At 45.3% G+C, this 57,671-nt stretch carries 54 protein-coding genes, 1 pseudogene and 1 riboswitch (2 of these 56 cut by a window edge); of the genes and pseudogenes, 16 read left to right on the forward strand and 39 right to left on the reverse strand.

From position 1 onward, the window contains the following. From C170_RS22110 to C170_RS22120, 4 genes are all read left to right on the forward strand, one after another. On the forward strand, window positions 1-558 hold the 3' portion of the coding sequence (locus C170_RS22110) for a helix-turn-helix transcriptional regulator (protein WP_036614123.1). Its footprint begins 393 nt before the window's first position; 558 of the gene's 951 nt are visible here — the last part of the coding sequence; its start codon lies beyond the left edge, outside the window; the stop codon is at window positions 556-558. A gap of 73 nt (window positions 559-631) precedes the next feature. Further along, window positions 632-1,450, forward strand: a complete 819-nt coding sequence (locus tag C170_RS22115; RefSeq protein ID WP_036614125.1) for a zinc ribbon domain-containing protein — start codon at window positions 632-634, stop codon at window positions 1,448-1,450. Window positions 1,451-1,915: 465 nt separating this feature from the next. Beyond that, window positions 1,916-2,083, forward strand: a complete 168-nt coding sequence (locus tag C170_RS30885; protein WP_155985120.1) for a hypothetical protein — start codon at window positions 1,916-1,918, stop codon at window positions 2,081-2,083. Between the two features lie 182 nt (window positions 2,084-2,265). Next, window positions 2,266-2,955 (forward strand): hypothetical protein, encoded by a 690-nt coding sequence (locus C170_RS22120; RefSeq protein WP_036614127.1) that lies wholly within the window; start codon window positions 2,266-2,268, stop codon window positions 2,953-2,955. Window positions 2,956-3,336: 381 nt separating this feature from the next. On the opposite strand, the gene thiC is transcribed toward C170_RS22120, so the two are convergent. Continuing rightward, on the reverse strand, window positions 3,337-5,121 hold the full coding sequence (thiC, locus tag C170_RS22125; RefSeq protein ID WP_036614251.1) for a phosphomethylpyrimidine synthase ThiC: 1,785 nt from the start codon (window positions 5,119-5,121) through the stop codon (window positions 3,337-3,339). A 417-nt stretch (window positions 5,122-5,538) separates the two neighbouring features. Continuing rightward, window positions 5,539-5,652: riboswitch (TPP riboswitch) on the reverse strand. A gap of 149 nt (window positions 5,653-5,801) precedes the next feature. Beyond that, entirely contained in the window at window positions 5,802-6,545 is a 744-nt protein-coding gene (locus C170_RS22130; protein ID WP_017690772.1) for an IclR family transcriptional regulator, read from the reverse strand. Between the two features lie 359 nt (window positions 6,546-6,904). Between C170_RS22130 and C170_RS22135 the strand changes: the two genes are divergently transcribed. Together C170_RS22135 and C170_RS22140 are read left to right on the forward strand one after the other, a co-directional pair. Continuing rightward, on the forward strand, window positions 6,905-7,930 hold the full coding sequence (locus tag C170_RS22135) for an alpha/beta hydrolase (protein ID WP_036614129.1): 1,026 nt from the start codon (window positions 6,905-6,907) through the stop codon (window positions 7,928-7,930). 155 nt (window positions 7,931-8,085) lie between these two features. Further along, entirely contained in the window at window positions 8,086-9,366 is a 1,281-nt protein-coding gene (locus C170_RS22140) for a Fe-Mn family superoxide dismutase (RefSeq protein ID WP_036614131.1), read from the forward strand. 146 nt (window positions 9,367-9,512) lie between these two features. Here C170_RS22140 and C170_RS22145 read toward each other — a convergent pair whose 3' ends face one another. The 8 genes from C170_RS22145 to C170_RS22180 form a co-directional block, all read right to left on the reverse strand. Then, entirely contained in the window at window positions 9,513-9,737 is a 225-nt protein-coding gene (locus C170_RS22145) for a hypothetical protein (protein ID WP_036614132.1), read from the reverse strand. Window positions 9,738-9,807: 70 nt separating this feature from the next. Next, a complete protein-coding gene (locus tag C170_RS22150; RefSeq protein WP_036614133.1) occupies window positions 9,808-10,662 on the reverse strand; it encodes a lipoate--protein ligase family protein in 855 nt (284 codons plus the stop codon). A 189-nt stretch (window positions 10,663-10,851) separates the two neighbouring features. Next, complete coding sequence (gene folE, locus C170_RS22155) at window positions 10,852-11,445, reverse strand: GTP cyclohydrolase I FolE (RefSeq protein WP_036614134.1); 594 nt, start codon at window positions 11,443-11,445, stop codon at window positions 10,852-10,854. A gap of 57 nt (window positions 11,446-11,502) precedes the next feature. Further along, entirely contained in the window at window positions 11,503-11,766 is a 264-nt protein-coding gene (locus C170_RS22160) for a YneF family protein (protein WP_017690778.1), read from the reverse strand. Window positions 11,767-11,931: 165 nt separating this feature from the next. After that, a complete protein-coding gene (locus C170_RS22165; RefSeq protein ID WP_036614135.1) occupies window positions 11,932-12,963 on the reverse strand; it encodes an HD-GYP domain-containing protein in 1,032 nt (343 codons plus the stop codon). A 15-nt stretch (window positions 12,964-12,978) separates the two neighbouring features. Further along, on the reverse strand, window positions 12,979-14,859 hold the full coding sequence (gene queG / locus C170_RS22170; RefSeq protein ID WP_036614137.1) for a tRNA epoxyqueuosine(34) reductase QueG: 1,881 nt from the start codon (window positions 14,857-14,859) through the stop codon (window positions 12,979-12,981). 172 nt (window positions 14,860-15,031) lie between these two features. Continuing rightward, window positions 15,032-15,616 carry a signal peptidase I gene (gene lepB, locus C170_RS22175; protein WP_036614252.1) on the reverse strand — a complete coding sequence of 195 codons (585 nt, stop codon included), beginning with the start codon at window positions 15,614-15,616 and terminating at the stop codon, window positions 15,032-15,034. A 347-nt stretch (window positions 15,617-15,963) separates the two neighbouring features. Then, on the reverse strand, window positions 15,964-16,389 hold the full coding sequence (locus tag C170_RS22180; protein ID WP_017690782.1) for a GNAT family N-acetyltransferase: 426 nt from the start codon (window positions 16,387-16,389) through the stop codon (window positions 15,964-15,966). A 420-nt stretch (window positions 16,390-16,809) separates the two neighbouring features. On the opposite strand from C170_RS22180, the gene C170_RS22185 reads away from it, so the two are divergent. After that, window positions 16,810-17,421: a superoxide dismutase gene (locus C170_RS22185; protein WP_036614138.1), complete on the forward strand. Its 612-nt coding sequence runs from the start codon at window positions 16,810-16,812 to the stop codon at window positions 17,419-17,421. 310 nt (window positions 17,422-17,731) lie between these two features. Here C170_RS22185 and mutY read toward each other — a convergent pair whose 3' ends face one another. Then, window positions 17,732-19,099, reverse strand: coding sequence for an A/G-specific adenine glycosylase (gene mutY, locus C170_RS22190; RefSeq protein WP_036614139.1), 1,368 nt, complete (start codon window positions 19,097-19,099; stop codon window positions 17,732-17,734). 29 nt (window positions 19,100-19,128) lie between these two features. Beyond that, window positions 19,129-19,527: a holo-ACP synthase gene (acpS, locus tag C170_RS22195; RefSeq protein ID WP_036614140.1), complete on the reverse strand. Its 399-nt coding sequence runs from the start codon at window positions 19,525-19,527 to the stop codon at window positions 19,129-19,131. Window positions 19,528-19,777: 250 nt separating this feature from the next. Between acpS and C170_RS22200 the strand changes: the two genes are divergently transcribed. After that, window positions 19,778-20,593 carry an alpha/beta fold hydrolase gene (locus tag C170_RS22200; protein ID WP_036614143.1) on the forward strand — a complete coding sequence of 272 codons (816 nt, stop codon included), beginning with the start codon at window positions 19,778-19,780 and terminating at the stop codon, window positions 20,591-20,593. 127 nt (window positions 20,594-20,720) lie between these two features. On the opposite strand, the gene nadE is transcribed toward C170_RS22200, so the two are convergent. The 3 genes from nadE to C170_RS22215 form a co-directional block, all read right to left on the reverse strand. After that, window positions 20,721-21,530 carry an ammonia-dependent NAD(+) synthetase gene (nadE, locus tag C170_RS22205; RefSeq protein WP_036614145.1) on the reverse strand — a complete coding sequence of 270 codons (810 nt, stop codon included), beginning with the start codon at window positions 21,528-21,530 and terminating at the stop codon, window positions 20,721-20,723. A gap of 139 nt (window positions 21,531-21,669) precedes the next feature. Next, the gene (locus C170_RS22210; protein ID WP_017690788.1) at window positions 21,670-22,104 is read right to left on the reverse strand and encodes a BrxA/BrxB family bacilliredoxin; all 435 of its coding nucleotides are present in this window, start codon (window positions 22,102-22,104) and stop codon (window positions 21,670-21,672) included. A 222-nt stretch (window positions 22,105-22,326) separates the two neighbouring features. Further along, window positions 22,327-24,021, reverse strand: coding sequence for a two-component system sensor histidine kinase NtrB (locus tag C170_RS22215; RefSeq protein WP_162158988.1), 1,695 nt, complete (start codon window positions 24,019-24,021; stop codon window positions 22,327-22,329). Between the two features lie 195 nt (window positions 24,022-24,216). Here C170_RS22215 and C170_RS22220 point away from each other — a divergent pair, with 195 nt between their 5' ends. Next, a complete protein-coding gene (locus tag C170_RS22220) occupies window positions 24,217-25,485 on the forward strand; it encodes an NAD(P)/FAD-dependent oxidoreductase (protein WP_036614148.1) in 1,269 nt (422 codons plus the stop codon). Window positions 25,486-25,627: 142 nt separating this feature from the next. On the opposite strand, the gene C170_RS22225 is transcribed toward C170_RS22220, so the two are convergent. From C170_RS22225 to C170_RS22260, 8 genes and pseudogenes are all read right to left on the reverse strand, one after another. Next, entirely contained in the window at window positions 25,628-26,011 is a 384-nt protein-coding gene (locus tag C170_RS22225; RefSeq protein WP_051447349.1) for a hypothetical protein, read from the reverse strand. A 112-nt stretch (window positions 26,012-26,123) separates the two neighbouring features. Beyond that, a complete protein-coding gene (locus tag C170_RS22230; protein WP_036614150.1) occupies window positions 26,124-27,371 on the reverse strand; it encodes an ABC transporter permease in 1,248 nt (415 codons plus the stop codon). A 21-nt stretch (window positions 27,372-27,392) separates the two neighbouring features. Continuing rightward, on the reverse strand, window positions 27,393-28,124 hold the full coding sequence (locus C170_RS22235; protein ID WP_036614152.1) for an ABC transporter ATP-binding protein: 732 nt from the start codon (window positions 28,122-28,124) through the stop codon (window positions 27,393-27,395). Between the two features lie 290 nt (window positions 28,125-28,414). Next, window positions 28,415-28,756: pseudogene (locus tag C170_RS22240) on the reverse strand (type II toxin-antitoxin system death-on-curing family toxin). Continuing rightward, entirely contained in the window at window positions 28,753-29,016 is a 264-nt protein-coding gene (locus C170_RS22245; RefSeq protein ID WP_036614154.1) for an AbrB/MazE/SpoVT family DNA-binding domain-containing protein, read from the reverse strand. The pseudogene C170_RS22240 and the gene C170_RS22245 overlap by 4 nt, the downstream one beginning before the upstream one ends. A 149-nt stretch (window positions 29,017-29,165) precedes the next feature. Continuing rightward, on the reverse strand, window positions 29,166-30,848 hold the full coding sequence (locus C170_RS22250; RefSeq protein ID WP_036614156.1) for a hypothetical protein: 1,683 nt from the start codon (window positions 30,846-30,848) through the stop codon (window positions 29,166-29,168). Between the two features lie 49 nt (window positions 30,849-30,897). Beyond that, window positions 30,898-32,247, reverse strand: a complete 1,350-nt coding sequence (locus tag C170_RS22255) for a hypothetical protein (RefSeq protein ID WP_036614160.1) — start codon at window positions 32,245-32,247, stop codon at window positions 30,898-30,900. 207 nt (window positions 32,248-32,454) lie between these two features. Continuing rightward, window positions 32,455-33,786 carry an MFS transporter gene (locus C170_RS22260; protein ID WP_036614164.1) on the reverse strand — a complete coding sequence of 444 codons (1,332 nt, stop codon included), beginning with the start codon at window positions 33,784-33,786 and terminating at the stop codon, window positions 32,455-32,457. A gap of 347 nt (window positions 33,787-34,133) precedes the next feature. On the opposite strand from C170_RS22260, the gene C170_RS22265 reads away from it, so the two are divergent. Then, window positions 34,134-34,595 (forward strand): MarR family winged helix-turn-helix transcriptional regulator, encoded by a 462-nt coding sequence (locus C170_RS22265; protein ID WP_017690799.1) that lies wholly within the window; start codon window positions 34,134-34,136, stop codon window positions 34,593-34,595. A gap of 421 nt (window positions 34,596-35,016) precedes the next feature. On the opposite strand, the gene C170_RS22270 is transcribed toward C170_RS22265, so the two are convergent. The 3 genes from C170_RS22270 to C170_RS22280 form a co-directional block, all read right to left on the reverse strand. After that, complete coding sequence (locus C170_RS22270; RefSeq protein WP_026081308.1) at window positions 35,017-36,522, reverse strand: MDR family MFS transporter; 1,506 nt, start codon at window positions 36,520-36,522, stop codon at window positions 35,017-35,019. Between the two features lie 272 nt (window positions 36,523-36,794). Beyond that, the gene (locus C170_RS22275; RefSeq protein WP_036614167.1) at window positions 36,795-37,367 is read right to left on the reverse strand and encodes a GNAT family N-acetyltransferase; all 573 of its coding nucleotides are present in this window, start codon (window positions 37,365-37,367) and stop codon (window positions 36,795-36,797) included. Window positions 37,368-37,565: 198 nt separating this feature from the next. After that, window positions 37,566-37,862, reverse strand: a complete 297-nt coding sequence (locus C170_RS22280; RefSeq protein WP_036614170.1) for a hypothetical protein — start codon at window positions 37,860-37,862, stop codon at window positions 37,566-37,568. A gap of 185 nt (window positions 37,863-38,047) precedes the next feature. On the opposite strand from C170_RS22280, the gene C170_RS22285 reads away from it, so the two are divergent. Beyond that, a complete protein-coding gene (locus tag C170_RS22285) occupies window positions 38,048-38,545 on the forward strand; it encodes a GAF domain-containing protein (RefSeq protein WP_036614172.1) in 498 nt (165 codons plus the stop codon). Window positions 38,546-38,696: 151 nt separating this feature from the next. On the opposite strand, the gene C170_RS22290 is transcribed toward C170_RS22285, so the two are convergent. The 10 genes from C170_RS22290 to C170_RS30230 all read right to left on the reverse strand — a co-directional run bounded on the left by C170_RS22290 (window position 38,697) and on the right by C170_RS30230 (window position 48,583). Further along, window positions 38,697-39,509 carry a MerR family transcriptional regulator gene (locus C170_RS22290; protein WP_036614175.1) on the reverse strand — a complete coding sequence of 271 codons (813 nt, stop codon included), beginning with the start codon at window positions 39,507-39,509 and terminating at the stop codon, window positions 38,697-38,699. A gap of 369 nt (window positions 39,510-39,878) precedes the next feature. Continuing rightward, complete coding sequence (locus tag C170_RS22295; RefSeq protein ID WP_036614177.1) at window positions 39,879-41,303, reverse strand: aldehyde dehydrogenase family protein; 1,425 nt, start codon at window positions 41,301-41,303, stop codon at window positions 39,879-39,881. A 233-nt stretch (window positions 41,304-41,536) separates the two neighbouring features. Next, window positions 41,537-41,959 (reverse strand): universal stress protein, encoded by a 423-nt coding sequence (locus tag C170_RS22300; RefSeq protein ID WP_036614178.1) that lies wholly within the window; start codon window positions 41,957-41,959, stop codon window positions 41,537-41,539. A gap of 18 nt (window positions 41,960-41,977) precedes the next feature. Further along, complete coding sequence (locus tag C170_RS22305) at window positions 41,978-43,198, reverse strand: MFS transporter (protein WP_036614180.1); 1,221 nt, start codon at window positions 43,196-43,198, stop codon at window positions 41,978-41,980. A 230-nt stretch (window positions 43,199-43,428) separates the two neighbouring features. Next, the gene (locus C170_RS22310) at window positions 43,429-43,881 is read right to left on the reverse strand and encodes a helix-turn-helix domain-containing protein (protein ID WP_036614182.1); all 453 of its coding nucleotides are present in this window, start codon (window positions 43,879-43,881) and stop codon (window positions 43,429-43,431) included. Window positions 43,882-45,325: 1,444 nt separating this feature from the next. Further along, on the reverse strand, window positions 45,326-45,727 hold the full coding sequence (locus C170_RS22320; protein WP_036614185.1) for a hypothetical protein: 402 nt from the start codon (window positions 45,725-45,727) through the stop codon (window positions 45,326-45,328). Further along, a complete protein-coding gene (locus C170_RS22325) occupies window positions 45,724-46,233 on the reverse strand; it encodes a MauE/DoxX family redox-associated membrane protein (RefSeq protein WP_036614188.1) in 510 nt (169 codons plus the stop codon). The genes C170_RS22320 and C170_RS22325 overlap by 4 nt, the downstream gene beginning before the upstream one ends. 256 nt (window positions 46,234-46,489) lie before the next feature. Next, the gene (locus tag C170_RS22330; protein WP_036614191.1) at window positions 46,490-46,933 is read right to left on the reverse strand and encodes a hypothetical protein; all 444 of its coding nucleotides are present in this window, start codon (window positions 46,931-46,933) and stop codon (window positions 46,490-46,492) included. Window positions 46,934-46,959: 26 nt separating this feature from the next. Then, the gene (locus C170_RS30225; RefSeq protein WP_162158989.1) at window positions 46,960-47,568 is read right to left on the reverse strand and encodes a winged helix-turn-helix domain-containing protein; all 609 of its coding nucleotides are present in this window, start codon (window positions 47,566-47,568) and stop codon (window positions 46,960-46,962) included. Window positions 47,569-47,953: 385 nt separating this feature from the next. Then, on the reverse strand, window positions 47,954-48,583 hold the full coding sequence (locus C170_RS30230; protein ID WP_051447352.1) for a winged helix-turn-helix domain-containing protein: 630 nt from the start codon (window positions 48,581-48,583) through the stop codon (window positions 47,954-47,956). Window positions 48,584-48,942: 359 nt separating this feature from the next. Between C170_RS30230 and C170_RS22345 the strand changes: the two genes are divergently transcribed. From C170_RS22345 to C170_RS22360, 4 genes are all read left to right on the forward strand, one after another. Then, a complete protein-coding gene (locus C170_RS22345) occupies window positions 48,943-49,392 on the forward strand; it encodes a hypothetical protein (protein WP_036614193.1) in 450 nt (149 codons plus the stop codon). Window positions 49,393-49,395: 3 nt separating this feature from the next. Then, window positions 49,396-51,150 carry an ATP-binding cassette domain-containing protein gene (locus C170_RS22350; RefSeq protein ID WP_036614196.1) on the forward strand — a complete coding sequence of 585 codons (1,755 nt, stop codon included), beginning with the start codon at window positions 49,396-49,398 and terminating at the stop codon, window positions 51,148-51,150. Then, window positions 51,125-51,562, forward strand: coding sequence for a hypothetical protein (locus C170_RS22355; RefSeq protein WP_036614199.1), 438 nt, complete (start codon window positions 51,125-51,127; stop codon window positions 51,560-51,562). Before C170_RS22350 ends, C170_RS22355 begins: the two co-directional genes overlap by 26 nt. A 103-nt stretch (window positions 51,563-51,665) precedes the next feature. Then, window positions 51,666-52,670 carry an LCP family protein gene (locus C170_RS22360; protein ID WP_036614202.1) on the forward strand — a complete coding sequence of 335 codons (1,005 nt, stop codon included), beginning with the start codon at window positions 51,666-51,668 and terminating at the stop codon, window positions 52,668-52,670. 925 nt (window positions 52,671-53,595) lie between these two features. Here C170_RS22360 and C170_RS22365 read toward each other — a convergent pair. Beyond that, on the reverse strand, window positions 53,596-53,994 hold the full coding sequence (locus C170_RS22365) for an SdpI family protein (RefSeq protein ID WP_155985121.1): 399 nt from the start codon (window positions 53,992-53,994) through the stop codon (window positions 53,596-53,598). A gap of 163 nt (window positions 53,995-54,157) precedes the next feature. Beyond that, complete coding sequence (locus tag C170_RS22370) at window positions 54,158-56,500, reverse strand: heavy metal translocating P-type ATPase (protein ID WP_036614209.1); 2,343 nt, start codon at window positions 56,498-56,500, stop codon at window positions 54,158-54,160. Window positions 56,501-56,727: 227 nt separating this feature from the next. On the opposite strand from C170_RS22370, the gene C170_RS22375 reads away from it, so the two are divergent. Next, entirely contained in the window at window positions 56,728-57,099 is a 372-nt protein-coding gene (locus C170_RS22375; RefSeq protein ID WP_036614212.1) for an ArsR/SmtB family transcription factor, read from the forward strand. 151 nt (window positions 57,100-57,250) lie between these two features. Here the strand turns inward: C170_RS22375 and C170_RS22380 are convergent, their stop codons facing one another. Next, a protein-coding gene (locus tag C170_RS22380; protein ID WP_036614215.1) for an AI-2E family transporter crosses the window boundary here: on the reverse strand, window positions 57,251-57,671 show its end. The gene runs 740 nt beyond the window's last position; only the last 421 of its 1,161 coding nucleotides appear in the window; the start codon falls outside the window, past its right edge; its stop codon occupies window positions 57,251-57,253.

Consider the following 57,671-nt stretch of genomic DNA (forward strand, 5'->3'; position numbering starts at 1 on the left):
CCCGAAGCGCTGAAAATCAAGCTTGAACTTATCGAACAGGGTATGGATCAATTACGTCCCGTAACCTTTACCTACTGCAGTGCGGAAGGTATCCATACTCACCGAACTGCCGACCCTCATACCATCGTACTCAAGAAGCATTCCTGGTATCTGTATGCTTTTTGTCACGAGCGGAATCAATTTCGCATGTTCAAGCTTGTGCGCATGCAAGATGTCACACTTGCTAATGAGCACTTCGAGCGTAAAGTCATCAACCCACAGGACAGACCCTGGCAACAGGAATGGAGCCGTCCGGACAATCAAGCTAGGTTAACCTTGAAATTCCATGCTCGCGTCCGTCATATTGCGGAAGAATGGTTTGGGATCGAGAACGTCATGCCTGATGGGACTGGGTATTATATCAGCCAGGTTGCTTTTCCCGAGGATGGCTGGTTATATGGATTCATTCTGGGCTTCGGCGCGGACGTTGAAGTATTGGAACCTCAGCATATTCGGGATGAAATCTGCCGTATCGCGGAGCAAATTGTACAAAATTATATACCTCCGACTCAAACCTGACAGACAGCTGTCCAGTTCCTACCCGTATACTTCAGATATATTCAATCTGTACATATATGAGGAGGAATTAATCATGAACGTCACTGTATGTCAAAGCTGCGGCATGCCGCTCACAACCCCTGCCCAATTCGGAACGGAAGCAGATGGAAGCACAACCCGTGAGTACTGTATTTATTGTTACAAAGAGGGCAAGTTTGAGCAGCCCGGTATGTCACTAGAAGGCATGACGGAGATGTGCACTGCCATTCTGAAGGACGAAGGCATGGATGAGGAATCCGCTCGTTCGATGCTGCGTAACCAGCTTCCTTTTTTGAAACGTTGGCGCACAAATACAACGGATCAACATGCAGAATCTCTGGCCGAAAACCCTACTGTTTCCGCTAATCCTGATCAGGTAACAACAGATCATTCGTTCTCTGCCCAGCCCGTTCGTTATGTCACTCTCCCTGGAAAACGTATTGCCGGCGTATCCGCCCGCACAACCAACGCCATTGAAATCAGTGGCAAAGGTTGTATTCAGGGACTCTGGAACAATTATTTTGCCTCAGAGCACCTCCCTGCACCTGAAAGTGCTCGCTATGGTTGTTACACGGATTACACCGATGGGATAACCGGAGAATACACCATACTGGTAGGGCATGAGGTCAGTCCGAACGAATCATTGCCTGAAGGATTGGACGACATTTTACTCCCTCCTGCAACTTACGCCGTATTCACTTCCAGAAAAGGACCCATGGCAGAGGTTGTTGGCGAAGCCTGGGGAGCCGTGTGGGCATGGGACAAACAAAGCGATCGTACGTTCACCGGGGATTTTGAATTGTATGATGAACGCAGCCTGAATCCCGAAAGTGTACAAGTGGATATATACATCGCTGTTCGCCAAAGTAGATAAAGCCAACACGATACCACCTCAGACAGAATCAAAGTTTCATCGCATCCTTCTTCATATCACGCAAGCTGCCGGGTTCGCTCGGCAGTTTTTTGTTATATCCGGAACTACATTACCCCCTAAACAACCCGACCATGGTACCAAGTTAGTTAGCATGCTTTGCATCATTTAACCAGATAATATGCCTCATAAGCGGGTACCATTGACTTCCTTAAAATTGGGACTATTCACATAACAACCGATTCGATCCTCCCATATCAAACCTTTCAAATCAGGTCCTTTACTCCTGAATTTCCCTAAAAACGTTTACATCTCCTTAAAACCGGGTAAAATCACTACAATCCAATTGGAATTACGCTTTAAACTCTTTTATTTCGTCTAACAAGTCACATGTACCTATATGCGCACCTGGCATGGTAACCAGTCGAAATACATAATCCAAAAAAACGCATCAAAGGAGGAACCAAGATGATCCGCATGCCTATTCAGCAAATGATCCCGTACCATCACCAATATCCGCGCAACACGGCGACCACTGCTCCTAAAAAGGAGAATGAGAACACTCAAGGTCTATCCTTTCATGAAATTCTGCAACAAAAAATGGCGAAGAAAAATACTTCTCCTTCCCTTAGATAAAAATGGACACCGGACCGACTCTAGTCGAGTCAGGTTATCAACCGTCTTTCCGCAGCTTGGCGGAAGGGCGGTTATTGGCGTTGAGCAATAAACGACTGTACAGTTCTCAGGCATGTTTCTATAATGGTTTAAATATCTAAAAGATCCATGACATATACGAACTGTAAAAGGGGACTTAGCACATGATCACCATTGGTTGTTTTCACGCTCATTATTCTAACATCGCCTTAATTGAAGAGACGCTTGCTCCTTATGAAGTTGAATTGGTCCATTACGTCGATCCAGGTCTGGACCGTCTTAAACATGACGCTGACTTTTCCGCGGTCGTCATTCACGAGAAGGTAGCCCAGACGCTCCAATGGATCGCTGAGTGTCATGCCGATGCCATTCTGGTCACGTGTACCCTGTTTGCGACAGCATTGGAGCAGGAAGCCATACAGGTCCCTGTGCCTGTGATCGGCATAGATGATCCGTTATTGCAGGAGATGCGGCGAGTACCAGGAGATTACATAATAGCATTCACCAATCCGGCAACCGTTGAAGGAACGATGGCACGGTTGAATCGGGTATTACAGCAAGAGGATGAGAATGGGCAACTACACGTTGCCAAGACATCTCAGACGGAAGCGGTGTGCATCCCTGGGACATTTGAGTTGATTATGCGTGGAGATCAGCAAGGGTATCTCGAAGCGGTACGTGAAGGCTTACAGCAGATTGCTGAGCAGCATCCGGGTAAAACGGTAGTGGCAGCCCAGCTGTCTATGGCTCCCGCTGCTGCACAAGTTACAACGAATCGTGGTATTCAGATCCATAGCCCGCTGGCATTGCTTGCAACGTATTTGGAGAAGGATTTGGGCTTGGCTCGACAGTAGCTGCTGATTTGGAGTGAAGTAACAAGTTCTATCTGAAACTATGCAACTATGAACTCACTTACTTAGTAACACCACAAATTAACGAGGTGAACTAATATGCGATTCCTCTATATTGTTTTACTGTTTATAGTAGGTTTTTCCTGTTCCGCATTTCTATACGGAGGAGCACCAAAACTCAGTGATGCTCTTTTATTCGTTATCGCAGGAATTCTGTATAAGATATGGACCACACTTAATCACAAAGCTAATTCTGATAAAGGCTGAGTATGGTTAAGAATACATACATGACATAAAACTAAAAAAAGCCGTTCTTCTCTGCAATGACAGAGAGAAACGGCTTTATCTCTATTTCAGACTGCCCAGCTTGCGCTGTACCGGCGCCTAGGAGCGTGTCCGATATTCCTCGGCCTTTTCCTGCATCCCGGCAGCTACAGCCCCATTCTCGGACAACCCTTTGTCTGCGGCAAAGGCACGAATGTCCTGCGTAATGCGCATGCTACAGAACTTTGGTCCGCACATGGAGCAGAAATGAGCTTCCTTGGCCCCTTCTGCTGGCAGCGTCTCGTCATGGTAGGATAATGCCCGTTCCGGGTCCAGTGACAGGTTGAACTGGTCCCGCCAGCGGAACTCAAAACGTGCCTTGGACAATGCGTCATCGCGGCGTTGAGCACGCGGATGGCCTTTCGCCAGATCGGCGGCATGAGCTGCGATCTTGTAGGCGATGACCCCTTCCCGCACATCATCCTTGTTGGGCAGGCCCAAATGTTCTTTTGGCGTAACATAACAGAGCATGGACGTGCCGAACCAGCCAATCATGGCTGCCCCAATGGCGGATGTGATGTGATCATATCCTGGCGCAATGTCGGTCGTTAGCGGCCCAAGTGTGTAGAACGGTGCTTCTTTACAGATCTCCATCTGCAAGTCCACATTCTCCTTGATCTTATGCATCGGCACATGACCCGGGCCTTCGATCATCACCTGCACATCATGCTTCCATGCGATCTGCGTCAGTTCCCCAAGCGTGGCCAGTTCCGCCATCTGAGCTTCGTCATTCGCATCGTAGATACTGCCTGGACGAAGTCCATCTCCCAGTGAGAACGCCACATCATACCTTTTCATAATCTCGCAGATTTCTTCAAAATGGGTGTACAAAAAATTCTCCTGATGATGCGCAAGGCACCATGCTGCCATAATGGAACCACCCCTAGACACAATACCTGTCATTCGCTTGGCGGTCATGGGGATATAACGCAGCAGTACACCTGCATGAATCGTAAAGTAGTCCACGCCCTGCTCTGCCTGCTCAATGAGTGTGTCACGGTACAACTCCCAGGTCAGCGCTTCCGCTTCGCCATTCACCTTCTCCAGCGCCTGATACAGCGGCACCGTACCAATCGGCACAGGTGAATTGCGGATAATCCATTCCCGGGTGGTATGAATGTTTTTGCCTGTGGACAGATCCATCACCGTATCCGATCCCCATCGTACCGCCCAGGTCATCTTCTCCACCTCTTCCTCAATGGAAGAAGATACAGCAGAGTTACCTATGTTGGCATTGATCTTCACGTGAAAATGACGACCGATCAACATCGGCTCACTCTCCGGGTGATTGATGTTGGATGGCAGAATGGCCCGTCCACTCGCCAGCTCCTGTCTCACAAATTCCGGCTCCACGCCTTCACGAATGGCGGCGAATTCCATCTCAGCCGTAATGACTCCCTGTCTCGCGTAGTGCATCTGAGTCACGCAGCGTTCTGGCTGTGCCCGCAGCGGTTTGCCACGTAATCCGGGGTACTCTTCAGCGCCGGCTCTCTTCCCTCCGGGTTTCAGTCCGTTATCCTCCGGTTTAACTGTACGGCCCTGATAAGCTTCAACATCGCCGCGCTCTGTGATCCAACGTGTGCGCAGGGATGGCAGACCTGCGCGGATATCCGCATGAAATTCGGGATCGGTCATCGGGCCGCTCGTATCGTAGACACGCAGCGGTTCGTTATGCTCCACCCCTTGGGGAGTATTTGTGTCATGAAGGGCTATCTCACGCTCCGGTACAGCAATGTCCGGCCGTGAGCCCTGAATGTAGACTTTGCGGCTGCCCGGAAAGGGCTGGACCCGTCCGGCCGCCCCTGTTTCTTTTTCCACCTGCTGACCGTTATGTTCCTGTTCCATCGCTTGTTGTCCCGTTTGATTTCCTGTACTCATGTTCACTTGTCTCCTCCTCAGTGTTCGTCGCTTGTTTGGTTGGTTTCATCATTAGCTCGCTTACGTACCTGTCCCAAATCATGCGCAATGCAGAGAAGAAAGAGCGATCCTACACCAGACCAGGGGAGACACTTTTCATGTACAGTTAACAACAGACGGAGGCTGCCACAGATCATCGATCTATAAGACTTCCCTCCTCATCCAAGCCCACTTCCGCAGGTTATCGAAAAAGAAGCCCATAAAATCCGCGCTATATCGCCCGTTCCCTGTATATAAAAAAGCCGGTCCCCGAAGGAACCGACTTTTATGTCCATCACCAATAATGCACCTTTATGCAGCTCCTTAACGGAGCCCTACAAGGGTCACATCATGTGGTGGTTGTGGTCATATCGCCGATTACTTCCCTACGCTGGTATGATCCAGATCAGGTGCAAAGGGTCCGGAATCTCATGCGATTCCGTCTCAGTCCGGACAATTCGGACTCCCCCAGTAACGTTAATTAGTTGCAGCTTACATAAGCCGCCGTTCATATTCAATGAAGCTGGCCCCGCTGGGCCGTCCATTACAGAGTAGCGCAACCGGAACATAAAAACAACCTTTATATTCCAAATGATCAAACTCTATTGGAGAAAAAACTTACATCAACATCAGGATAACATGAGCCCCATTTGCGTAGCAGCATCCTTCAACACAGGTGCGTATTCATGCAATGTCTCCTGTGAAAGTCGGCTGACAGGCCCTGAGACCGAGAGTGCGGCTGCAATATTGCCTCTGCGATCCATAATCGGTACCGATACCGCGGCAGCTCCCGGCTCACGTTCCTCGTAACTTGTGGCATATCCGTTATCCCGGATATCTCCCATCTGCGCCAAATACACCGCGGGATCAATAAACACCGGCCATTCCGGCCCGTTCATCAGTTCTTCACGATCCTCGTCCGTGGCAAACGCCATCAGGACTTTGCTGGAAGCCCCCACAGACAGCGGGAGTCTAACACCAACGGGAGCAACTCGGCGGATCGCCTGATCACTTTGCACAGCCTGAATTCGAATCCGTTCACTCCCATCACGCAGGTACAGACTCACGGTCTCCCCCAATCGATCTCTCAGTCGCTCCATCGCAGGCAACAGCAGAATAGCGGGATCATCACTGCGGGACATATGAGCTGACAGCTCCCAGATTCGGATGCCAAGTCGGTACTTCTCTGTTGCTGCATCGCGGATCACGAACCCTCGATCCTCCAGCGTAGCCATCAAGCGGTGGACTGTACTTTTGTGCAGGCCGATCTGGCTGGCAATTTCGGTGAGTCCCAGATCACTGCGTGTGGTAAAACATAATAATATATCCAGCGCCCGTTCCACAGCCCGGACGGTTAACTTGCGATCTTCCATGGCATAATGCCCTCCTCATGTTTCATCACATGAAACTTGGTTACATAAATTATATGAGAAACGGTCTCATCTGTAAACCAAAAAGAGCCAAAATTAAAATAGGCCAACGTGTAAATTTTTCCTTTTTATAAGACTTAATCCCCTGTAATTTACACACTAAGGTAATGTTACCCATATATCTTAAGAACTATATAACAATTGCGTAACAAATGCCCTCAATCAATTGACTTTGACTATATTGGAACATACGATAAAGATATATTACATTAAGATATCGCTCTGAAGCAGGCTCTGAAATCGACGCAATTCTCTTTACATGTCGTTGTTATCTTCAACTGAACTTCAAAGGAGGGGCATTCATGTATCAATCATCCCAGAGCGAAGCCCCGCTGCAAACAAAAGTGTCCGATCTGCCCTCTTCCCTATCACCGAGGCTGATTCGGTTCAAACATATTATCGTAGCGTTGCTGCTCTCCGTTGTATTTTTTCTACTGTTTTGTTTTATTGCACTGCATGGTTATATCGCATGGGTATTATCCAATCCAACGGTAGCGCCTGTCTTCTCCAATCCGATGCAAGCCAAGAACATGAAGTATGAAGACATCACGTTCCCGGCAGCGGATGGCAGCCGCACGATGCAGGGATGGTATATACCTGCTGACAATGCTGCAAGCAAAACGATTATTTTCAGTCACGGCTATGGTGCTAATCGTGAAGAAACATGGGTACCCATGTATGACCTGGCACATTATGCCCATCAACTTGGGTTTAACGTGGTCATGTTCGATTATGGCTTCGCCTCACAGGTGAACAAAGCTGTAGCCACAGGTGGCAAAGCTGAGTCACAGCAACTGCTCGGTGCGATCCAGTTCGCCAAGCAACGTGGTGCGCAGGAACTGGTTGTCTGGGGCTTCTCGATGGGTGCCGGTACAGCGTTACAAACCGGACTGATTACGAAGGAAGTGGATGCAATGATTCTGGACAGTGCGTTCCTGCTGGAGCCAGATACGCTGTACCACAACATTCACAACCAGATCGATCTGCCACGTCAGCCTACACTGGAGATCATGAAACTGTTGTTCCCTGTTCTGAATGGTACCGGATTACAACAGATTCCATACCAGGAAGTGAAAAAGGAAGATTATCCGTTCCCGATTTTCTTCATCCATGGTACAGAGGACGAGAAGGCGCCTTATCCAATTGCGGAGCAACTCGCCGCCAACCAGACCAATCCGTACTCGGATGTATGGATTGTCCAGGATGCGCATCATGAGTTGATCTTCCGGGAGCATCCAAAGGAATATCTGCGCCGTGTCTCAACTTTCCTGAGTCATGTAACGAAAACAAGCAGTGACGATGTGCAAAACACGAATAATGGAGAATAACCAAATTTCAATCACCGAACTTTTCGTTGATTCCAGAGCCCTCAGGGGCTCTTTTTTTTCACTCATAGGACAACAAGCTCGGAGAATATACTCTTGGGACGCATGAACAGAGGGTCTGCATGCAATGAATTTCATCTGAAGGAGGTTCAACATAGATGAACTGGTATGAATATGGTCACCTTCTGCCTCTGCGGACATTGGAGGAAATCCGTTTCTGGAAAGAGCAGGAGAAAGAACATACACTCGTCATTCGTGCCCTGGTTCCTGATCTGGAGCCCCCATACGTCAAGCTACTGGAGGAATGGGAGGTTACCTTTGCAAACAGTGAGCGAGTAGCCAATCAGCTTTTAAAACAGCTATTGCCCGCAACCCATCCACCAGCCCCCTACATCGTTCGTTGTATCGATCAACTTGTGGCGGCAGCTCGTAAGCAATCGAGGGAGTTCATCAAACAGCTGTATGTTCTTCTGGAGCAAAGTGCTGCTGTGCAAGCTGTTCCGCTTGCCAAAGTACTCATTCTGCATTTTATCCGCGAATCGGAGTATTTTCTGGGCGTTTTGGATACGCTTGGCCAACCGGGCATCTTGCGTGAAACGGATTCGGAGCCATCACTTTTTCTGGAAAATGCGTTGCATACGTCAGAGTCAGGAAGCGTCCATCGCCAAGCTTCAGAAGCTCCAACTTCTCCAGAGGGAAATATAAATGCACCTGCGGCTTCAGCTCAGATCCAATCCGCAACCATTCAAACGCCTTCTACCGGAACAACACAAGCCACACCCAGCTCTACAGCACCTCCTGTAAAAGAAAAGCCGGTTCCCATTGGAGGACACACACTGCCGCCTCTCCCCTATGCGTACAATGCGCTGGAGCCACATATTGATGAGCTGACGATGCGTATCCATCATGACAAACACCATCAATCTTATGTGGACGGACTAAATGTAGCAGAGAAGAAGCTGGCGGAATCGCGAAAAAAGAATAACTTTGAACTCATCAAACATTGGGAACGTGAACTTGCCTTCAACGGGGCAGGCCACTACCTGCATACGATCTTCTGGACAATTATGAACCCTGCTGGCGGCGGCAAACCTTCCGGTATGCTCGCAGAGCAGATCAAGCGAGATTTCGGGAGTTATGAAGCGTTTAAGAATCAATTCACAGAAGCCGCGAACAAGGTGGAAGGCAGTGGCTGGGCGATGCTTGTCTGGAGCCCGAGAGCACATCGTTTGGAGATTTTGCAGGCGGAAAAACACCAGAACCTGTCCCAGTCCGATATCGTACCACTCCTGCCACTGGATGTGTGGGAACATGCCTACTATCTGAAACATCAGAATGAACGCAAAAAGTATATCGAAGATTGGTGGAACGTTGTCTACTGGCCCGCTGTGGCCGAGCGTTACGAAACGGCACGCAAGTTGTTGTGGCCGCCTTATTAAGCTTGGGGTTAGATGGTTTAGAGAAAAAAGAGATATCTCCAGCCGAATGACTGAAAGATATCTCTTTTGGTGTAGACAAAAAAGCAAGCCTCCTGTAAAAGAGACTTGCTTGTATTTTGAGAGACTTCCTATTTCTAAATGTTCACTTAAGAAGCACAGCCCTCGCACGCCACATAGTTGTCGCCAACCTGTTTGCTAATGGAGATCAGATCGCCCAGCTTGATATCAGACTCATCTGTAAACTCCAGATCGGCTATACGTGCAACGATCAGTGCAGCAGCCTCTTCCTTGCTTGTTGCCATTTGGCTGAACTCGGATTTTTCGCCTGTTGATACAACCTCATATAAATACGTATATCTCAATGTGTCCATCCTAACACTCTCCTTCCGAAATCACATCATATCATCTCTATTAACCAATTCCAAGCCCTAGTAAAAAGTGTTAATCGTAACGCAGCTTCATCTGCTCAGCTGTCAGGCGTACTTCTTCAGAGCCAACGCTAAGCACCCTGCTGGTCTCCGCCTGCGGATAGCGATCGCGCAGTGTTCGAACCAAAGCCGCAGTATATGCCGCAGCTGAAGGTACACCTGCCAATTCTTTCAGACTTGCCATCGTGCCAGGCTGAACATCGGGATATCCTTCACTCGCCCCGCCTGCTGCATGCTGATAGAATTGTCGCACATCTGCTGCCAATTGATCACCCTGACCGTCCACGATGATAAAAGCCGTAATGATATACGCCTTTGCCTGCCTGCGCTGGGCAATACCACAGAATTTCAATCCACCTACACTGACATCATAATCTCCCGGGCAAAAAGCACCTTGAACCTCGCCAGTTTGCGCCTGATTCGACCACGGCGTTAGCGACTCGGCAATAATCGAAGCCATTTCCCGGAAATCATCATGAATATTGATGGCATGTCCGGGATTAGGCAGAATCAGCGACACATTAACTACCCCTGGGTTCAAGGGTACTGCCGCTCCACCGGAAGGCCGAACACAGACCGCTGTCCCTTGGCTTCTAATCTGTTCCATCGCTTCTACAGCCTGTGGCAACCTGCGGTCACGCAGACCCGCTACAAAGGCATCTGGGTGTCTCCATATATGTGCAACTGGTAGATGCCCTGCCCCAACCCGCCTGCACATAACTTCTTCCCAAGCAAAAGCTTCGAGTACACTGCTACCTTGTCGCATGAGTGGTGTCTCCCAGATTTGCAGACGCATTGAAGCCTGCTGATCTGCCTGTAGTCCCTTTTCCGGCTGAACCGGTTGATCTGAATGGGAAGGTACACTCATCGTTCCATTACCTCCGGCTTAACGAATTCATATGTATCCAGTATATAGGAATGACAACGCATATATAAATAAGCCGGTTCCCAGGGAACACGGCTTATTTATATCACATCCTATGGCTTAGAAACTGCTGCTTCCAAAACCAAAGGAACTTACTCATCAGGCTTGTCCAGCGAGTGGACATACCTGATCTTAATCTTTCATCAAAGACAAGAACTCCGCACGTTGTGCCGGATTCTCACGGAAAGAACCACGTACAGCAGACGTTACCGTCTTGCTTCCCGGTTTCTTCACGCCGCGGGAACACATGCACAAGTGCTCGCCTTCCACAACGACCATAACTCCATGAGGTTCAACGGCCTCTGTCAGAATGTCAGCGATCTGTGAAGTAATACGTTCCTGAACTTGCAGGCGACGTGTTACTGCTTCGACCAGACGAGCCATTTTGCTCAGACCAACGATCTTGCCGCTTGGTACATACCCAATGTGTACCTTGCCGAAGAACGGCGCCATGTGGTGCTCACACTGACTGTAGTAGACAATATCCTTGACGATAACCAGTTCTTCATGATTCTCGTCAAACGTGACACCGAGCACATCGCGCGGGTCTACTTCATATCCGCCAAAAATTTCTTCATACATTCGGGTCACACGTGCAGGCGTTTCAAGCAGCCCTTCACGTGTACTATCTTCTCCGATCAATTTCAGGATCTGCTCTACATGATACTCGATCTTCTCCCGATTGTCGGATACTTTTGAATTCAAATAATCTTTAACGCCAGCCACTGCCAAACGCCTCCTTTCGAACCACAATAAGGTAAGCAGTTATTCACTTCACTGCTATTATTTTCGGCGGCCCGAACTTTTACGCGCAGGATGCTGTTGCGGCTGAGGCATTTTCGCTCCTGGCTGCTGATTCTTCATCATCTGCTGGGCACGCTGCATTTGCTTACCATTCAGGTTGTAGCCCATTTGCTTCGCCATTTTCTGAAGCATGTCCGGATTGCTTTGCATTTTCTCAAGTTGTTTACGCAAGTAGAACACCCCGATGAAAAATCCCCCGACCAGACCAACAATCAATGTAATAATCGGTATAACAATATCCATCTCTTAGACACCTCTGTATGCATTCTAAAAAGCCTGATAATCCGTGTCACTTCATGATGTTCAACACACATGTTGCAAACCTGACACAGAGCGGATTTCCTGAAAGTATCATAGCATTTCCGCACGCCTTGAGCAAACGGATTTTCCAGTTGAACCGCACACAAGCTACGTCATGACAGCTTCAATGAAAACGGTTGTATGCTGAGCCAGATCGATTTCAACCACATCCAGAGAATAACGCGTACTTCCGCGTGCCACCCTGATCACAGGTCTGCCGGGCAATCCCCGATGTTGACGCACAATGACTCCAGTCTCTTTGGTGGACAGTCGTACCGCTGTACCATTGGGATACACGGATACACTCTTGTTGAACTCAATCAGAATGTCCCGATCCAGCTTTGTACCAGACAACGCCATCATCTCTTCACAGGCCTCATGTGGCATCAAACTTTCCTTGGATAAACCATTAATGAGATTATCATAGATATTAGCCACACTAACGATTCTCGCAAACAGATGAATGTCACTTCCCTTGATCCCTCTCGGCATGCCTGTACCATCTACATGCTCATGATGTTGCAGGGCTGTATGGGCGACCAACAGACTGAACTCCCGTTTGTTCTTAATCACTTCGAATCCACGCCATGTATGATGCAGCGAAGAATTTGCAGCAGAGCCACTGCCAGGAGGTTCCCCCACTTTGCCAATATCATGCAATAATGCCCCCACAGCAAGGTCCTTCAGTTGATTATAATTGAGTCCCATATTCAGTCCGATGACCGAAGACAACAAACATACATTCATCGCATGAACATACTGTGCATTGTCTTTGGTACGAATATCGGTGAGCTGCACAAGCATTTCACGCCCGTTCAGTACATCATTCAGCAACTTCTCTATACTGAGGGCAACTTTTTTCGGACTCCAGTCTTTCCCGGATCGAATGGATTCGAGTGTGACACTCATTTCGTTAATTATTGCCCGTTTCGTGGTTTCATCCAGAATGTCTTCTGCATCCACATCTTTATACGCTTCATCCTGGATGTATAACATGGTCACGCCAATACGCTTCAGCGTATTGACCATGTATACGGTGAGCTGGACTCCGGCAGACAGCAATACCGTGCCGTTACTGGAATATACCGTCTTGCCCAGAAGCTCCCCCGCTTCCACGCTCTCCACGTTTACATACTTCATGAACGTCCCCCGCTCTTACGATAGCTGCTCCAATGCGAGCAATTGCTCCTTGGTTTGCAGACCGCCTACATAACCCACCAGGGTACCGTCTTTACCACTGATACGGTGACAGGGAATAATAATCGGAATCGGATTCTTGCTAATGGCGTCCAGAACTGCACGAACAGCCTTGGGTCTGCCGATGATTTCCGCAACCTGTTGGTGTGATGAGGCCTCTCCATAAGATATATCGGACAGAACTTGCCATACTTGTAGCTGGAATGGTGTTCCAAGCCGATCAAGCTGCAAGTCGAACGTTTTTCTTTCCCCTGCAAAATACTCCTTTAACTGCTTTGCAGCTTCGCTGAGCTTCTCTTCATTCTTCTCATATCGATACTCGCCAATCCAGATGCGTGCCCATTGTTGCAGATGAGCTTCGCGTACGTGAAAGGCGCCAAAATCGATGTGACACAGCCCTTCATCCGTCGCGCATAACGTAAGAGTACCAATCGGTGTCAGTACCTCATCGTAGTATACGGGCTTGCCATGAAGACCCGTAACGGCTGAAGGTTTCCACGCTGCGGCTTCCGGTTTGTCAGGCTGTGCAGACTGCTCACTACCCGGTTCAATCCCAGCTTCCATTTTCAAATCCTGTTGTAACGCACGTAAGGCATTGTTCTCGTTGTTCTGTTCCTCTGGCTGCTTATCACTCACTTGCCCAGCCTGTGGCTGTTTGGGTAAGGTCTCGGACGAACTCAGTCGCTCCTCGGCCTTCTGCAGCATGCTTAGTACGTTCCCATCTTGTTCGTTAGCGGCAGCTTCCCCAATTGCTCTCATGGCGTCTTCTCCTCCAATTCTGCTTAACGCCCAGGCTGCGGTTCCCCGCAACTCGGGGCGCGGATCACGTTTTAGTACTTCTGTAAGTTTGGGTACAGCACTTTTGTCTTTGAAATTGCCCAGGGCAATAACGGCGTTGCGTTGAATCGGCTTTTTGCCCCGCCAGGCGGCGGAACTCTGACCGAAACGTTCCTTGAATTCCCGGTTACCGATGTCCAGCAGCGGCAGTAGGAGTGGCTTCACAATCTCCGGATCGGGGTGAAACTCGGGATGGTGATCCCAGTTCTTGCCCCGGTTCTTCGGACAGACAATCTGACACGTGTCACAACCGTATAGACGGTTGCCTATTTTCAGCATAAATTCTTCATCCACGAACCCTTTTGTCTGGGTTACAAAAGAAATACAGCGCTGTGCATTTAACTGCCCCGGCCCCACTAATGCCCCTGTAGGACAGGCATCAATACATTTTGTACATTCACCGCAGTCTTCGGTCACAGGTGTGTCTGGTTGAAAAGGAATATTTGTTACCAGTTCTCCGAGAAAAATCCATGAACCAAATTTGGGTGATATAATGGCACAGTTTTTGGCACTAAAACCAATCCCCGCACGCTGGGACACCGCACGATCCACCAATGCTCCGGTGTCTACCATGCTTTCGATCATGGCTTCAGGTACGCGTTCCTTTATAAAATTGACCAACTTGTCCATCGCTGCACGCAGGACCTGATGATAATCCTGACCCCAAGCCGAACGGGCAAAAATGCCTCGATACGCACCAGGCTCCGATTTCGGCGGATTCACCATTTTGGATGGGTATGCCACGGCTATTGCAATAAGTGAAGCGGGCTCGCCATCTTTTAAGGCGGGGTGCACCCTTTTTTCAATATCCGGCTCTTCAAAACCTGAAGCATACCCTTTATCCCGCGACTGCTCCAGCAGCGACTTCAGGGAAACAAAGGGATCAGCCGAAGCAAAACCGATATCATCAATGCCCAGTCCGGGGCCAGCTGCCTTGATCTCCTGTTTTAACTTTTCCCATACGGAGGCATCCTGTGCTGCCCCGGTCTGTACGCTCGTCATTTCTCTTCCCTCTCTTCTTCCGACACTTATTCCGTAAATAGTGAACGCCCGCCTCACGGTAAGAGGACAGGCGTTAATTTCTATATATGCCTTGCATACTTGAATTCAAACGGAACGAACTCTATATGGTTTAACGCAAAATGCAGTCTGAAGTTGTTGTCCTGTAAGCATTTTACAATTTCTTCAATTCAGAAAACGGCCAGAAAATAAATTCAGCCTTGCCTACAATCTGGTCGGATGTAATACTGCCAAACACTCGGCTATCCTTACTTTTGCCTTCATGACGATTATCCCCCATCACGAAGAAATGATCCGGCTCCAAGGTGATTGGGCCAAAATCAGGGTCCTGCACCTCAATGTCGGTGTACGTTTCCGCTTGTTGCTCGCCGTTCACATATAGATGGTGATCCCTAACTTCAATTGTATCTCCCGGAAGTCCAACGATCCGTTTCACCAGAAAATCCTTCTTCTCCACACCTTCGCTTGGATCACGAAGTACGATCACATCTGATCGGGAAGGATTACCCAGATGGTATACGATTTTGTTGACGAAAAGGCGATCTCGCTCAACCAGTGTCGGCTGCATGGACTGTCCCTTGACCATTGACAGATTAAACACAAACAGGTTCAGCAGCATCATGATTACAAAAGCAACAACAATCGTTTTGACCCAGTCCCACAGCTCGACAACCCAGGATTTCCCCGGTTGTTCAGGCTTTGACGGTTCATTTCGTTGCTCGGAAGTCACATGTTCCATTGAATGATTATTGGAATTCAAAGGGACACCTCATTTATTAAATAGTTGAATTAAACTTGTAACATGGTAACCATACTCCCTTTCAGTCTACTCCATTTGGGAGAGTGAAACAATTGGTTATGAGCACCAATACCTTGGTTATCGTGAATACAGCCGGGATAGTCAGGGTGATTTAAATAGAATTCAGGGACTCCGAAGCATGTTCAGAAAATGAGGGAACCAGAGGAATATGACGTGAAGAACACTCATATAAATAGAAAGGCACATCCCTCACGTTCTTACACGTTAAAGAGATATGCCTAATATGAAATGAAAATCTTTTTTTTATTTCTTTTTAAACATGCAAACTAAGCTTTGGACAAAATACTAAGAGTCTGGAAAGCGCTCATAATCTGATTGGCACCGTAACCCATTGCTTCATATAGAGGCATGGCTACTTTATTGTGCTCATCACCCGCCACCCATACTTGGCTGACTTTACGCTGCTGGAACCGCTGTTCCATAGCCTCGACAAGTGTTTTGCCGACTCCACGGCGACGATAGTCTGGATGTACCGCAATACGGTAGATACAACCCTGGTTGTGATCAATCGTACCGATCAAAGCGCCTACGAGGTCTCCCTCTTCTTCCGCAACCATGATCAGGTCTGAATCCCATGACAATTGACGGGCAAACGGGCCCATCGTGTTCTCATAACACTCTTCCGATAGTGCAACCTGGAGAAGCTCCGTCATCTGGCTTGCATCACTCAACTGAAAGGAACGAACGTGCATGTCTTAAATCTCCCTTTTCGTTAGCTTAGATGAGGTTTTTTACAAAAAGGGAATCCCTTTTTACCAAAAACCCAATGTTCATATAATGACAAAAAACGAGAAAATACCGCTTCTTCGTCAATTAAACCATACTTTTCTCCATAAAACACGCATTTTCTTTTGAAAGCGCTTAATTGTAACCGTTTACATACGAATATTAAACTTTTAATCTATTTAAACGTCTGAAAACACATAAATAGTTGCATAAAGGGTAAAATATGTTTGTTATCTCTGGCCCATCATTAGATCAACGCCTCGGGGGACTTAATAAACAAAAATGTTGCTTAATTAGCTCGAATGCGGTTTAATATTAGTGGCAAGGGTATTATTACATATGTACCTGTTTTCAAAAAAACCTAAAATCTCAGGAGGTATTTCATTATGACTTTTCAATTACCAGCACTTCCTTACGCTAACGACGCACTGGAACCACATATCGATGCAAAAACGATGGAAATCCACCACGATCGCCATCACAATACGTATGTAACTAACTTGAACGCAGCTCTGGAAAGCGCTCCTGAACTGCAAGAAAAAAGCTTGGAAGATCTGATTGCTAACCTTGACAGCGTACCAGAAGGCATCCGCACAGCGGTTCGCAACAATGGTGGTGGACATGCTAACCACAGCTTGTTCTGGGAAATCATCGGACCTAACGGCGGCGGCGCTCCTACAGGCGATATCGCAGCAGCTATCGATAGCGAACTGGGTGGCTTTGACAAATTCAAAGAAGATTTCGCTAAAGCAGCTACAACTCGTTTCGGTTCCGGCTGGGCTTGGCTCGTAGTTGGCAAAGATGGTAAGTTGTCCATCACTAGCACACCTAACCAAGACAGCCCTCTCTTCGAAGGTCTGACTCCGGTTCTGGGTCTGGATGTATGGGAGCACGCTTACTACCTGAACTACCAAAACAAACGTCCTGACTACATCGCCGCTTTCTGGAATGTAATCAACTGGGATGAAGTGAACAAACGTTACGCTTCTGCAAAATAAGACTGTTAGCATGCAACAGTTAACATAAAAGAGAGCCTGATTCGGTCATCATGACCGTGATCAGGCTCTCTTTTTGCTATCACTATAGTTAATGGGTGTTTTGTTTCTAACGAACCCAGGACACGTTATTGCTCGATATTTCATCGTATCGCGAACCTAACGAATCTCAGAGTAGCTATTTCCCCAGATACGGGCTTTGATACGCACTTTTGGGTTGATTTGTCTATGATAACGTCACTCAGGTTCGTTAGAATTTATAATTGTGGTATATCCACATGATAAGACCTCTGGAGTTCGTTAGCTCCCCCATTTAATCATTCACTTGATCATACGCACCAGCAAAATAACTGCTGATCAGCTTCAGGAAGATATTCGGGAATGCCATCTTATCCATATCTTCCGGACCGATCCAGCGGTAGGTCAAGCCATCGCCTTTACCTGTCAGTGTCGGAGTGCTCAGCGCTAGGTCACTAACATCAGATGATGACATCAACATCTCTCCATCGTTAAGCGATGTTGAGATGTTCTGCGCATTAGGCGTGCCTGGCTCCGATGGATGCATTGTGTCTGACTCAGGTGACACAGTTGACGATGAGGCTGTGCCCTCCCTTGTTGACGCCTGTGCCTCGTAGGCGGCTCTGGCTTCCGCTGCGATCAGCGGAAGCTCACTGCTCTGGTCCTGCTCGGTACACTTGTACACCTGCAGGCTCCAGACAATGTGGCTGAACACATGCTCCGCATGGGTAGCCAGCCCTTCCGGGCGGGCAGCGAAGCCTTCCGCCCACAGACTGCCGGCCAACAATGCCATGGCCGGCTCATCCGCCAGCGGCGCCGCCTTCTTGCTTGCTGCGGCAGGCGCCGCGAGCACATGCGGCAGCTCCCACATGCGGGCCAATAGGCCCGTGTCTGGGCGCTGGCGCACAAGCACTTGGCCGCGATGAGCACCGCGGCCCTCCACAATCGCGACCAGCCGCTGCTCAGGGCGCGGCGGCTTCGCCTTGGTCTTGACCGGCAGGGTAAGCTCTCTTCCGGCGATTCGGCCGGAACATTGCTCCATGACCGGGCAAGTCAGGCAGTGCGGCGCTTTGGGTGTACATACCAGCGCGCCAAGCTCCATCAGCGCCTGATTGAAATCACGCGCTCGCCCTTCCGGAATGAGCTCTCCTGCGAGCTCTTCCATCAACACCCGGGTGCTGCCCTTCATAATGTCCTCATCGATGAGGAAGTATCGGGACAGTACCCGCATGACATTGCCATCTACCGCAGGCTGCGGCTGGTTGAAGGCAATGCTGAGAATGGCCCCGGCAGTATACGGGCCCACCCCTTTTAATGCAAAGACAGCCGGCTTGTCCTGCGGCATCTCGCCTCCGTGCAGCTCCATGACTTGTCTCGCGGCTGCCTGAAGATTACGTGCACGGGAGTAATAACCGAGTCCCTCCCAATTTTTCAACACATCCTCTTCGGGTGCCTCCGCTAACGCTTGCACGGTCGGGAAATTCCCGATAAAACGATTGAAATACGGAATTACCGTATCGACCCGAGTCTGCTGAAGCATAATCTCCGATACCCATGTGAAATACGGATTGTTGTGGCGACGCCACGGCAAATCCCGTCGGTTGACCATATACCAGTCCAGCAAATTCACGCTGAAATGTTGTTTCTGTTCCTGTAAACCCATATTTCCGTCCTCTCCTATTGCCAAGCTAACTACTTTTCCATCTGCTCCACGATCGCAAAGGCCGCTGCCAATTCCGTCTGATGCGTAATACTCAAATGAATGTCATATTGCTTATCATATGGCAGCTGCAGACGTTCCCAGGCTTGACTGGACAGCGAGGCCACGGGACGTCCTGTCCCATCAGGCAGCACTTCAATGTCAGTGAAGCCCATTACGCCACCAATACCGCAGCCAAATGCCTTAGACACCGCTTCTTTCGCTGCAAATCGACCGGAAACAAACTCCGTCATCCGCTTCCCTCGACGAACCGCGATCTCCCGCTCTGCTGGCGTTAAAATTCGTTTTATGAAAGCTTCCGCATGGCGACCGGACAGCAGCTTCCGCATACGTCCAATCTCCAGCACATCATTGCCTATGCCATATATCATCAACGCTTCACCCGCTTAATCTTTTATACTGTAAGAGGTTATTCAAAAAGTCCCATCTTCTCGGTACTGAAAACCGCTCTTTTTGAACCTTCATTGTAAAAGATCTCCATTCAATCACATGATCCGTAACTCTCCGAACACGTATTCTATTGTAGCAGGAGGGACGATCAGAAGCGAGTACCTATCCGCATTACCATATATGCTAAAATATGAATCAGGAATCGTCTGAAATTCTTAGGAGGTCTGAATAATGCCCATAACTTTTGAATTGCCCACTGACGTAGATGCGATCATTCGCGGAGACTTTTTCCCTGCACAACAACCCGCTCAAGGTGTCATCGTTCTGTCTCACGGATACAAAGGCTTCAAAGACTGGGGCATGTTCCCCTATGCAGCTGCACAGCTAAGCGAGACGCATCATGTGCTGACCTTTAATTTCTCTCACAACGGTATCGGCGAATATCTGGAGCAATTCTCTGAACTTGAAAAGTTCGCAGTGAATACCTACAGCCGGGAGCTTGCCGATCTGGCCCTGGTATTGGAACATGTGGCTACACAACCTGAACTCACTGGACTTCCTGTATACCTGGTTGGTCATAGCCGCGGTGCGGGCGTAAGTCTCGTCTATGCACTGGATCATCCCGAGCAGGTGGCAGGTGTCATCTCCTGGAATGGCGTAACCAATCTGGATCTCTTCACAGCGGAGCAAAAAGAAGAAATGCGTACGCATGGCCGTAGCCATGTCGTTAACGGACGAACAGGCCAGCAGATGCCACTGGACGTGGCTATTCTGGAAGACCTGGACAAGCATAGCAAACGTTACGCTATCATTGACCGCTTGGCTTCTTCACCTGTGCGAGTCGCACTCATTCAGGGAACAGAAGATCCCCCGCGTCTGCGGGACGGTTCTGCCGCACTTGTGCAAGCACGCCCTGATATCCCATGGCACCAGATTCCTGATGGGAACCATACCTTTAATACCGTACACCCATTTAAAGAAACCACTCCGCAACTGGAGCAAGCCATCACCCAAACCCTGCAACAGATCAAAGAATGGAATAGCTAACTCATCTTTAATATAGTAGTCACCTGGATTTTTGCAATTTCTCGTTCCACATAACAAAAAGAGTCACTGCTCACGGCAGTGACTCTTTTTGCATTCCCTATATAACGATCATGCTCACCCACCCGTATTAGATACCAGGAATGGCATTGCGTTTGTGATGTGTGCGCGTATAGAACGCTTCGAGGCGCTCTTGTGCAGCCGGATCGATCTGTTTGCCTTCGAGATAGTCGCTGTTCGCTTCATACGAGATTCCCAGCTCATCTTCGTCCGTCTGACCTTCCCATAGCCCTGCCGATGGTGCTTTGTCCAAAACAGCCTGTGGCACGTTCAGATATGCTGCCAACTGGCGTACCTGACGTTTGTTCAGGGTGCTCAGTGGCGTGATATCCACAGCACCGTCGCCCCATTTGGTATAGAAACCTGTGATGGCTTCGGACGCATGATCCGTACCTACAACGAGCAGGTTCTCTTCAAACGAAAGCGCATATTGCATAACCATACGAGTTCTCGCCTTTACATTACCTTTGCCTTGGTGAGTCATATGACGTGGGCTGCCTAAGGATTTGAAACCTTGCTCCACTTCCAGCGCAATCTCGTTCACTGCATCTTCGATATTGGTTTCCACGACATGCTTCAGATCGTATGCTTTGGCTACAGCGTAGCTGTGGTCGATATCGGATTGTTCACCATAAGGTTGGAACACACCAAGCGTTTTGTACTCTTGGTTGTTCTCTTGCGTGAGCTCGTCCGTCGCTCTTTTGCAAAGCGCCGTAGCCACTGCACTGTCAATACCGCCGCTGATCGCAATCAGCAAACCCTTGGCACCCGCATTTTTCACATACGTCTTCAGAAAATCAACACGCTTGCGTACTTCCTCTTCTTCATTAATGCTTGGTTTAACCTTCAATTCAGCGATGATCTGTTGTTGCAAACTCATCGTTCACACACCCCGTTTCTAAATGAATGAAATTTGATGTCCAGCTTGAAAGGTCCGAATGGATCAATAACCTTATCTATCCAAAATGAAACGCCCCGGCATCGGTGATCCGAAGGGCGGGGCGTTCTATTGGAGCGAATTAACGGCAGTAACGGTCAAATGCACTTTTGAGATCAGCCGCAATATCCTCTGCAGAACGGTCTTCCACTTGATGACGCTCGATAAAGTGAACGAGTTCTCCGTCTTTCATCAGAGCGATGGACGGTGAAGATGGAGGATACGGTGCAAAGAATTCACGTGCTTTTGCAGTTGCTTCTTTGTCCTGACCAGCAAATACAGTGTACAGATGATCCGGTGTAATATCGTGCTGCAGTGCTTGGGATACACCTGGGCGACATTGACCTGCGGCACATCCGCATACAGAGTTAATGACAACCAGCGCTGTTCCTTTTGCATCCGGAAGACTTGCTTCCACTTCTTCAGGAGTACGCAACTCCTGGATTCCTAGACGAGTTAAATCATCCCGCATCGGTTGAACCATATCTTTCATGTATTGATCAAATGACATCGACATTCGGTTTCACTCCTTATAAATGGTTGTTCTATGATCTCGATAGAATTAAAGGCCAATAAACTCTCCAAAACAACGTTACATTCATATCGAACATTATGGATGTAATGATGTGCTATTCCTATTATACATCCATAAGCAATGAAAGCAAGATTCAGAAACCGCCTGCGGAAAGGCTTCTTCCATAATATTATGTCTCAATGTCTGGCAAAATATGCTGAATGACTAACGTTCAAATGCCACTTTGAAGGTTGTGCCCTGGCCTTCCTCCGATTCCACAGTAATGGTTCCATTATGTCGTTCCACAATACTCAGGCACATGGACAATCCAAGTCCGGTTCCCTTGGCTTTTGTCGTATAGAAAGGTTCAAACAGCTTTTCCTTCTTCACTCTAGGTAGACCAGGTCCTGTGTCACGTACACACAGTTCCACCTTATCATCCACTATTCTGGTCTCCAGTGTAAGCACACCCTTCTCATTCATGGCTTCCATCCCGTTACGGGCCAGGTTCAACACCACCTGTTTGATTTCCTTAGAATTGAGATGCAGCTTTGGCACATTATGGGCCAACATGAGTTCTATACTCTGACCACGCAGGTTCGCATCCGCCCATAACAACGGACTGAGTTCATGGATGATATCGTGCAGCTGGGATTCTTCTTTCTCGGCAATACGATTCTGAGCCAAAGACAAGAAATCATTAATGATACTATTGGCCCGGTCCAGCTCTTCCAGAACGATCCGGTAATAGTGATCGAGGGAATCAGGACTCTTTTCCTGCATGAGTTGAAGAAAGCCACGTACAACCGCCATTGGATTACGCACCTCATGCGTAATGCTTGCAGCCATCTGCCCCACCAGACTGAGACGATCCACATTATCCAGTTCACTTCGCAACATCTCAAGCTCCGTGATATCCTGGATGATCAGCATGGCTCCTGTAACTTCTCTCGCAGACTCTGTTGAAAAGGCATAAATCGGTACGGTTCGGGATTGAAATACGTGTGCACCGTAACGAACGGTCAACCCACTAATCTCACCATGAACGACGGCTCTGCGAATGCTTTTATCCATCTTGTCCGCCTGACCTTGTTCAACAAATTGACTGGCAGGCTGTCCAATGAGATCAGGCGTGGAGGTACAAGGTAGCTGCTCCCTTGCCGTTTGCTCCATCATCTCATTGACAAACATCACTGTGCCTTGTTTATCTACGGTGGCAATGGAGAGAGGCACTGCGTTCAGAATCTGATGAAGTTTCTCCGTTTCGGCTATGTATCGCTGGTGGACTTCCGAGAGATGTTGCTCCAGCCCGCGATAGTGCTTCATCCGTTCCAGCCATAGCAGACTCAGACTGCCCGCAACAATGGCTCCAGCGGTATATCCAAGTGCTGTAAGTATCATGTAGGTCGCAGAGTATGTGGATTCATTCTGGAGGGATGCGATCCATAACAGACTCGTTACAATCAGTTCCATTGTAATCAGGATGATGAGGATCGCCATTTTGCGTGAAGGTGTATTATGCTTGAATCGTTTGGCAGACAACCATACAATAGGATAGAGAAGAATGCCCGTATGAAGGAGAAATCCGTACAGATCATAGGGATGCGCAAAAAGAAAATAGAAGAGAATATGTAGAATGGACAGCGTTAGGCCTATAGCGGACTTACAATACAAAATAACAAGTATCACAGGTACGATGCTTAATGATATGGGTACGGCCACCGGGCTTGCATAGAGCGCAAACAGCAGACACAATAACATGCTCAGGGCACTTGTCACAGCAAAACTGGTATGAACAGTTCCGGCATGTTCCATTCTAGCAATAGCCCGCTTGGAGAGTACCAGACGGAATAAGGGAATCAGAAATACCGCCGACCCTGCCAGCAGTACTTGTAAAAGCATGTCCTTTAACGCAACCACAATGCCATCTCCTCCTCTGCCTGCACATTCCCTCATGTATTTCTGATTAAAACATAGGCGACAGTATATTACAATATATCCCTTAAGACTGCACAATAGAACTGCTCATAACTCCATTATATTTCAGAAAAAGCCAGGAGTAGACACATTTTTCGTAAAACAGACAAAATCAATGAAAAAAGAGGGTAATAACATATGTATGATGTCATTGTAATTGGTGGTGGATCTGCGGGCCTGATGGCTTGCGTTGCTGCTGCCGAGCATGGAGCCTCCGTGCTTCTGCTGGATAAAGGAGATCAACTGGGTCGTAAACTCGGCATCTCTGGCGGAGGTCGATGCAATGTAACCAATGCCAAGGAAACGGATGAACTCATCCGACATATTCCGGGTAATGGACGCTTTTTATATAGTTCGTTTCAAAATTTGGACAACCAGGGAATCATGCGTTTCTTCGAGAATCTCGGAATTGCCCTGAAAGAAGAAGACAACGGCAGAATGTTCCCTGTAACCGATAAAGCGAAAACAGTTGTGGATGCGCTGGTTGGCAAGATTGTCTCCCTCGGCGTTGAGATTCGCACCAAAGAACCGGTCAAGGAAATTATTCAGAATGGTCAGCAGATACAAGGTGTTAAATTGATATCCGGTAAAACCATTCTTGGGCGCTCTGTCATCATCGCTACCGGCGGCAAGTCCGTACCCCAAACGGGATCTACCGGAGATGGTTATCCTTGGGCTGAGGCTGCGGGTCACACGATAACGGAGTTATATCCGACCGAAGTGCCCATTGTGTCTGGAGAGAGTTGGATTCAGTCTAAAGAACTGCAAGGTTTGTCTTTAAGGGATATCGCTCTATCCGTAGTAGATGCCAAAGGAAAAACAGTCATCTCTCATCGCGGGGATATGATCTTCACGCATTTTGGCGTGTCAGGACCGGTTGCACTGCGCTGCAGCCAATTTATCCGCAAGGTTCAGATGAAGTCTGGAAACCCACAGGTCATTATGAGCATTGATCTGTTCCCGGAACTGTCCTTAGGTGCATTGGAAGCACAGTTGCAACAAGTATTGGAACAAGAGTCCCGCAAAGCTGTCAAAAATATTTTAAAAACATGGGTTCCTGAACGTATGATTCCCTTAATGATGAAACGGGCAGAGATCAGCGATGACCTCACGTTCCACCATTTCCCCAAAGGTATGTTAAGCAACTTGTGTGGGCTAATGAAAGCTTTTACCTTCCGTGCAGACGGAACAAGATCGCTCAAAGAAGCCTTTGTTACTGGGGGAGGAATCCACTTAAAGGAGATATACCCAAAAACAATGGAATCCAAGCTGCTGCCTGGACTATTCTTTTGCGGTGAAGTTTTGGATATTCACGGCTACACCGGAGGGTATAATATCACCGCTGCATTCTCCACAGGATACACGGCTGGCATGCATGCAGCTGAATATAAACACGCTACATCATAATAGGTATTACACACTTTAAGCGCATGATGAATTAGCTCAGATGCCAAAAACCCCGATATCCACTATTGTGGACGATCGGGGTTTTTGGGCATTGTTCCATTTTAGAAAAATTGGCTCGAACTGCTCTTAGCTTGTGATGCTTCTATGCTTTCACACTGCCTGAAAATCCATCAGCCGAATCATCGTATGTCGGGTCATCGCTATAGTTATGTCTGCCTTGCTCAGCCTGGCTTCCCTGGTTTTGGCTCGCATAACCCTCATGCCAGTCTTCATTCACGAGATGAGCCGGAATCGATATATTCTGAAACTGATCCAGTTCTTCCGTTTGCGAGGCAAATACGGCACTTCCTCCATGAGATTGTACAATCTCTACGGCAGACTGAGGATCTTGGCGATCTGTGGGGATGTACAGTTCCAGCGGGCCGGACTGATACGGCTTATATCCCAATTCCTCCAAGGTTGCCCTGGCGGCATTCAACGCTGAATCGTCTGAAAAGTGCACCTGTAGTTCGCTATTATCCATCATCGTCTCTTCCTCCTTGCTACAGCTAATCTCTCATCATCCATAGATGAGATTCTTCTTCTATAGCATGGGCAGATATAGCGCACGATATGCTCCGAATTAGAAAGGAATTCCTTTAGGCCCGGGTCAGCCGGACCCATCCGGCAATAGATAAGACGCAGAGTCCGAAGGCCACCGCACCTGCAGCTGTCAGAATACCGACGATCCAGCCGAGCCAAGCCAATCCCAGCGTGAATCCCATAAGAATACCAATCGGGACAAACAACATCCGAACCATCATTGAACCTGCAAGATGCAGCGCCTCCGTGTCATACGTTATAAGCTGAACATAGTCGGACGTGGCAAAAACATCCCAGGAACGATAAAACATCACCGTCAACATGATGATTAATAACGCACACACAATGACATTGACCGGAAAAGGTGGTAATGCAACTGCTGCGATGGATAGTCCGCCTAGCTGCAGATACAATTTCATCGTGGCCGAGTTTCGGAAAAATGCCTTGAATGCAATCTCCGCTGTCCGATTCGCGATGGAACGATTACGTAACAGTTTACGCGGTTTACGGAAGATGATGGACCGTGTTCGTGGGGCTTTCGGCTTGCTCACCGCCCGGCTTAACATTAGAGCTGTAAGCTGCAGCCTGCTCCGCAGATCCTCCCGCACATCCCCTTCAAACGTTCCCTTCATCAATAGCCTCATCTGTCCAACTGTAATTAGAAGAAGCATGATAATTACGATTCCAAAACTGATTTTCCACGTCTGTCCATGCATCCATGATGTCGCATGAATGGTCATGTAACCTATGCCAATGACGAGAGGGATCATCTGAATCCAGCGTCGCCATCCAGTATGTCGAACCTTCGTCATATGTAGTGTTATGGCTTGGAATGAAGCTACCGCACCAAACCAGACAGCCATAAGTGCTATCTGGAGATTCGACATCTCATAGACACGGGACCACAGGGGTGCGGTCAGCGCTGTAATCAGGATCATTTTGCCCAGATGTTGCAGACAGGACCGGTAGAGCCCTTGCCTCATTAGCGTTCGCATCCACAACGGTCTTGATTTCAAAAACAATACATCCGCTTCCTCCACAAATATCAACACACCACCGGTAAGCATAACCACGTCGATCAGCCCAGTCAGTACGGGGAGCGGTAATCCTGTCGCCCATGCAGGCAGCGGTTTGGTCCACAGACTCGTGTACCATCCAATCAGATAGAACAGACCCGGAACAAGCAAATATACCCACACGGTCCAATCCACGACGAGTCTGAGATTTTTCATCTGTTCCCTGAAATGTTCTTTGCGTCTTCGTCTGTATAAACGAAGTGGGGTATAACGCTGGGAAGTCTCCATTCTCTCTCACCCTCTCTCTATCTAAGACGTCAGTACATCAAAACAGTCAAACAAAGAGGCTTCCGGCAATCCTGCCACTTCACGGATCTCATCCAATGTTCCCTCGGCAGCAGATCTGCCCGAAGCAATCAGAATAAACCGGTCGCAGATTCGTTCAGCGGTATCCAGTACATGCGTAGACATAAGCACACCCGCGCCGCGGCGACGTTCATCATCAAGTAATTTTAGAAAATCCTTGGTTGCACGAGGGTCCAGTCCGATGAACGGCTCGTCCACAATATAGATATCCGGTGAAGACAGAAATCCGATCATCAGCATCATTTTCTGCCGCATGCCCTTTGAGAAACTGGCCGGAAGATCATTTCGAACATGGTCCATGCCGAAACGAACCAACAGTTCCTCCGCTCTTGCAACAAAAGCTTCTTCCTCCATTTCATACGCCGCTGCCGCCAGATCAAGATGTTCCCATAGGGTCATATATTCATAAAAAACCGGTTGCTCCGGGATATAGGCATAACGACCATCTCCCCCAATCGTCACTTCATAGTTCGCATGTTCCAGCAGACCAAGAAGCGTTTTGATTGTGGTACTTTTGCCCGCACCATTGGGTCCGATAATACCTACCAACTCTCCTCGTGCCACATTCATTCGAATATTGCGTATGGTCGATTGTCCCGGCTCGTATCCTGCCTCTGTAATATGTACGTCCAATATGGACTCCTGTATAGTTGTACCTTCATGCTCTATCTTCATATCGAACACTCCTGTTCTGATTCGGGCTTGAACTAAAGACTATTTACACTTGCCACTCCGATGACAGAACAACCTTCCGATCACTGTTATCCCCCGATTTTTTGAATCAATATCACAAATGTTAAAATCGGGGGATAAAGGCGAACGCTTCGCTTCTTCAGGTTCTTTCTGTCCTCTACGTTATCGTGTAAATATATATTTTGGGATGCGTGTTTGATTATTTGAACGTTGTTCTTTTCTTAAAAAAATAAAGCAATAAATCATAGTAATGAATGACTTATTGCTTACTATTATATTTCATTTTCAGTAACATAGTATGTACGAATAATTGAGACTAGTTGTTCAAATGTGAACTTGTGGTTCACCATATCAACAGTAAAGTCCTCAGCAAAAGTTTGATCCATCTTAAGATACACATTGTTATAACGTAGAAAGATTACCAATGCGGTAAAAGCCGTTCTTTTATTAGCATTATGAAAAGGATGGTTTTAGCCCAAAGATTGAAAGATCACAGCAGATTCAAGCAGACCAGAATCTTTAACTCCAATCTGCTCTCCAGGACTGTAACGCTTAATCATAGCGACGTTGATCGCAATAACCTCTTGAATACTCAAATACCGGGTCATGATCATCTGTCCTTGAGACCTTTCAAGGTTTGATCATATTCACCCATCACATCAGCCAATGTATCCATAAAATCACTACTGATTCCGTTAGGCAAATTAACTTTTGCAGACTTTTTAATAATAATCTCCCCATTGGACTGATTTACTTCGATTTGAACCAGATCGCCTTGCTCAAGACCAATTTGTTTGAAGGCATCCGTCATTTTTAATCCAAGACTATTACCGAATTTAGTTACTTTTCGTTCCATCTCACTCACCCTATTCATTCATTAATCCCCACTAGTTGTACCATTCAACTGTTATAACAATAACACTGAAACTTTTGTCTATTTGCATATTATTTCAAATTTTATAATAAAAAAGAAGCAGGGGTTCCGGAGCCCCTGCTTCTTCATATTACAATGAAAATCTCATATTACCGATTTGTCTCCACCACAAGAGTAGTTTCATTCTCTGCATCTGCATCCACGTTCAGATCCAGTGCGCCGCGGCTTTCGCTCGCGTAGTTGCTGCTGTCGGTACGCTCGCTGTCTTTCACGCTGTTGTTGCGTTCAGATTGAGTCCAAGTCGCACTCTCTCCTTCTGCATTCGCGTTCAGACCCAGATCCAGTTCGCCACGGCTTTCGCTCGCAGTGCTACTGTTTACGTTACGATCACGGTCATTCACGCTGTTGTTGCGTTCAGTTTGAGTCCAAGTCGCACTCTCTCCTTCTGCATTCGCGTTCAGACCAAGATCCAGCGCTCCATGGCTTTCGCTCGCATAACTGCTGTTCACGTTACGCTCGCTGTCTTTCACGCTGTTATTGCGTTCAGATTGAGCCATTGTTGCACTCTCTCCTTCTGCATTCACGTTCAGACCCAGATCCAGTGCTCCACGGCTTTCGCTCGCATAGCTACTGTTCGTGTTACGCTCGCCGTCTTTCACGCTGTTAGTGCGTTCAGATTGAGCCGTCGTTGCACTCTCTCCTTCTGCTTTTGCGTTCAGACCCAGATCCAGTGCGCCACGGCTTTCACTCGCATAGCTGCTGTTGTCGTTACGCTCGCTGTCTTTCACGCTGTTGTTGCGTTCAGATTGAGTCCATGTTGCACTCTCTCCCTCCGCTTTCGCGTTCAGACCCAGATCCAGTGTGCCACGGCTTTCACTCGCGTAGCTACTGTTTACGTTACGATCACGGTCATTCACGCTGTTGTTGCGTTCAGATTGAGTCCATGTTGCACTCTCACCTTCGGCATTCACGTTCAGACCGAGATCCAGCACTCCACGACTTTCACTCGCATAGCTACTGTTTACGTTACGATCACGGTCATTCACGCTGTTATTGCGTTCAGATTGAGTCCATGTTGCACTCTCACCTTCGGCATTCACGTTCAGACCGAGATCCAGCACTCCACGACTTTCACTCGCATAGCTACTGTTTACGTTACGATCACGGTCATTCACGCTATTGTTGCGTTCAGATTGAGTCCATGTCGCACTCTCACCTTCGGCATTCACGTTCAGACCAAGATCCAGTGCTCCACGGCTTTCGCTCGCAGTGCTACTGTTTACGTTACGCTCACGGTCATTCACGCTATTGTTGCGTTCGGATTGAGTCATCGCTGCACTCTCTCCTTCGGCATTCACGTTCAGACCAAGACCCAGTGCTCCACGGCTTTCACTCGCGTAGCTGGTGTTTACGTTCCGATCATCGCGGCCTCTTGAATAGTCGTTCATCGTTGTACCTTCTCCCGACACATTGGCATTCAGGCCAAGGTCCAGCTTGCCAGAACTGTTACGCTCAACTGTGTGGTCGGAAGAATGATCATTGTAACGGTTCATACTCTCGGAAGATAAGCCGGCGTTAAGGCCAAGATCCAGATTCAATGCTCCAGTTGCACTGGATGAACCTCCGTAGCTACCATTGTTCCCGTGACCTGTGTCACGGTGTCCTGACAGAAGAGATCCCAGTTCCAGGCGCAAACCTGCATTTAGATCCAGATTACCACTGCTATTATTGCTATAGCTATCTGCGTAAGTTGCCTGCGAAGCTCCCAGCAATCCAGCCACCAACGTACCCGACAATACCGACAATTTTACCCAACGATTCACTTTTTTCATGATTATATACACTCCTTCTCAATTTTGGTTGAATTAACGCCATTGTTGCTTAAGAGAAAGAGGTATATTGCGGCGGCCTCCCAGGTGGTGCCTGTGACCATTGACTGAACCCATCGAGCCGTTCCATTCGGAAAGCAAAATCGTAATCTGGCGTAACCAGACCCGTTGTTGCTCCCGGAAGTGCAGCGGCTGGAGCCGTTGCACCACCTCCAGTTACACCGGACGAACCGGAGCTTGTCCCGGCGGAAGCATTAGCTGCTCCGGGAGAAGTTGCTGCAACAGACCAACTGGTTGGTCGTTCTGTGCGAGGTTGCAATGGAGATGCATCATCATCATCATCTGGTTTCAGATTGGCTTCCAGGTTACTCTGCACTTGTTCAGTGACAGATGGTTTAGCAGTTGTCTGATCTACGAGGAATAACTCGTTGTCTGGCAAACCTGCACTAACATCGGAGTCCTGCGTCAGATCGGTTCCTTCCACAGACAATGCCTGCGGGACAGCAGGTTGTTCTGGACGTACTTCTGGTTCCGTGGTGACCTCCACCACTTTGCCCGTAACCTGTACTGCGTCCTGTCCTTCCTCGTTGTTCTGTGGTGAAACAGGATCTGCGAGTGCACTCGTATTGGAAGTTTCAACATTCGGTGTTTTGACGAGCGTCGGCTTTTCCGGAGTGACTACAGGCGGTTCCGGCTTCACACTTGGAATCTCCACCTTTTCCTGATCAGGATTGAGCTCAGCGGATACGTCTACAACTGGAACTTCTGCTTCCACAGATGGCAGCTGGACATTTCCCTTACTCAGATCCACACGGGATGAAGAGATATTGACCGAAGTAACTTCAGGTACATCCACCTTCACGGAAGGTAATTCAACCTTACCCTGCCGAAGATCTGTTTTCACAGCAGACGTCTCTGCCTTGATCACATCGGGTACCTCTGCGGTAACGCCAGGCAAGGAAGCTGTACCTTCGTTGAGGTTCACCTGACTGCTTGATACATCGGCTTTGATCACCTGTGTATCCGCCTGTACAGACGGCAGTTCGACGGTTCCCTTCTTCGCATCAATCCCAATCTCTGATGTTCCGGCCGATCCAAGCGGTGTATCTACTTTTAACTCAGATACACTCAGCTTACCTGTCGATTCATTCGCTTTGATCGAAGGAACTTCAACATCCAGCAGTGGTGTGGATACCGATACTGACGGAGTCAGATTCAACCCGCCATCCGAATCACGTGAAAACAAATTTAGCGACAATCCACTGGACGGTTTTTCAGAAGATACCTGAGCCTCGTCTGCGTATACATGTGACGATCCAAACCCCAGCATCAAAGTCCCGGCGAGTATTGCCAGTGGTATGCTTCCAAGACGCATAATCGATTTTGGTAACTTTACATTCAAGTTGCTTCACCCCCTTTCCGCTAATGCGTTGGTGGGACAAGGCATATGAGTTTTCCCCTAGGAATAATTAGAATACAGGGATTTCTGCCTGTTCCTCATTAAACGTGAAGGCGTTTACTCAAACGCTTTATAATCATAAACTTAAAATTTGAAGTAAATTCAAACCTTCATTTCAACTGTTCTAACCTGAGCAGATCCGGCCTGTTTTCAGTCGCCTGCAATCATCGTCTTGGCTTCAATGGAGCCAGTCAAATCGGCTTTTTCCCCGCTACGTTTCATCAAATAAATCAAACCAAGCAGGGTCATCAAAATGCCTGAACAGACAAAAGCCGGCACTACACCAAATGAGGTGACCATAAATCCGCCTACCACCGGGCCCATAATATTACTGGCTGTCATCACGCTGCCTACCGTTCCAAACACCCTGCCTGTCATCGCCTCAGGTGTCTGTTCCTGCAACAGGATCTGAAAGGGGACAATTGCAAACCCAATTCCAACACCTGCCAGGGCAAAGAGGGATACTAACAACAGATTGGCACCTAGCCCGGCGTGCGGCCAAATCCCAACAATAACTCCGGCTCCGCCGATAACCAGACCCATGAGTATGGTGCCCAGACCCATTTTCAAAACATGCCCTGCATGCTTCCACTTCCGTACACTCATCGCTGCAATTAATGTACCTACGCCACTTGCTGCCACGCACCATCCCAGCAGATCACTTGAAATTCCGGGAAGTTGTCTGAATAACACCACAGTCTGTGAATCGGCAAATTGCAGAAAAAGTATGGCTGAAGCAAGCAAGATCAGAGACGTTCCTACATGAGGGAGAGATGCGAGCATGCGGATACCCTCAAGTGTTTCTTTCCAAAAAGAGCCTTTTGAGCAGTTGCGAACATCCCCAGCTGTCTCTTCCTCTACTTCTGTTACGTTATGAATTGCGGTTTGGATCACCCGAGTTCCAGGAATCCACAATAAAATGATGCCGGAGATCAGAAAAGAAGCTGAATCGAGAACAAAACACCAGGTAATGCCAAAAGCGGCTACCAGCAGTCCACCAAGCGCTGGACCAATAATTTTGGACATCTGTTCGATCACCGAGCTGATGGATACAGCTTGGGCAAGCTGTTCGCGGGGTACAATTTCCTTCAGCTTTCCGTTTTTGGCCGGAGAGAAGATTACATCAAACAGCGATTTGAGGACAAGCAGTATGTAGACGTGCCAGATCTGGTCAGCAAAAATTAACGCACCCACGATGATGATCCGTGCACCATCGGCTACAATCATCAGCCATTTTCGGTCCAGGCGATCTGCAAGCGTGCCTGCGAATGGCCCTGTCAACAGAATGGGTAGTGCTGCGGAAAGTGTGACAAATGTAATCTCCCATGGCGTTGCATTCCAGCGGATACCCACGAGGGTCAGAATTGCGAGCAGATGCAGCCAATCACCCAGATTGGAAATGGCCTGTGCCACCATCAATGTTACAAAAGATCGGTTATTCTTCAGCGGTCGTTGTCCTTCAAACGTTAAATCACTTGTCATCCTTCTTCTCCTCCATTATATTCCAATTCATAGTATGAACTCATTATATAGAGCAACCCTTAACTCGACCTCCTGCCAGAGGCGGAGAAAAAGCGACATCTGAAGGATGATTTTTCAGCATGATGAATGATCAAATTTTAAATGCTAAAAATGCAAATCTTGTGACATATCGCATGTTTTTCGTAGAAATAGAAGTTTACAATTAAACCATGGCGACAACCTGAATCGTCAAACATAACTAACCAACTCATATAAGTTGAAATACTCTTTTACATGAACAGCATAACGGAGAGGACCCCTCTTCATCATTTCAACTTATAAAACTAATCTGAAAAGGCGGGATCAGCATGCTGGAATTACAAGAAATCGGAACCGAACGTTCACTTCATCTGTACCGCACCTTGGCCCAGACATTCAAGAGCGTGAATGAACACGCTGTATCCGGAAGCAAAGTGCATGGCTTCAACCCCACCGCGTACGGGGTACTCGAAGTGTTATATATGAAAGGAGCTCAGCCGATTCAACAGGTTGGCGCACAACTTCTGCTGCAAAGTGGTAATGTGACCTATGTGATCGATAAGCTGGAGCAAAAAGGATTGTTACACCGCAAACATTGTCCGCAAGACAGACGTATCATCTTTGTGGAACTGACCGAAGAAGGACAGCGCACCATGGATGACATCTATCCAGGTTATGCGTTGAAGATTGATCGGGCTGTAAGTGGATTGAGCGAGGAAGACAAGGAATTGCTTTCCGAACTCTTGGGAAGGCTTGCACATTCTGCAGACCGTTTATCAGCGAGCAGCTAGAGCGTATCTTTAAACCTGTCGAAAGCCGGAGCGGGAGCGCTAACGAACCTGTGACGTCTTATTCAGAGGTTTGAAGCGCTCGCAGCATTGTAAGGAATCTGACACATGCTATCTTTGAATAAACAGCCGTTTACAACGTGTTTTTCAGGTGATTTCGGGAAATAACGTGTCTCATGTTCCTTACAATTTAGAAAGAGGAGTAGAAAGTCAAATAAGACGTCCTCCGTTCCTTAGAAATTCGTCTGGACAATTCACCAGGATCAGCCAGCCTGTAATTCAAAATACTTCAGATCCGAACATCCCCCAACGTATCGCTTGCCTGAGTTTGAAAATATACTCTAATCCACTGCACATGTGCCATCAACAAAAATAACCGGATTTGCCTGACATCGGCGAATCCGGTTTTTCGTATACATCCACTTTACTTTGAGCCTTGTGGCTGCGGTGGAGCATCTGCATCTTCGGGTACAATTAAACGTTTGCGTAAAGCAAGCGTCGTTACCCACGAGACCAGTGCAATGACAAACATAATCACAAACAAGGAATGCAAGCTTCCTTCCAGCACGTTACGCAGCAGCGCCCATTTGTCATCTGATAGGGCAGCATCCGTATGTGGTGCGAGCAGTTCGTTCAGATCACTCTCCGAAATTCCCGCCTCCGCCAGATTCTGTTCACTGGATAACGTGGAGATCCGATAGTTTAACCAAGTGCCAAAAGCCGCTGCACCAATCGTCTGTCCCAACGTACGCATGAACGTGTGCAATGCCGTAGAGGAGCCACGCTCCTTATATCCTACAGAAGACTGCGCAATAATGGTGAAGATCGTAAACGCAAAACCGAAACCAAGACCATAAATAAAGGTCAATATAAAGAGCACAGCCTGCGGGGATGTTCCGCCCACCAGAAAGAGTCCACCCGATCCAATCGCAATACCGGTTAACCCAATCAATGCGGTCATACGTGATCCAATTTTCATTAACAGACGGCCTGCCATCACACTACCAATGAGCCAACCCACCGACATCGGTGCGAGCAACAGCCCGGATTCCGTCGCATTACCTCCCCGAACCCCCTGCACCCAGAGCGGCAAATAACTGGTCAGGCCGATCATCAAAGTACTGGTCAGCAGTCCAGCGATATTCGCCACACGGATGTCCCGAATTCGGAACAGATGTAGTGGAACCATTGGAGCCTGAGCTCTTTTTTCCACCACAAAAAATAAAATGATAAACAGAGCGGCGACCACACTCAGCACAACAATCAACGGCGAACTCCAGGCATAATATTGCCCACCCGCCGACAGGACAAACAACAATGCGGTAATGCCCACCGTGAAGGTCAGCGCACCAACATAGTCAATTTTGGCTGTACGCGGAGAGATATCTTCCTTCAGATAACGAAATACAAACCACATCGCAAGCAGACCAAATGGCACATTAAAACCAAAGATCCACTGCCAGCCGAGATTATCTACAAAATAACCGCCAAGCAGCGGTCCCGCCAGAGAGGAAATACCCCACACGGAGCTAATCCAGCCTTGGATTTTGCCACGTTCTTCAATGGCGTAGATGTCCCCGATAATCGTAAATGTAACAGGAACTACCGCACCCGCACCAATCCCCTGTATTGCACGAAAAATAATTAATTGCTCCATGTTCTGCGAAAGACAGCACAAGAGTGAACCCAGTAAAAATAAGGCACAGCCAATCAGAAATACAGGCTTTCGTCCATACAAGTCACTGATTTTACCGAAAATGGGCGTACTCACAGCCATCGTCAACAGGTATGCGGTGAAAATCCAGCTCAGCAGCTGTACACTCCCCAGTTCACTGACAATGGTCGGCCCTGCCGGACCAATTACGGTGCCTTCAATCGCTGACAGAAATGTCGCGAGCAACAGCCCCGTCAAGATGAAACTGCGCTTCAAACCTCCAGTTGCATTCACACAAACCCTTCTCTCTTCATTCTCTATATAATTGGTACGTTAATTTACACCTCTACTACGAACCAGAACAAGCTTCCAATCGCTGTTATCCCCAGATTTTTTCTTCTCCTCTCTAAAGGAGAAATCCGGTGATAGCGTATGCTTCCGATGTAGCTTTCTTTCAGAAAGCTTTAAAGGCGATCGCTTCGCTTCTCCAGCTTTGTTCTGTTTCTTCGTTTACGTGTAAATTTAAAAGCAATTATATATTGTCTCTTTTATTTACCTCGCTTGCGAAGGAACTCATCATACAGCATCGAATACATCACCATATCCTTGTATCCGGTTGACGTATGTTGCACCTGTCGCAGCAACCCTTCTCGCGTGAAACCGCGGTTTGTCAGGAACTCGCCGGAAGCCAGATTACGCGGATCAACCAGCGCTTCAATTCGATTAAGACCCATGGTCTCATACCCAAAGGGCAGCAACGCGGAGAAAGCCTCCGTCATATAACCATGGCGCCAATAATCACGTCCCAGCTCATAACCAATCTCACCCCGGAATGCGCCTTCAAGCTGCCATGTATTGAATCCACAGCTGCCGATGAGCTTGCCTGTTTCTTTGAGTTCGATCCCCCACCGGATCGCATCCTCTTCTCCTGCCATTTGGTTGAGCAGCCCAATCATGTCCGCCGCTTCGCTTGTCCCAATCATGGGTGCAAGATTCATGTAACGGGTCACCTCGCGATCTGACCAGCATGCGAACATCTGGGCCGCATCCCGGCGACGCATTTTACGCAGACGAAGCCGCGCAGTCTCCATTTCGGGAATTCTTCCTTTGCATTTATACATATAAAGACACTCCGATCCGATCTATCTCCGCAGACCATAATATTCACTAGTCATCTAATCATAACCTGCGCCGAATGGCAACTATTCAGTCATGCACACACGTCAAAAAACCGGGCCAATGTCGCTCCCGGTCTTATTGTACGTATGGAACAATTCAAGTTTGAGTGAATTACGGAATCATGGCTTGTCCTAATGATTTTAAGCTTTGGACGTTTTCTTGCCCTTCCCCAGTAATTCATCGCTAACCCGGCCAAACACAGCCGTGATTTCCTTGAATTCTTCGATGCCAGTCCCGGTCAGGCTCCATTGGTCCCCGTGGGCGGTCAGGAAATTCTCCTGTGTCAGGTGTTCAAGCTCCTGCTTGATCTCCCGCTCTCCAACGCGATATCCCCGTTCTTCCAATAGGGGCAGTGCCTCGCTAACGTTCAAATCCTGATTTTGCGCGAAATATAGTAGATGAATCCGTACAAAAAGATTCTGTACCTCTGCATGCATAAGCCAAGCTCCTTCCCGGGTTATAGCCCTCCGTGGTTGCTAAGTAATTACCCCACGTAAGAAGCTGAGAAACAGGAGGATTCTTCAGGTATTCCCTTCCCTTTCCGAAATCCTCCGCTTGACTAACCGCATCCTCTGCACTATCTTGAAAATAAGTACCATTTTGCTCGGGAGGGTGATTTACCATGTTTCAAGCTGTTTCCTATGAAGGAACACGAAGTGAGCAGCACACCGCCGTCCTGGGACAGTTAAGTGCTCTGATCCGCGATGAACCTAGTGCGATTGCCAATCTGGCGAACGCTGCTGCGCTGCTCAATGTATTTATGACCGACACAAATTGGGTCGGCTTCTATCTGTATGATGGAAAAGAACTGGTCCTTGGGCCATTCCAAGGACTGCCTGCCTGTATCCGAATTCCATTGGGACGTGGTGTATGCGGCACATCTGCTGCGGAAAAACGTACCCTGGTCGTTGATGATGTTCATGCCTTCCCAGGCCACATTGCCTGTGATGCAGCATCCAACAGTGAGATTGTCGTGCCGATTATCAAAAACGGCGAACTGTACGGGGTGCTGGATATCGACAGCCCGATCAAAAACCGTTTTGACGACGAAGACCGCGTCTTCCTGGAGAAAGCCGTAAGCCTGCTCACAGAGCAGTTGGAGGCAACCATACCCCTTTAGGAAATGATGAATAAGGTGATCGGAGTCTCATCACACACGATGATAAAGAACCCGTAATAACAAAGAGCGCAGTCCTCTCAGAGGTCTGCGCTCTTTGTTATCCATTATGATTCACACCCATGTTCTTGCTCGCCCATGTTACTTTATGCATCTAGGATAAATCATGTTCCGCTTTAATCATCATCCCATCCCGCAGGAATTCAGCCAGCCTCGGGTGGTAACCATCATACATCTGACGGAAATTTTTATGCTCTACATACAGATTGGCCAAATCCCGATAGATCTCAGCGGTGGGTGTATAATAACCTTTGATCCATTCAAGATGCCTGCCAATAATCTGTTGTACTTTTGCACTACCGGGCTCCAATCCGTCCTCAATGGCCTGTTGCAAGTCCAGATGAACTTGATCAATTTTCGCCTGGGAATCCAGATAATCTTCTTTTGACTTCATCTCCTGATTTTCAGGTAATGTGGATGAATTGGAAGATTGGATGTCGGACCTCTGAGCACCGTCTGTCTGCACATGGTTCATATCATTAGTGACTACAGCTTCAGAACCCGATTCATTCAGCAACTGGTGACGCCCCTTATTTACAAAACCGATATAAAGATCATGTTCATCAATTTCCTGTTCACCTTGCAAATGAGAGATCGTTTTGTCCAGTGTCTGAATCAATCCATGCAGACGCAATGCCTTCTCCAGAATATCAATGCGATGTTGCTTCATGATGCGTATGACATCCTGAGGATTATCCCGGAGCATCGGGGCAATCTCATTCTCCTTCATACCTACTTCCTTACAGAAAAGGATTTGCTGGAGTCTCAGCAATTCCTGCTTTTCATAATAGATGTCCTCATCTACATCCCCAAATGCCGGATTCAGAAGACCTGTCTCCGCATACTGGCTCAGCTCGTTCAGACTTACGCCTGACATTCCCGATACGTCAACCATGGAATATGCCATTTGAATACACCTCCTGCCTGTCCTGCAACTCCAGAGTTCAGGCTTAATTCATACTGCATTTTATTTGAATAATGAGAGAATATAAGACTTTCGGCAATGCTGTACCGCTTCATTCCGCTCGTGCTCTGGATGGGTACATCATGCTTCAGTGATATGAGCGGCGTTTGGTCAGTTATGTTGCGGTATGTTAACTATGTTATACCCGTCTCATCAGATGTGAACCCGCAGTCGGCGAAGAATCCGCATGTATTTTTGAAAACTTTTTCCATGATCTTCATATAAAAAAACCTGTGCCATTATTCTGGCACAGGCGTGTGTGGTTATGTTTTCATTGGCATACGGCATATTGAGTAAAATAATGGAAGATAATCACCCTTTGTTAAACATAACAAATTTCAATTCCGTCATTTCCTCTACAGCATATTTTACACCTTCACGTCCGATACCACTCTGTTTCACCCCACCATAGGGCATATGATCCACTCGGAACGTCGGAATATCATTAATCATAACTCCGCCTGCTTCAATCTGATCGACAGCATGGAGGGCGGTATGGATATCGTTTGTAAATACGCCTGCCTGAAGCCCGTATATCGAATCGTTAACATGTTCAATACCCTCTTCAACGGAATCTACCGTATTGATCACAACGATGGGTGCAAACACTTCCTGACAGGATACCTTGGCATCACGCGGAACGTTAACCAGCACGGTTGGACGCAGAACGCCTCCTTCAGCTTGACCACCTGCTGCTACCTCAGCCCCAGCCTGTTTGGCTTCTTCAATCCAGTCGAGCGTACGCTGTACATCCTTGGAGGTAATCAGGGCAGAGACTACCGTATCCGGCTCAAGCGGGTCTCCGACCACCACATGTTTGGCCGCTTCAGCGAAACGCCGGATGAATTCATCCGAAATATCACGATGTACGTAAATCCGCTGTAGCGAGATACATACCTGTCCCTGATACGTGAAAGCTCCCGTCACACAGCGAGGAACCACTTTGTCCAGATCTGCGTCCTTATCCACAATCACCGAGGCATTCGACCCAAGCTCCAATGTCACGCGTTTCAGTCCTGCTTTGCTACGAATGCTCGTGCCTACCGCTGGACTGCCTGTAAACGTAATGTGAGCAACATGGGGGTGCTCGACAAGCACATCACCAATCGTTTTGCCATCACCACTCACCACGTTCAGTGCACCATCCGGCAATCCGGCTTCCTGAAGCAGATTAGCGATGTAATAGGAAGACAGAGGCGTCTGCTCCGCAGGTTTGAGAACAATCGTATTGCCCGCTGCCAGCGCTGGACCTACCTTGTGGGCTACCAGATTCATTGGAAAATTAAACGGCGTAATCGCACCGATGACACCTAGAGGTTGCCGCATCGTATAACCGATACGTCCTTCTCCACCTTTGGCTGCATCCATCGGAACCGTCTCTCCGGTCAGTCGCTTGGCTTCCTCAGCGGCAAAACGATACGTTTCCACCGTACGATCAACCTCAGCCAGTGCTGCCGTAATTGGCTTCGCCGCTTCAAGCGCTATGATTCGCGCTGCTTCTTCCTTGCGTTCTTCAAGCATGGAGGACAACTTGTACAGAATATCTGCACGCTGATGTGCAGGCATCTGGCGCATTGCCTTCCCAGCCTGAACGGCAGCTGCAACAGCAGCCTCCGCTTCCTCGGCTGAAGCCGAAGAGACTTCTGCCAGCGTTTCCCCGGAGTATGGTGCTTGAAGTGTTTTATAATCTACAGATTCGGTCGGTTGGCCACCGATAAACAGATGTTGTTTTTTCATATGCTGCATCCTCCATCCTTTTAGAGCCTATTGAACTTAAGAATATTACACTGCCACTTCGATGACAGAACAACCATAGTCTCATGTAAAAGTTCAGTTCAATTTATATAATCTATTTATACACTATTTCCGTGCCATCAACCCACTACGGTATTCGGCAATCATAGCTTGTAACGTGCCTGATGAGCCATTGTGGCAATCTTGAGCTATTGCATTATAAAGGATTTCACAACCTATTTAACCGTCAGGACGGGGCATTCTGCATGTTTTAACACGCCATGACTGACACTGCCCACGATCATCTCTGCGATCATACCTTTCCCAGCCGCGCCCATCACGATCATTCCACAATCTCGTTCACGCGCCACACGGCAGATCTCATTAACGGGATCACCTGCAATCAACAGCGTTTCATATGCAATGTCACGCCCGGACAACTGATTAGTCACCGGTTCTATAATATGTTGCCCTTCTTCGGCAATCCGAGCTTCCAGATCAACACCCAATGCAGGTTCATTGATAGAGATAGCCGGATTCACATGCACGATCAACAGACTTGCGGGATGTTTCATATCTTCAGCCAGGATCAGAGCTTGTTCCAAAGCCTTATGAGCATGATCCGAACCATCAACAGCAACCAATATACGTTTCAACATTGCAATTCCTCCTGTGAATTAATGAGATGTAATGGCGGAATCGATATCCCGCAGATGATGACGGCGCACCAGCAGTACCACGACTCCAACCAGAACCATTAATGCACCAAAATAAAACGGCGTTTCTGGCAGGAACCACTCGGACAATTTACCCGCAAGCCATGGAGCAAGTGCACCACCCAGGAAACGAACAAAGCTGTATGCAGCAGAAGCAACAGAACGCTCCACAGGTGCAGCTTCCATAACAGCCGTTGTAATCAATGTGTTGTTAATCCCAAGGAAAATCCCCGCTACAATGACTGCCACAATAACGGTAGTTGGTGAACCCATCACCGTACCTACTGCCATAACAACCAGATCAATCGCGAACAATGTAAGCATGACACTCATCGAAGGAACCGATCCGAATCGGCGTTGTAACCTTGGAGCTACAAATACCGACGTAATTGCCAGCATCAGTCCCCAGCCAAAGAATACATAACCCAAGCCGTGCTCATCCAGATTCATGACATATGGTGAATAAGCCATCAAGGTAAAGAAACCAAAGTTATACAGGAAGGCGGTAATCGCCAATGTTTTCAGTGAAGGATAACTTAATGCTTTAAACGGATCGGACAAAGAACTGCGTGTTTTCGGTTTGGCCATCTTGGGCAACATAAATGTAATGCTTATAAAGGCAATCGCCATCAGAACAGCCACCCCATAAAACGGGCCACGCCAAGAGATGGAACCTAGCTCACCACCAAGCAGCGGTCCAACCGCAATCCCGAGACCAAGCGCTGCTTCGTACAAAATAATCGCTTTGGCTGTCCCCGACGTGGATAGTCCCACAATGGCAGATAACGCCGTTGCGATGAACAAGGCATTACCCAGTCCCCAACCGCCACGGTAACCGACCAGTGCACCTACCGTGTCTGAGGTACCGCCGAGGAACGAGAAGATAATAATCAACAATATACCGCTGAGCAGCGTCCACTTCACACCAATCCGGCTGGATACGACACCCGTAATCAGCATCGCTACCCCGGTTACAGCGTTATAACTGGTAAATAGCAGTGACACCTGGCTTTTCGAAGCATGCAGCTGATCTGCAATCGCGGGCAGGATCGGGTCAACCAGACCCAGACCCATAAAGGATATGATACATGCAAAGGCAACCGCCCATACCGCTCGTGGTTGGGATAACAGGCCCCCACGTGATGACGGCAATTCGTCCGGTAATGATGGCTCTCTTTTCATACGTAATTCCTCCTGTGAATAATTTATGTGGTGAAACTTTTCATTTGAAAACAACCGTGAAAATAATGAAAACATTCTATACATTTTCAGAATTAGAGGTAACAAAACGGCACAAATGACACCGAAACATCCGGTGTTTGTACAGGATCGCCACAGGTACTATGGTGCTCACTCCATGTAGCGATTATGTGTATACAGTTTTGTTTATTTGAAAATAGATACTAATTCGGTTAGCCGTCTTCATTACCCTGCGGATCATGTGCCTGTAACTTCTGAATACCGCTCCGAACGCGTTCACGCAGCTCTTCCAGTTCAGTCTGTACGGCAAGTATGCTCTGAAGTTTCTGCTCAATCAGTTGCAGCTGACCATCCAGCGTTGTTTCCATCGCGGTAAGCTTCTCGATCCGTTCTCTTACTTCGGTCGTCTGCTGGTAGTCAAAACGTTGTTCGTTCAAGGCATCTGCTGTTGCCACATAGGTATGTAACTCCTGAAGGGAGAATCCAAGTACCTCTTTGGCGCGAACCACCTTTTTCAGATAATCGATATCCTCCCGAGTGTACAACCGCGTACCGCCATCTGTCCGCTTAGGTGAAGGCATGACACCAATCTCTTCATAATACCGAATGGTTCGCTTGGTCAAACCGCACTCCTTGGCTACGTCGTCAATTTTATATAAACTCATTTCCCTCACCTCTACTTCTTTTTATATGTCTACAATGTTATGTACATAATTGTATATATTATTAACGTTAACGTCAACGTTAGATTTCAGTTATGAAGTCTTAGCAAGTTTAACATCCTCTTCGCTTCTCTATCTTCAATTGAATAGGAGGTTACCCATTCGTTGAATAGCCGACCTCTCACAACACCCTACGTGTTGTTCAGCATATGGCCGTATTTAAATTTACGTCTTGAGTTGTCAGTAAATACACAGAAAAGAATATGAATCAGATTTTCTGAGGTTAGGTTCGCAATAACCAAAACAGAGAGGGTTCTGAGAACTATCGTGGACGTTGGACGAAGAACCTTTTTAGTGCAGAAGAAGAAACGGCTTATCTGAAAGCGCAGGTAGAATATTTCTAAAAAGCTCAACACGAATTTGCACGGAGAGGGAAGCTGGATTTTGAAGCCCAATGCCAGCCCGTTCAAGGAATAAACAAGTGGGCACTGTGGTTGGGTGTGTAAAATTGCTTAAATTCATCGCGCAGGTCACTACAAATGGATGAAGAGTGTTGTCCTAAGAGAAAAACAAGTAGATTGGGATGCACATATAAAAGCACATATTTTTTTAGGTATTCACCAGCTTCGTCCTTATTCTGGCTACTGACGTATGCGAAACGCGTTAGGAAAGGAAGGCTTCGTGGTGAATCACAAAAAGGTTCGTCGCTTATCGAGAGAACTTCAATTATTTCTATAATTTTCATAATAATATTCTATAGTTAAACCTCCTACTCATCTTTCAATAATTTAAATATATAATTAGATAACAAAAAGCTTTTTAACTATTGTTCATACTTCCCAAAACTGCCCCATACGATTTATCTTCTAACATAGACTACTCTTTATAAATCTGTAACACTCATTCGTATGTATTTACATATGGAACAGATAAGGACGGAATCAGTAGTACTTCCAAATGACGAAACTTACTATATGATTCAAAGAGCAAGTCAAGTCCTTTACTTTCGAAAAGAACTTGACTTGAGAAGAGAATTTAGATGATTTATATCTTGATGAAAAGGTCTCCTACTACTCTTATAACGATCATTTCGACGAAACTTGTAAACTAGACTTAAGGATGTTTACAGTCACAGCCTTCATAATCTGAACTCACATAAAAACAATTTGTAGTTCCGGATGAATTTTTGCAGCGGTCATAATTATGAACATACCCTATTCCCCAGATATCACAACCGTCTTCACATGTTCTATTTTGGTTACATTTCCCTACATAAGACCAACCACTCGGACACCCAGCCATTCTATTTCCTCCTCTTAATAATAGTTTAATTAATTCAAAGAAACGATATCCCTGTATTCCAATCATAATAATATAAAACTTATACTAGGGATATTCCTATTATATTCCACATTTAAGATTTGGAAATAAATAATATCTAAATCTTTTATAAGTAATTATTTGCATTTTCAATTATTTTTAATTTTCTTCCATTTAGAATGTAAGCAACGTTAGTTTTATAGATTGACGGTTCAACCATAACAGTAGAGGCATGTAATAAATTAATATGTTTAAATTTTTTCTGTTTGGTTTTAAATAACCATTCAGGACCATCAAAGATAACTATTGTGTTTTGAAATGTTCCAATAGCCAACTTTTCTTCAATACTTTGGAATTCCTGCGCTCGATAGTTTAAAAAAATGAAGTTATAAGAATCAGTACTACTTAGGTTAAGTTGAGAAACACATTTGGACAATAACGCCTTCTGCATATCTTTTAAGTTTTGATTAATCAAAATCAAAACAATAATTAATGCAACTAGAACAATACCTATTATTAGAATATTCATAAACTTGGCCCCAGTTTCTTGATTTTTTTCAAAGTATCCCAAATATCAAAAATCACAATAAAAATACTGTACGCCAATAATAAATATAGTGAATGTCTGATGTCTCTTTGTTGATTTGAAATAATGATTTGAACTAACGATAGAACAATAAAAAATATATTTCGCAAAATTGGGTTTTTATTTAGAAAGCTCACTTTCCCAAAACAATTACATGATTCTATTCCGCTTTCACGTTTCTTCCTGTAAGTAATAATTGTGAAAAATATGAATAAACATATTGTTGCAACTTCTTTATATGGATTAAGAACGTGAAATGCATATAGGATTGCTAACAGGAACTCCAATATAATTACAGTGACAGCAGCCACTTGAGCTAAAGATGACGGAACAATGTTGTAACTCTTGATTTCATATGAAAAGTTAAAAATATTTCTTGCTTTGAAATAAAAGGAAACGAAAAAGATAAAAGAAAAAAAATAATCTATAAGAATCAATGTTAATCCCATTATGACCTCCTGTAATCAGATCGAAAGACAAACATACATTTTAGGTTCCACCATAAAAATTCTCTATTTTGTAACGTAAAAAATTTCAAAAAACAATTTATCTTGAAATTCAGTCGCCTTTGCGTCTAATCATAAAAATCTTCGCTAATCAGAGGAAAACTCTACTGTTAGCATACGTATTACGATTGTATGAAGATAGCTGTTTCTACTAACACTCCAATTAACTGAGCGTTGTTACAGTAAGTAGGCCTTACGTTTATGAATAATCAAAGTATGGTGGTATTGCTAAATTGTAATAATCCAGACCACAAACGTAGCTTTTTATGATAAAGCCTTCTTTATCAATACTGTATAACCATGGTATGGTACCTGTATTAAGTTGTTCTTTCATTGCTTCTGAGCTGAAGGAACAGATTTGATAACTTTTAAAAATGGTTTCTAAAAGTTCTTTCTCTCGTTCTGGAGCATCAATTAAAATAAGGACGTTAGCATCTGTATGTTCTTTACTGAATTCAACCAAAGACTCGAGTGCACTCTCACAAGATCTACAAGACACACTTAATAATAGTATCATTAGATACTCATCTTTAATAAAGTCATATAGATATGTTGTTTTCTCATGAATTAGTACATTCGGCAGCAGTTCACCAACTTGAAGTACTGAGGGTCTATAATTCATTTTTTTAAATGGTAAATTCATGATTAATCCTTCCTTTATTTCAATTTTTATAATTTCAGAATATAACCGCCACCATTTCTGGTTAATAAATATTTAGGTTTTTTTGGATTTTCCTCTATTTTTTTTCTTATTTTTTGTATAGTCATATAAACATTAGCTTCACAACCAAAGCCTTTCCAAACAGATTTCAAGAGTTCGGTTGTATAAACAACACTATTACAATGATTAATGAGAAATTGAAGAACTTGATATTCCCTAGAACTTAAATCAATACATTTATTATTTTTTAAGACAGCTTTTCTGTCAAAATCTAAATGTAATTTTGAAGCATAAATACTTTTTTTTGTATTCAGCAAAACATTTTTTTGAACATTTATTCCAATTTTACCAAGAATTCTAAATGTCTTATCAACACAATTAGTCGAATCATAATACAGATAAATATCCGCTATAGCCCCTAAGTATAAATTTATTAAATATTGCAATTCATGTTCTTTCCTAACCATTGATAAATGAAGAATTATTTTCTCTATTTCACCTAAATGAATTTTTTGCAAATCATCTTTGCTACTAACAGTAATAATAGACGCTCCATTAAATAATGATTGTACATATGCTAGGAAACTTAGGTTATCGGTCCACAATAAAATTTTCATATGAACTCCATTTCTCGGTTGGTACATAGTCATTAGCTTTACATGCATTCCAAAAATCCTAGTAATTAAAGAACACCTGCGGTATATTGCAGGCGTTCTTTCTTAATTTTTATTATCTACACTCGCAATCTTCAAAAGTACTAGTCACATAGTAGCATTTCGTTGTTCCACTTTGAGAGCAACGGTCATAAGTATGCTTATATTGGATTACAAATCCAGCATAAGCGGGATTGTCACAAGAAGATGTACTACAAGAATAGTCAGTACATGTTCCAATACGAGTCCATCCAGAAGGACATGCCATTCTATTACCTCCTCTCATTTATTCTGTCATTTACATTCATAAGTTTATAAAAAAACAATTGTATAAATCTATAAATTTATCCTAAATTTGATTTGGATAATTAAAAATGTATCCCCCTCCTTTTTTAGTGACTAATAGTTCAGGAGACTTAGGATTGATTTCGACCTTGTTTCTGATCTTTTGAATAGTCATGTATACATTTGCTTCGGAAGTTAGCCCTGACCAAACTCTTTTTATTATTTCCTCTGTATTAATAATCTGTCCTTTATTTTCAAATAGAAAATAAAATAGATTAAATTCCTTTTTAGTCATTTCAACTTCGATGTTTCCTTGAATAATCACTGATCTATTCATTTTGTTTATTTGAATCATTTCTTCACAACAAAACGATGAAGAATTAAATTCATTAAATGCAGCTTCTCTTTTTTTTAATTGGTAACGCTGATTCTTCAAGAAATTATGTAATTCCTTATTCCAGTCTTGATCAATAACAATTATATCTATACCTTGTTTCACTTTTCTTCTTAGAAAAATGAAATCATTAATTGAGAAATTTGGACAATCAAGGATGATGCACCTAATGTAGTTCTGATCAACACTTAGAAACGAATGAACATCAGAAACAATAATGAATCCTCCCGTCTCTAATAGTAGTGTGTTAATTTGTGCGGTGTATATAACTGAATAATCCTTCCATATAAGTGTCGACAATAAAATCCCTCCTTTAATTGTAGTCACGACACTCTGTGCGGATTCTGCAATTCTTTGTTTGAAGAGAGAAAGGCAGCAATGATGACATTGTTTATCTTATGGATAAAAATTAAATTTTATATTTATCTTTAATTCATACAAAGAGATTAAGTTTAGGAATCAGTACTAGCATATATTATGAAGCTATATACTAAATCCTGGTTTATAATCTATCAATATATAATAATTAACACATAATTAACAATAAAGTCTATATTTTCAACAAAATAATTAATATTATATAAAATTTAGGGCTTATTTATGTAAGAATGTTTGGTTTCTCCTTATGATGATAATTAAAAACTTAGGAGCGATATTAAATGGAAAAGCCTGAATTCTTGAAAAAATATGACTTAGATATTCTCAAAATTGATGATTTTTTACCAAACATGCCTCTCTCTGACCACACCAACTTACATGACTTAATTGAAGATCATTTAATACTATTTTTAGCAAGCACTCATTGCGACTTGTGTGAACAAACACTAGAAGTTATTGATAAGTATACTGAGAAGAATCATGATCTAAATATCGTAGTTCTTTTAGACTCCGATCCATCTAGCATCGGAATGTTAATCAATCACTTTAAAGAAAGGGCTCAATTCTATTTAGTTCCACCTCATATCATGAATAAATACTTGAAAATGAGATTTTTACCTGTTGGTTTCGCAATTGATTGTAATATGAAAATTGTCACTACACATTCTGTTCAAGATATGAATTCATTTCAGGATCTGATAGAACCTTTGCAATTGGAAATTATGAGGTAGATTATGAAGTTTAATTTATTAAAAAAAGAAATTCATCATAATTCTTGGAGATTGTACGTGACAATTCTTGTGTTAGGCTTGTTAACTGCATTGCTTTCTACAAGTCAGATAGAAGTAACAAAACATTTAACAGATACGTTAGTAAGTAATTCAATTAATTCCCAACAAGTTGTTCTATGGATGGGTCTTCTTTTTTCAGTGTATATTGGCATGAATTTAATCAAAGTCATTAATACATACTTTCAAGATAAAGTACGTATTCAAATGAGCTTTAATCTGGACACCATATTCTTAAATAAAATTAATCCACAAACTATTACAAATGTAGAAACGCCTAAGTATCAAAATGAATTGAACATCGCAAAGTATGGATTCGATTCTATATCAGGTTTAACTTTATCTTTTCTACAATTTGTTAGTCTTTTATTCTCCATAACTTTCTATTTCGTTGTTATATTTCAGAAAATTTGGTTTCTTCCCTTTATAATATTATTGCTCAACTTACCTAAATTGCTCACTGAATCTAAATTGGCAGTGAAAGATTATCAATTTGTCGAACAAACTACAGAAGTTTCTAGAAAACGTTCAATCCTTCAAAGCCTCCTCTTAACACCATTAGCTATTAAAGAAATACTGATATTTTCTGCTAAGCCTTTTATACTGAACCATTGGGATCAATCGTATAGAGAAGAAATTATACAAACATTAAAATACAAAAGACATGAGTCTGTAAAAAAACTCATCCTTGGCCTTCAATCTAACTTGGGCCTGCTGTTAAATCAGTCTGTTCTAGTCTTTGCATTAATGAATAAAATAATATCATTCGGAGATTACATTTCACTTTTAGCAGCAATTACCATGATCGAATCCTCATTCTATGGTGTTGCAAGTTATTACAGACAAATTAAGCAATATCATATATCAACTAAGAAATTGGTTGATTTTTTTGGAAAATATTCTAATATAGGTATAGAAAGTAAAGATAGTGTAAGTATAAGATCAAAAGATTTATCCATACAAAACCTTAACTTCCAGTATCCTAACCAAAAATTTAAAACTCTTAATGGAATTCATCTAAATATTAAAAGTGGAGAAAAAATCTCTATTGTAGGCAGTAATGGATCTGGAAAATCGACTTTATCTAAAATTATTGCTGGATTACACGATATTGAAGCTCAAACTGTCTTTATTGGTGGAATAGATATAAAATTGTTAGATTCAACCTCATATTTTAGCAATTTTTCTATGGTAACTCAGGATTTTATGAAATACCCTTTTACATTAAAAGAAAATATCTCTCTTTCTGATAAACCTAATATTGAAAAGATTCTCAGCATTAAAAGAACATATTCAAACCTCATTCCTGATATTGATTTGAATACTGTATTGGGATACGAATATGAAGGTTCTAGACAACTTTCAGGTGGTCAGTGGCAAAAGGTTGCTTTAGCACGAGCATTATATAAAGATTGCGAATTTATGATCCTAGATGAAGCCACTTCCGCGTTGGATCCGGAGTCAGAATTCAAATTTATTAATACGTATATTCAAGAAGAACGAAGAAAAAATTTAATTTTTATCACTCACCGTTTAAATTTATGCAAACTTTTTGATCGAATTATTGTTATGGATAATGGGAGAATAGTAGAAGTTGGGACACATCATCAACTCATGAATTCAAGAGGAACATATTACAACTTATATCAGAGTCAAAAAATGGAGGAAGAATATAATGGGCTTGTTCAAACAACTATTTAAGGATGCTCAACACGGAAGCGAAAATGTAATAGAGTCATTTCGACCAGGAGAAATGTTCCCTCACCATGACCGTCAGCCAAAAAGCAATGTTGTTTTTTTATCCTTAACTTGCCAAGATTGTATTGAGGTCATCACAGCCATACAAAAGGCTAGTACAGCAGAGCACAATAAAGAAAAGATTAATCTAGTCCTATATATCGTTGCTACGGTTGAAGAAGTCAAAGAACTTGATACTTACTATAATTCGAGTTTCACCATATATGCGATTACAAAAAAAGAGCTCGTAGAGAAGTATAAAGTTCCTAGCACGCCCTACTGTTATCACACTGATCAAAATCATCAAGTAATCAGCACAACTGAATTTGACGATGTGAATTCATTTATGAAAATGATAACTGCTTTTGACTTTTGATTGTTCTCATCTATAATTTAGCGGGGTTTTCTTTGAGAAAATATATTTTTCTCCTAGAGCCCGCTTTCCATTTGTATTCATTATTAAAGGAGTGGCATAATTGATGGTATCCAGGAAACAAAAAAAACATAAAAAATTTAATAAAAAAAAATGGGCTATACTGACTCTTACAGCACTTATTCTTCTCGCTGGTTCAACCTATTTATTTAGAAAAGAATTATCTGTATTTGGGTTTAATACAGTGTTAAAGAAAGATGTTAAAAAAACGCTAGATAAATCATACAAACCCGTGGGATATGAAAGCAAAAGTCCTAAAGTAGAAGTGAGCGAACCTTTTTCCTTACTGTTGCTTGGTATCGACCAACGTGAAGGTGAACCTAGTCGGTCAGATACAATAATATACTCTGTAATACGGCCTAAAGAGGATAAAATACTACTACTCTCCATTCCTAGGGATACTTACACCGATATTATCGGAAGAGATGTAACATCCAAAATAAACTCTGCATATGCCCATGGTGGAGCAAAAATGACCATAGATACCGTGGAGAATCTTCTGAAAAATAAAGTAAATTACTATGCTGCTGTAAATTTCAATGGGATGAAAGACATTGTTGATGCAATAGGTGGAGTTAAATTACCGATAACTGAATTAATTGAAAACAAAAATCCTATTCATGAAAAATTAAGAATAGAACCCCATAAGCCAATTTATTATGGTCAAGATGCTTTAGCCTATGTCCGTTACCGTGAAGATTCTGATTTTAAACGTACCGAACGTCAACGTATTTTTATCAGCGCTTTGATGGATAAAGCTTTGGAATTGAAAAACATTTCTAAAATTCCAGAATTAATAGATATTGCTGGTTCTAATTTCACAACTAATATGGACTCTGATTTTATTCTGAACTTAGCAGAAACTGTTTACTTAAAGGATTCCTCTCCTAACTTTGAAAATTATATGCTTCAAGGTAATGGGAAAATGAGAGGAACGACTTGGTATTATGACATTGATTCTGAAGATTTAGAATACGCCCAAGATCTTATTGCAAGTTGGCTGGGTAGTTCTGATGAAGAGGGACTTCTACATCCTAAAAATATGGATTAATAGAGTTTTTAGTTGAAATAGCAAAAAAACTAGTAGGAGCATAAGCCCTACTAGTTTAATTCACGTTAGCAACATTGTGAATAATGACTATCTGCCCAATAGCAGTCAGTTGCTCCTGTTTTGTTATTTCTGCATCTGTGATACTCGTGTCTGTACCAAGTATATTCTAATACTGGTACGGTGCTGCACACTTGATTAAGGTTACAAGACCATTGATCGTTACATTGACTAGTATAAGTCCAACCTGATGGACATCCCGCCATATAAATCAGCTCCTTTCTAATATGTATTATATATCCACATAATACAAAATAACATAAATTATATATAAAAAAATACTAAATAATACAATAAATTCTTTTTTGTATAAACAATACTTTATGCAATCCTGTTTGATTATTATTTGATTGAGATAATATTACTAATGGGAACTTTATATTATTAATAAGCCCTACTCTCTTCCTCTTCATGGTTAGCCAAGTTAGATTAGCGTTCATTCGCATAAGGACTGAAAATTAGGCTGTACAAATTTCATTTTTGGACTGGGTATTTCTACGCTTCAAACAGAATTCCGCCGTGTTTGCTTTAACATTTTCTCAAGCAGCCTTTCCTATGAATCTTTACGTTGGTGCTGTCCGTTTCGGTTATCTTTACATGACTGCACGTTCCACCATATCCTTCGCGTTCCGCACTCTTCTTTTGCGTTAATCCCTCCTTTCCGAAGTTTAGCTGTGCTTCCTACTGTTTTAGAAACTTTCATCGACGGATACCACCTCGCGATGGATACCCTTGCTCTTTGCCTATGGGTTCTTAACTCCCCCAACAGCGGACTTTCACCACTTAACTAGTCGCCGTGATTGGTACATACAAAAAAGACCCGCTTCACACGCAGGTCTTCCTCTGTACACTATTCATTCACTTTACCTTAAACGTTCTGCTCATTCTGTTGCTGTTGAGCACGCTGCATTTGCTTCAACCGGCCTTCAACTCTGGTAAACAATCTAAACGTATAGAATCCTGTAGCAACCAGACTCAGAACCAAAGCTCGTACATCTGTAAGCCAGAGACCGATAATGCCGAATATCGTGATAATCACACCAAATTGCATCATCAGATTGGCGCTATAACTTTGCGCTTCGTCCCATAACTCGGGATTACTCATTGCACGCGGGGTCCGATAACCATATATTCCGTTAATCATTTTCGGTGGTTTTTTGAACACCATCAACCCCAGAATGAAATAACACACTCCAATGATGATCCCTAATACTGCTCCTGTCAAAACGTTCTCCCCTTCACTGTTGTCTTCCATAGACCTGCTCACACTGACACTCCGATGACAGAATAACCTGCGATGGTAGCTTCGCTTCTTCAGGTCATCTCTGTCCTCTCCGTTCTCGTGTAAATGTCTGGTTAGACTTATCTACATAAAAATATAAAAACGGCTCTACGTATATACGAAGAGCCGCCTGGATCGTTTCGTAAACTTAGATATTCTTCACACGAAGTACACGCATGGCGTTCAGGACAGCCAGCACCGTAACACCGACATCAGAGAATACCGCTTCCCACATGGTAGCTATGCCAAACACACCGAGTAACAGGAAGATCGCTTTAACCCCCAGAGCAAACGCGATATTTTGCCATACAATCATTCGTGTACGCTTAGCAATGCGGATTGCACTCGCTAGTTTCGACGGTTCATCTGTCATGATGACCACATCAGCCGCTTCAATCGCGGCATCTGAACCAAGTCCACCCATGGCCACGCCCACATCGGCGCGTGCCAGCACAGGTGTATCGTTGATGCCGTCACCGACAAACACCATTTTTTCCTTCGGAGATTTGGCAGCTTCCAGTTGCTCCAGCCGCTCGACTTTATCCTGTGGCAACAATTCAGCGTAGACCTCATCCACACCCAGCTCACGTCCTACCGCTTCACCTACGGCTTTGGCATCACCTGTCAGCATGACCGTTTTGCGAATGCCGAGTTTCTTCAGCGCCTGAATGGCTGCGGCTGCGTCATCCTTCACTTCATCGGCAATGATCAGATGACCAACATACGTGCCAGCTTCAGCCACGTGGACTATCGTTCCGGCTGTCTCCGGGGTGGTATAGGATATACCCGCCTGCTTCATTAATTTGGCGTTGCCTGCCAGCACTTCCCGACCATCGACGCTCACCTTAATCCCATGTCCGGCAACTTCGTCATAACCTTCCACACCTTGCGTGGGAATGGCTTTGGCCCAAGCTGCGCGAATGGATTCGGCAATCGGATGATTAGAATTGGCTTCGGCAATAGCTGCAAGCTCCATCAGTTCTTCTTCCGTGCGTCCACCTTCGGGATGAATGGCTGTTACTTTGAATACACCTTTGGTTAGTGTACCCGTTTTATCAAAAACAACAACTTTCACATCGTTCAACGCTTCAAGGTAGTTACTGCCTTTGACAAGAATCCCGTTACGTGAAGCTGCTCCGATACCACCAAAGAATCCAAGTGGAATAGAGACCACCAGCGCACAAGGACATGATATAACCAGGAAGACCAATGCACGATAGATCCAATCGGCAAATGTTGCACCACTAAGTATCAACGGCGGAACAAATGCAATCACGGCTGCAAGGATAACAACAACCGGTGTGTAATAACGAGCAAATTTACTAATAAAATGTTCTGTTTTCGCTTTCCGACTGCTCGCGTTCTGCACCAGGTCCAAAATCTTGGATACCGTTGATTCACCAAACGTTTTGGTAACTTCAATCGTCAACATACCATTTTTGTTCACAAATCCACTCAGTACATCACTTCCGGGCTCCAGCTCACGAGGTACCGATTCCCCTGTCAGAGCAGAAGTGTCCACCATGGAACGCCCAATTCTTACGATACCGTCCAGCGGTACTCGCTCGCCCGCTTTCACTACAATTCGATCACCAATCCGTACGTCTTCTGGAGAAACCCGTCGGGTCTCTTCACCCGAACCCGTCAGGATATTCGCATAGTCCGGGCGAATGTCCATCAGTGACTGAATCGACTTACGTGACCGATTAACCGCCATGCCCTGAAACAGCTCCCCGAGCTGATAGAACAGCATAACCGCTACCCCTTCCGGATACTCTCCAATGGCAAAAGCACCCAAGGTAGCGACGGACATCAGGAAGTATTCATCGAACACCTGACCGCGGATGATGTTTTTGGATGCCTGGAGCACGATATCTCCCCCGGCAATCAGATAAGCAAGCGCATATAGAGTAAACTGTGCCCAGCCCTCCAGCGGCGACCAGATTGCAGCTGCGAGCAGCACAGAACCTGCAGCAAGACGAGCAAGCAACACTTTTGTCTGTCCTGCACCATGTTCATGCGAGTGGCCTGCATGGGTATCATCATGGGTATGGATGTGATCATGTCCAGCATGACCTCCGTGCTCATGCACATGACCATGTGCGTGGCCCTGCGAATGTCCATGATCTTGAGTATGCGAGTGTTTGTTATGTGAGTGTCCATGATTATGTCCGACATGGTCATGACTGTGGTTATGCGCACCAGCTGCACTCCCTGTATGGGTGTGCACATGTCCGTTCACGTGTTTTCCTTTTTCCGAAATGCGAATATGCGGCTCCAGCCGAAGCACTTTGCGCTTTGCTTCTTCCACTACCTGTTCATCCATGTCGGAAGTGGTGTGTAGCGATAATGTTTTGGTAACAAAATTGACAGAGCATTCGTTAATGCCCTTAATTTTTTTGACGCCATTCTCGATCTTTAATGCGCAGTTCGCACAATCCAATCCATCAAGTAGCAGTTCCCTTTTCACCTGTTCCTGTCCGGTTCCCATGTGAATTCTCCCCTTTGCAGTACAAAAACGATGTTATATTTCAATTGTATTCAATATATGAGCACTCATTCATATGTTTGGTTACCCCTATTATATGCACGCCTAAACATGAGTGTCAACAATCGTTGTTGATTTTTCATACAGATTATGCTAATAGTAATCATTTCGCTTTAGGCGGGTTTTGGATATAATAGAGCTATAGTTGTTAACATAGGCGGTGATAGGAAATGGAACAACCGGTTAAAGCACCAAGTGAATGTGATGCAGCCTGCTCAGGTACTGAAGCCGACGTGCAGACGATTCGTACTTCACTCATAGATCGGGAGACCTCTTCCGAGATGGCAGATTGGTTCAAGGCATTCAGCGACCCCACACGTCTACGTATTATTGATGCGCTGTTACAGAAGGAATTATGTGTTCATGACCTGACGGTTCTGCTCGACATGGGACAGTCGGCCATTTCACACCAGCTGCGTTCACTCCGTAACATGCGGATCGTCAAGCGGCGCAAGGAAGGTAAGACGGTGTACTACTCTCTGGATGATGCTCATATTGAGCAGATTTTCCTGCAAACGCTCCAGCATATCAAACACAGCTAGGCAGCAGCCAAGCTTGTTCATGCAGAAGAACCCCCGCCTCTCGGCTGTATGCCGATGGACGGGGGTTCTTCTTGGTAAGGGTACCGTTTTATACAGGATACAAAGTGACTAAATCTTCTGATTAACTATCTCTTGGAGCTTGCCACTTCGGTTATAAAAGATTGTTCTTGTTCGGGTCGTACAGGCCCGATCTGTCCTTAAACCAGTTGAAGATATGTGATACACATACTTTGAGCACCGCGTATCCTGGAACAGCGAGCAGAATGCCCACGACTCCAAACAGATTACCCGAAGTCAGAATGACAAAGATAATCGTGATAGGATGGATTTTCAGCGTTTTACCCATGATCTGTGGTGAGATGAATTTACCTTCAATTAACTGTACGATCGTCCATACGGCAACCATTTTCAGCAGCATCACCGGAGAAGTGACGAGTGCCACGATCAATGCTGGTGTAATCGCAATTGCAGGTCCCAGATACGGAACAACACTTGTGAACGATGCGATAATTGCAAGAATCAATGCATAATCCAGACCAATGACCATATAACCGATGTAGAGCAGAATACCG

The organism is Paenibacillus sp. FSL H7-689, from assembly GCF_000517905.1.
Classification (GTDB): domain Bacteria; phylum Bacillota; class Bacilli; order Paenibacillales; family Paenibacillaceae; genus Paenibacillus; species Paenibacillus amylolyticus.

Bases quoted from the DNA above. Each gene is read 5' to 3' on its own strand.
- C170_RS22320 (WP_036614185.1), bottom strand. From the start codon at position 45,727: ATGAATATTCTAATAATAGGTATTGTTCTAGTTGCATTAATTATTGTT.
- C170_RS22305 (WP_036614180.1), bottom strand. From the start codon at position 43,198: ATGAAAAGAGAGCCATCATTACCGGACGAATTGCCGTCATCACGTGGG.
- C170_RS22275 (WP_036614167.1), bottom strand. From the start codon at position 37,367: ATGTATAAATGCAAAGGAAGAATTCCCGAAATGGAGACTGCGCGGCTT.
- C170_RS22280 (WP_036614170.1), bottom strand. From the start codon at position 37,862: ATGCATGCAGAGGTACAGAATCTTTTTGTACGGATTCATCTACTATAT.
- C170_RS22350 (WP_036614196.1), top strand. From the start codon at position 49,396: ATGAAGTTTAATTTATTAAAAAAAGAAATTCATCATAATTCTTGGAGA.
- C170_RS22370 (WP_036614209.1), bottom strand. From the start codon at position 56,500: ATGGGAACCGGACAGGAACAGGTGAAAAGGGAACTGCTACTTGATGGA.
- thiC (WP_036614251.1), bottom strand. From the start codon at position 5,121: ATGGAACAGGAACATAACGGTCAGCAGGTGGAAAAAGAAACAGGGGCG.
- C170_RS22160 (WP_017690778.1), bottom strand. From the start codon at position 11,766: ATGGATATTGTTATACCGATTATTACATTGATTGTTGGTCTGGTCGGG.
- C170_RS22360 (WP_036614202.1), top strand. From the start codon at position 51,666: ATGGTATCCAGGAAACAAAAAAAACATAAAAAATTTAATAAAAAAAAA.
- C170_RS22235 (WP_036614152.1), bottom strand. From the start codon at position 28,124: ATGAAGATAGAGCATGAAGGTACAACTATACAGGAGTCCATATTGGAC.
- C170_RS22210 (WP_017690788.1), bottom strand. From the start codon at position 22,104: ATGTCGATGTCATTTGATCAATACATGAAAGATATGGTTCAACCGATG.
- C170_RS22265 (WP_017690799.1), top strand. From the start codon at position 34,134: ATGCTGGAATTACAAGAAATCGGAACCGAACGTTCACTTCATCTGTAC.
- C170_RS30885 (WP_155985120.1), top strand. From the start codon at position 1,916: ATGATCCGCATGCCTATTCAGCAAATGATCCCGTACCATCACCAATAT.
- C170_RS22300 (WP_036614178.1), bottom strand. From the start codon at position 41,959: ATGTTGAAACGTATATTGGTTGCTGTTGATGGTTCGGATCATGCTCAT.
- C170_RS22185 (WP_036614138.1), top strand. From the start codon at position 16,810: ATGACTTTTCAATTACCAGCACTTCCTTACGCTAACGACGCACTGGAA.
- C170_RS22145 (WP_036614132.1), bottom strand. From the start codon at position 9,737: ATGGACACATTGAGATATACGTATTTATATGAGGTTGTATCAACAGGC.
- C170_RS22225 (WP_051447349.1), bottom strand. From the start codon at position 26,011: ATGATGGATAATAGCGAACTACAGGTGCACTTTTCAGACGATTCAGCG.
- queG (WP_036614137.1), bottom strand. From the start codon at position 14,859: ATGACGAGCGTACAGACCGGGGCAGCACAGGATGCCTCCGTATGGGAA.
- C170_RS22355 (WP_036614199.1), top strand. From the start codon at position 51,125: ATGGGCTTGTTCAAACAACTATTTAAGGATGCTCAACACGGAAGCGAA.
- C170_RS22285 (WP_036614172.1), top strand. From the start codon at position 38,048: ATGTTTCAAGCTGTTTCCTATGAAGGAACACGAAGTGAGCAGCACACC.
- C170_RS22310 (WP_036614182.1), bottom strand. From the start codon at position 43,881: ATGAGTTTATATAAAATTGACGACGTAGCCAAGGAGTGCGGTTTGACC.
- C170_RS30225 (WP_162158989.1), bottom strand. From the start codon at position 47,568: ATGAAAATTTTATTGTGGACCGATAACCTAAGTTTCCTAGCATATGTA.
- C170_RS22150 (WP_036614133.1), bottom strand. From the start codon at position 10,662: ATGAGTGTACCTTCCCATTCAGATCAACCGGTTCAGCCGGAAAAGGGA.
- C170_RS22140 (WP_036614131.1), top strand. From the start codon at position 8,086: ATGAACTGGTATGAATATGGTCACCTTCTGCCTCTGCGGACATTGGAG.
- C170_RS22120 (WP_036614127.1), top strand. From the start codon at position 2,266: ATGATCACCATTGGTTGTTTTCACGCTCATTATTCTAACATCGCCTTA.
- C170_RS22260 (WP_036614164.1), bottom strand. From the start codon at position 33,786: ATGACAAGTGATTTAACGTTTGAAGGACAACGACCGCTGAAGAATAAC.
- C170_RS22230 (WP_036614150.1), bottom strand. From the start codon at position 27,371: ATGGAGACTTCCCAGCGTTATACCCCACTTCGTTTATACAGACGAAGA.
- nadE (WP_036614145.1), bottom strand. From the start codon at position 21,530: ATGAGTTTGCAACAACAGATCATCGCTGAATTGAAGGTTAAACCAAGC.
- acpS (WP_036614140.1), bottom strand. From the start codon at position 19,527: ATGATATATGGCATAGGCAATGATGTGCTGGAGATTGGACGTATGCGG.
- C170_RS22130 (WP_017690772.1), bottom strand. From the start codon at position 6,545: ATGGAAGATCGCAAGTTAACCGTCCGGGCTGTGGAACGGGCGCTGGAT.
- C170_RS22135 (WP_036614129.1), top strand. From the start codon at position 6,905: ATGTATCAATCATCCCAGAGCGAAGCCCCGCTGCAAACAAAAGTGTCC.
- C170_RS22180 (WP_017690782.1), bottom strand. From the start codon at position 16,389: ATGCACGTTCGTTCCTTTCAGTTGAGTGATGCAAGCCAGATGACGGAG.
- C170_RS22220 (WP_036614148.1), top strand. From the start codon at position 24,217: ATGTATGATGTCATTGTAATTGGTGGTGGATCTGCGGGCCTGATGGCT.
- C170_RS22325 (WP_036614188.1), bottom strand. From the start codon at position 46,233: ATGGGATTAACATTGATTCTTATAGATTATTTTTTTTCTTTTATCTTT.
- mutY (WP_036614139.1), bottom strand. From the start codon at position 19,099: ATGGGTTTACAGGAACAGAAACAACATTTCAGCGTGAATTTGCTGGAC.
- C170_RS22115 (WP_036614125.1), top strand. From the start codon at position 632: ATGAACGTCACTGTATGTCAAAGCTGCGGCATGCCGCTCACAACCCCT.
- C170_RS22200 (WP_036614143.1), top strand. From the start codon at position 19,778: ATGCCCATAACTTTTGAATTGCCCACTGACGTAGATGCGATCATTCGC.
- C170_RS22250 (WP_036614156.1), bottom strand. From the start codon at position 30,848: ATGAAAAAAGTGAATCGTTGGGTAAAATTGTCGGTATTGTCGGGTACG.
- lepB (WP_036614252.1), bottom strand. From the start codon at position 15,616: ATGGAACATGTGACTTCCGAGCAACGAAATGAACCGTCAAAGCCTGAA.
- C170_RS22375 (WP_036614212.1), top strand. From the start codon at position 56,728: ATGGAACAACCGGTTAAAGCACCAAGTGAATGTGATGCAGCCTGCTCA.
- C170_RS22290 (WP_036614175.1), bottom strand. From the start codon at position 39,509: ATGGCATATTCCATGGTTGACGTATCGGGAATGTCAGGCGTAAGTCTG.
- C170_RS22345 (WP_036614193.1), top strand. From the start codon at position 48,943: ATGGAAAAGCCTGAATTCTTGAAAAAATATGACTTAGATATTCTCAAA.
- C170_RS22245 (WP_036614154.1), bottom strand. From the start codon at position 29,016: ATGAATAGGGTGAGTGAGATGGAACGAAAAGTAACTAAATTCGGTAAT.
- C170_RS22165 (WP_036614135.1), bottom strand. From the start codon at position 12,963: ATGAAGTATGTAAACGTGGAGAGCGTGGAAGCGGGGGAGCTTCTGGGC.
- C170_RS22295 (WP_036614177.1), bottom strand. From the start codon at position 41,303: ATGAAAAAACAACATCTGTTTATCGGTGGCCAACCGACCGAATCTGTA.
- C170_RS22330 (WP_036614191.1), bottom strand. From the start codon at position 46,933: ATGAATTTACCATTTAAAAAAATGAATTATAGACCCTCAGTACTTCAA.